General features: G+C 61.2%; 45 protein-coding genes, 3 tRNA genes and 1 pseudogene (1 of these 49 running past the window's edge). 13 read left to right on the top strand and 36 right to left on the bottom strand.

Translation table 11 applies throughout. The annotated features are described in order from the left end of the window. The 3 genes from KTAU_RS20455 to KTAU_RS20445 all read left to right on the top strand — a co-directional run. A protein-coding gene (locus KTAU_RS20455) for a translin family protein (RefSeq protein ID WP_151730089.1) crosses the window boundary here: on the top strand, positions 1-270 show its final stretch. Its footprint begins 384 nt before the window's first position; 270 of the gene's 654 nt are visible here — the last part of the coding sequence; its start codon lies beyond the left edge, outside the window; the stop codon is at positions 268-270. A 224-nt stretch (positions 271-494) separates the two neighbouring features. Next, complete coding sequence (gene menA, locus KTAU_RS20450) at positions 495-1,754, top strand: 1,4-dihydroxy-2-naphthoate octaprenyltransferase (protein ID WP_151730088.1); 1,260 nt, start codon at positions 495-497, stop codon at positions 1,752-1,754. A 362-nt stretch (positions 1,755-2,116) separates the two neighbouring features. Continuing rightward, the gene (locus tag KTAU_RS20445; RefSeq protein WP_151730087.1) at positions 2,117-2,575 is read left to right on the top strand and encodes a hypothetical protein; all 459 of its coding nucleotides are present in this window, start codon (positions 2,117-2,119) and stop codon (positions 2,573-2,575) included. A gap of 572 nt (positions 2,576-3,147) precedes the next feature. Here KTAU_RS20445 and KTAU_RS20440 read toward each other — a convergent pair. Further along, the gene (locus KTAU_RS20440; RefSeq protein WP_151730086.1) at positions 3,148-3,774 is read right to left on the bottom strand and encodes a hypothetical protein; all 627 of its coding nucleotides are present in this window, start codon (positions 3,772-3,774) and stop codon (positions 3,148-3,150) included. Positions 3,775-5,074: 1,300 nt separating this feature from the next. Between KTAU_RS20440 and KTAU_RS20435 the strand changes: the two genes are divergently transcribed. Beyond that, on the top strand, positions 5,075-5,557 hold the full coding sequence (locus KTAU_RS20435; RefSeq protein WP_151730085.1) for an Hsp20/alpha crystallin family protein: 483 nt from the start codon (positions 5,075-5,077) through the stop codon (positions 5,555-5,557). 74 nt (positions 5,558-5,631) lie between these two features. Then, positions 5,632-8,445 (top strand): endopeptidase La, encoded by a 2,814-nt coding sequence (gene lon, locus KTAU_RS20430; protein WP_228026564.1) that lies wholly within the window; start codon positions 5,632-5,634, stop codon positions 8,443-8,445. A 233-nt stretch (positions 8,446-8,678) separates the two neighbouring features. Here lon and radC read toward each other — a convergent pair whose 3' ends face one another. From radC to KTAU_RS20415, 3 genes are all read right to left on the bottom strand, one after another. After that, positions 8,679-9,407 carry a RadC family protein gene (gene radC, locus KTAU_RS20425; RefSeq protein WP_151730084.1) on the bottom strand — a complete coding sequence of 243 codons (729 nt, stop codon included), beginning with the start codon at positions 9,405-9,407 and terminating at the stop codon, positions 8,679-8,681. Between the two features lie 497 nt (positions 9,408-9,904). Then, positions 9,905-12,268 carry an ATP-dependent helicase gene (locus KTAU_RS20420; protein ID WP_228026563.1) on the bottom strand — a complete coding sequence of 788 codons (2,364 nt, stop codon included), beginning with the start codon at positions 12,266-12,268 and terminating at the stop codon, positions 9,905-9,907. Between the two features lie 454 nt (positions 12,269-12,722). Further along, on the bottom strand, positions 12,723-13,217 hold the full coding sequence (locus tag KTAU_RS20415) for a hypothetical protein (protein WP_151730083.1): 495 nt from the start codon (positions 13,215-13,217) through the stop codon (positions 12,723-12,725). 380 nt (positions 13,218-13,597) lie between these two features. On the opposite strand from KTAU_RS20415, the gene KTAU_RS20410 reads away from it, so the two are divergent. The 4 genes from KTAU_RS20410 to groES all read left to right on the top strand — a co-directional run bounded on the left by KTAU_RS20410 (position 13,598) and on the right by groES (position 16,294). Then, positions 13,598-14,176, top strand: coding sequence for a MarR family winged helix-turn-helix transcriptional regulator (locus KTAU_RS20410; protein ID WP_151730082.1), 579 nt, complete (start codon positions 13,598-13,600; stop codon positions 14,174-14,176). Continuing rightward, complete coding sequence (locus KTAU_RS20405) at positions 14,173-14,973, top strand: ABC transporter ATP-binding protein (RefSeq protein ID WP_112431702.1); 801 nt, start codon at positions 14,173-14,175, stop codon at positions 14,971-14,973. The genes KTAU_RS20410 and KTAU_RS20405 overlap by 4 nt, the downstream gene beginning before the upstream one ends. A gap of 58 nt (positions 14,974-15,031) precedes the next feature. Next, on the top strand, positions 15,032-15,799 hold the full coding sequence (locus tag KTAU_RS20400) for an ABC transporter permease (protein WP_151730135.1): 768 nt from the start codon (positions 15,032-15,034) through the stop codon (positions 15,797-15,799). A 189-nt stretch (positions 15,800-15,988) separates the two neighbouring features. After that, a complete protein-coding gene (groES, locus tag KTAU_RS20395; RefSeq protein ID WP_151730081.1) occupies positions 15,989-16,294 on the top strand; it encodes a co-chaperone GroES in 306 nt (101 codons plus the stop codon). Positions 16,295-16,708: 414 nt separating this feature from the next. On the opposite strand, the gene KTAU_RS20390 is transcribed toward groES, so the two are convergent. The 16 genes and pseudogenes from KTAU_RS20390 to KTAU_RS20315 form a co-directional block, all read right to left on the bottom strand. Continuing rightward, complete coding sequence (locus tag KTAU_RS20390) at positions 16,709-18,463, bottom strand: NADH-quinone oxidoreductase subunit N (protein WP_151730080.1); 1,755 nt, start codon at positions 18,461-18,463, stop codon at positions 16,709-16,711. A gap of 77 nt (positions 18,464-18,540) precedes the next feature. Further along, positions 18,541-20,091, bottom strand: coding sequence for a complex I subunit 4 family protein (locus KTAU_RS20385; protein WP_151730079.1), 1,551 nt, complete (start codon positions 20,089-20,091; stop codon positions 18,541-18,543). 6 nt (positions 20,092-20,097) lie between these two features. Further along, positions 20,098-22,155 carry an NADH-quinone oxidoreductase subunit L gene (gene nuoL / locus KTAU_RS20380; protein ID WP_151730078.1) on the bottom strand — a complete coding sequence of 686 codons (2,058 nt, stop codon included), beginning with the start codon at positions 22,153-22,155 and terminating at the stop codon, positions 20,098-20,100. Positions 22,156-22,159: 4 nt separating this feature from the next. Continuing rightward, positions 22,160-22,468 (bottom strand): NADH-quinone oxidoreductase subunit NuoK, encoded by a 309-nt coding sequence (gene nuoK / locus KTAU_RS20375; RefSeq protein WP_228026561.1) that lies wholly within the window; start codon positions 22,466-22,468, stop codon positions 22,160-22,162. A 43-nt stretch (positions 22,469-22,511) separates the two neighbouring features. Then, entirely contained in the window at positions 22,512-23,048 is a 537-nt protein-coding gene (locus KTAU_RS20370; protein ID WP_112431690.1) for an NADH-quinone oxidoreductase subunit J family protein, read from the bottom strand. Beyond that, positions 23,045-23,701 (bottom strand): annotated as a pseudogene (nuoI, locus tag KTAU_RS20365) (NADH-quinone oxidoreductase subunit NuoI); the annotation flags it as partial. The pseudogene nuoI and the gene KTAU_RS20370, both read right to left, overlap by 4 nt. A gap of 205 nt (positions 23,702-23,906) precedes the next feature. Beyond that, entirely contained in the window at positions 23,907-25,178 is a 1,272-nt protein-coding gene (nuoH, locus tag KTAU_RS20360) for an NADH-quinone oxidoreductase subunit NuoH (RefSeq protein WP_151730076.1), read from the bottom strand. Beyond that, complete coding sequence (nuoG, locus tag KTAU_RS20355; protein WP_151730075.1) at positions 25,171-27,339, bottom strand: NADH-quinone oxidoreductase subunit NuoG; 2,169 nt, start codon at positions 27,337-27,339, stop codon at positions 25,171-25,173. The genes nuoH and nuoG overlap by 8 nt, the downstream gene beginning before the upstream one ends. Positions 27,340-27,398: 59 nt before the next feature. After that, entirely contained in the window at positions 27,399-28,697 is a 1,299-nt protein-coding gene (nuoF, locus tag KTAU_RS20350; RefSeq protein ID WP_151730074.1) for an NADH-quinone oxidoreductase subunit NuoF, read from the bottom strand. Between the two features lie 44 nt (positions 28,698-28,741). Then, on the bottom strand, positions 28,742-29,266 hold the full coding sequence (gene nuoE, locus KTAU_RS20345; RefSeq protein WP_151730073.1) for an NADH-quinone oxidoreductase subunit NuoE: 525 nt from the start codon (positions 29,264-29,266) through the stop codon (positions 28,742-28,744). After that, entirely contained in the window at positions 29,263-30,423 is a 1,161-nt protein-coding gene (nuoD, locus tag KTAU_RS20340; protein ID WP_353739787.1) for an NADH dehydrogenase (quinone) subunit D, read from the bottom strand. Before nuoD ends, nuoE begins: the two co-directional genes overlap by 4 nt. A gap of 676 nt (positions 30,424-31,099) precedes the next feature. Beyond that, a complete protein-coding gene (locus KTAU_RS20335; protein WP_151730071.1) occupies positions 31,100-31,717 on the bottom strand; it encodes an NADH-quinone oxidoreductase subunit C in 618 nt (205 codons plus the stop codon). 177 nt (positions 31,718-31,894) lie between these two features. Next, positions 31,895-32,419: an NADH-quinone oxidoreductase subunit B gene (locus KTAU_RS20330; protein ID WP_174844084.1), complete on the bottom strand. Its 525-nt coding sequence runs from the start codon at positions 32,417-32,419 to the stop codon at positions 31,895-31,897. A 68-nt stretch (positions 32,420-32,487) separates the two neighbouring features. Then, positions 32,488-32,844: an NADH-quinone oxidoreductase subunit A gene (locus KTAU_RS20325; RefSeq protein ID WP_112431675.1), complete on the bottom strand. Its 357-nt coding sequence runs from the start codon at positions 32,842-32,844 to the stop codon at positions 32,488-32,490. 382 nt (positions 32,845-33,226) lie between these two features. Next, complete coding sequence (locus tag KTAU_RS20320) at positions 33,227-34,078, bottom strand: sulfurtransferase (RefSeq protein ID WP_151730070.1); 852 nt, start codon at positions 34,076-34,078, stop codon at positions 33,227-33,229. Positions 34,079-34,375: 297 nt separating this feature from the next. Next, positions 34,376-35,617 (bottom strand): Gmad2 immunoglobulin-like domain-containing protein, encoded by a 1,242-nt coding sequence (locus KTAU_RS20315; protein WP_170293459.1) that lies wholly within the window; start codon positions 35,615-35,617, stop codon positions 34,376-34,378. A 597-nt stretch (positions 35,618-36,214) separates the two neighbouring features. Between KTAU_RS20315 and KTAU_RS20310 the strand changes: the two genes are divergently transcribed. From KTAU_RS20310 to KTAU_RS22105, 3 genes are all read left to right on the top strand, one after another. Continuing rightward, positions 36,215-36,490: a helix-turn-helix domain-containing protein gene (locus tag KTAU_RS20310; RefSeq protein WP_151730068.1), complete on the top strand. Its 276-nt coding sequence runs from the start codon at positions 36,215-36,217 to the stop codon at positions 36,488-36,490. A gap of 415 nt (positions 36,491-36,905) precedes the next feature. Continuing rightward, a complete protein-coding gene (locus KTAU_RS20305; protein WP_170293458.1) occupies positions 36,906-38,075 on the top strand; it encodes an ABC transporter ATP-binding protein in 1,170 nt (389 codons plus the stop codon). A 449-nt stretch (positions 38,076-38,524) separates the two neighbouring features. Beyond that, on the top strand, positions 38,525-39,175 hold the full coding sequence (locus KTAU_RS22105; protein ID WP_151730066.1) for a LysM peptidoglycan-binding domain-containing protein: 651 nt from the start codon (positions 38,525-38,527) through the stop codon (positions 39,173-39,175). A 541-nt stretch (positions 39,176-39,716) separates the two neighbouring features. Here KTAU_RS22105 and KTAU_RS20295 read toward each other — a convergent pair. From KTAU_RS20295 to KTAU_RS20240, 12 genes are all read right to left on the bottom strand, one after another. Then, a complete protein-coding gene (locus KTAU_RS20295; protein ID WP_151730065.1) occupies positions 39,717-41,366 on the bottom strand; it encodes an acetolactate synthase in 1,650 nt (549 codons plus the stop codon). Positions 41,367-41,899: 533 nt separating this feature from the next. Continuing rightward, a tRNA-Val gene (locus KTAU_RS20290) sits at positions 41,900-41,973 on the bottom strand. An 89-nt stretch (positions 41,974-42,062) separates the two neighbouring features. Further along, positions 42,063-42,144: transfer RNA gene (locus tag KTAU_RS20285), tRNA-Leu, on the bottom strand. A gap of 140 nt (positions 42,145-42,284) precedes the next feature. Next, positions 42,285-42,366, bottom strand: a tRNA-Leu gene (locus KTAU_RS20280). Between the two features lie 55 nt (positions 42,367-42,421). Next, complete coding sequence (locus KTAU_RS20275) at positions 42,422-42,841, bottom strand: FAS1-like dehydratase domain-containing protein (protein WP_151730064.1); 420 nt, start codon at positions 42,839-42,841, stop codon at positions 42,422-42,424. Positions 42,842-43,078: 237 nt separating this feature from the next. Continuing rightward, entirely contained in the window at positions 43,079-44,686 is a 1,608-nt protein-coding gene (locus KTAU_RS20270; RefSeq protein ID WP_151730063.1) for a sensor histidine kinase, read from the bottom strand. Then, positions 44,683-45,438 (bottom strand): response regulator, encoded by a 756-nt coding sequence (locus KTAU_RS20265; protein WP_151730062.1) that lies wholly within the window; start codon positions 45,436-45,438, stop codon positions 44,683-44,685. The genes KTAU_RS20270 and KTAU_RS20265 overlap by 4 nt, the downstream gene beginning before the upstream one ends. 214 nt (positions 45,439-45,652) lie before the next feature. Further along, positions 45,653-46,279 (bottom strand): NUDIX hydrolase, encoded by a 627-nt coding sequence (locus KTAU_RS20260; RefSeq protein ID WP_151730061.1) that lies wholly within the window; start codon positions 46,277-46,279, stop codon positions 45,653-45,655. Positions 46,280-46,282: 3 nt separating this feature from the next. Next, positions 46,283-47,119: a Clp protease/crotonase-like domain-containing protein gene (locus tag KTAU_RS20255; protein WP_151730060.1), complete on the bottom strand. Its 837-nt coding sequence runs from the start codon at positions 47,117-47,119 to the stop codon at positions 46,283-46,285. A 138-nt stretch (positions 47,120-47,257) separates the two neighbouring features. Next, complete coding sequence (locus tag KTAU_RS20250) at positions 47,258-48,874, bottom strand: benzoate-CoA ligase family protein (protein WP_151730059.1); 1,617 nt, start codon at positions 48,872-48,874, stop codon at positions 47,258-47,260. Between the two features lie 545 nt (positions 48,875-49,419). Beyond that, positions 49,420-50,169, bottom strand: a complete 750-nt coding sequence (locus tag KTAU_RS20245) for a TlyA family RNA methyltransferase (RefSeq protein WP_151730058.1) — start codon at positions 50,167-50,169, stop codon at positions 49,420-49,422. An 84-nt stretch (positions 50,170-50,253) separates the two neighbouring features. Next, positions 50,254-51,324 (bottom strand): ROK family protein, encoded by a 1,071-nt coding sequence (locus KTAU_RS20240; RefSeq protein ID WP_151730057.1) that lies wholly within the window; start codon positions 51,322-51,324, stop codon positions 50,254-50,256. A 487-nt stretch (positions 51,325-51,811) separates the two neighbouring features. Here KTAU_RS20240 and KTAU_RS20235 point away from each other — a divergent pair, with 487 nt between their 5' ends. Then, entirely contained in the window at positions 51,812-53,452 is a 1,641-nt protein-coding gene (locus KTAU_RS20235) for a molybdopterin-dependent oxidoreductase (RefSeq protein ID WP_151730056.1), read from the top strand. Between the two features lie 2 nt (positions 53,453-53,454). Here KTAU_RS20235 and KTAU_RS20230 read toward each other — a convergent pair whose 3' ends face one another. The 4 genes from KTAU_RS20230 to sdhD form a co-directional block, all read right to left on the bottom strand. After that, a complete protein-coding gene (locus tag KTAU_RS20230) occupies positions 53,455-54,372 on the bottom strand; it encodes an alpha/beta fold hydrolase (protein WP_287265842.1) in 918 nt (305 codons plus the stop codon). Positions 54,373-54,658: 286 nt separating this feature from the next. Further along, on the bottom strand, positions 54,659-55,366 hold the full coding sequence (locus KTAU_RS20225) for a succinate dehydrogenase iron-sulfur subunit (RefSeq protein ID WP_112431643.1): 708 nt from the start codon (positions 55,364-55,366) through the stop codon (positions 54,659-54,661). A gap of 45 nt (positions 55,367-55,411) precedes the next feature. Beyond that, entirely contained in the window at positions 55,412-57,148 is a 1,737-nt protein-coding gene (gene sdhA, locus KTAU_RS20220) for a succinate dehydrogenase flavoprotein subunit (RefSeq protein WP_151730055.1), read from the bottom strand. Between the two features lie 16 nt (positions 57,149-57,164). Continuing rightward, the gene (gene sdhD / locus KTAU_RS20215) at positions 57,165-57,584 is read right to left on the bottom strand and encodes a succinate dehydrogenase, hydrophobic membrane anchor protein (protein ID WP_174844083.1); all 420 of its coding nucleotides are present in this window, start codon (positions 57,582-57,584) and stop codon (positions 57,165-57,167) included. Between the last annotated feature and the right edge of the window lie 87 nt (positions 57,585-57,671).

Below are 57,671 nucleotides of genomic sequence, written 5' to 3'. Positions count from 1 at the left end.
CGGCGCTACGTCCTCGACCGCCTGCGCCACGGCTGGCTCGCCGAATGCGAGCAGCTCCTGCAGCACATGGACGACATCTACGCCCTGCTCATCACCATTGACTTCCCCGATGCCATCACCGGTGGCCTGCGCCGTACCACCGACACAGCACGTGCAATCTTAGAGAAGACACGCGGCGACCTCACCGTCGCCGTGCGACAGGCGCAGCTTGAGGGAAAGATCAGCGAGCTACTGGCCGCGCTCAACGAGAAAGGCGCGGCACCTTCGTGATGTGCTGATTGGCTGGCAGGTTGTATACTAACAGTGACGAAGGCGTTACCAGCTCAGCTTACAGGCTGCGTTCCAGCCTATAGCAAGCAAGCTGAGATACCAGGAGCAGTCATCTTCTATAGCATCTTTGATCGTCTACTGTCTCTCTATCTTCTCAACATTAAGAAGGGACCCAATGGTGCACCGCCGGAGCCAGCGGCAAGTGCGCAGCGAAAGGGGGGCATATGTCGCAGCAAGAGCTTACGAACAAAGAGCAGCCTGCAAAAGAGTTAGAGACTGCAGAGCATAGCGATCCTATCAGCAATGGCAAAGGGAAGAAACAAGGAGAGAGCGAAATCAAAGCCAGTTCGCAGATCGTGACCGCCGAGTCGGTGCAGGCGGAGGAAGTGCCTACCATTCCCCTGGGGTCGCTCCAGACCCTCAGCACCCTGCAGCCCGAGGTCTCGGTGCACTCGGTCGAAGCCAGTGAAGCGGTTAGCACGCCGGCCCCGCTGGTGGCCCAGCCGGCGGAGTATCGGCGCAGCGTGAGCGAGTGGTCGCGCATCTTGTGGGAAGGCATGCGGCCACGCTATCTCATCCTAAGCATCATGCCGTTCCTGCTAGGGAGCGTCCTGGCTCTGGTGCATCTCCTTAGCCTACGCGGGCCTTTGGGGCTGGGGCAGTGGCACCCTCAGCGTTTTCTGGTGGGGCTGCTGGCCGTAGTGCTCCTGCAGCTTGGGGCCAATCTCATCAATGACTACTACGACTACCTGCGCGGGATTGACACCAGCAACACCCTGGGGCCGGGCAAGCTCATTCAGCAGGGCCTGATCAAGCCCACCCATGTTCTGGCCTTTGGCCTGGTCCTGCTGGCCGGCGGCTCGCTGCTGGGTCTGCTGCTCGCCCTTGCTGCCGGCTGGCCGCTGCTCCTCTTTGGACTGCTGGGGCTGCTGGCTGCCTACTTCTACAGCGCCACGCGGCGAGCGCTCTCCTCGCTCATGCTCGGCTTGCCGGTTGCCTTCTGCATCTACGGCCCGCTCATCACTGCGGGAGCCTACTACCTGCAGCAGGCCCAGCTGAACGGGCAGGTACTGCTCTACAGCCTCATGCCGGGCCTGCTGGCTACCGCTTTCGTGCACGTCAATGACATGCGCGACGTTGAGGACGATGCCCAGGCCGGCAAGCGCACGCTGGCCAACACCCTGGGGCTGGGTCTCAACCGGACCCTCTTTCTAGCCCTGCTGGGAGGCGCTTACCTTGTCCTGCTCATCATCGGTCTACCGCACCATGCGCCTCATCTCGCGCTCATCGCCCTCTGGACCTTGCCCACGCTGGTCGTCGTCGTGAGCGGCATCGTCCGCACCGATCTCGCCTCCGGCCTCCATCTTGTGCTGCGCGAGACGCTCAAGTTAGAGGCCTGGTTTATCGCCCTGCTCGTCGTGGGCCTGCTACTCTCGGCGATCCTCCCCATTCTCCCCCAGGTGCCTTCCCTGGCCTTGCCCTGAGTCGACCCGAGGCGCCGGGTTCCCCAAGGCAGAACAGAACCCGGCGCCGCCCCGCACCCCTCCCCTTCTGCGGAGAAGAGCAGGCAGCTGTCGTCTCCGCCAGCCGTCCCATCGTCCCATCACCAATTGCCTTGTTCTACCTTCCCAGCCAGCGCGTCGTCGTAAAAATGGCCGGGCAGGAGGAGGAGCATCTTACCAGGCGAGCAGGCGCAGCCAGGTAACCAGCGCGAAGAAGCCTGCTCCTCCCAGGCACGGTACGCGAGTGTCTCAGCCCATTCGACCCATTTACAGGGATGGTACACTGTGCTACACTTTGGATGTGTCAAGGACGTCCTGGCGGTTATTTCAGAAGGAGGTGTCCCATGGCTGGCTGGGAACAAGAACTAGCCGAGCTACTGCGTGAGCTGGGGGTCACACTCGAAGGCGCAGCACCTGACTCCCCTACTCACCTCCAGGCCAAACAACGTGCGAGCTACAGCGATGTCAGACAGGACGATGAGGAGAGCAAGACCCTGCCGGTCCCCACATGGGACGACGATGCTCCCCCTCCCGCCGACGAGGATGCCTGGTTAACAGAACTCCGTCTGATGCGCCGTGAAGTCGACTCGATTGTGGCCCAGGTAATCCGCTTGATGCAGAACGGCGATCTCGATGCCTCCTTGAAGGAAGACGTCATGGTTGTGCTCCGGGCCTTACGCCGACGCGCCTCACCTGGTCCTCGCGCCGCCCCCAGCGATGAGACCTATCTGGAGTTCGCCGCGGCCATGCTCCATTTCTGCCGCCTGGTCCTGCGCCTCAGCGAGACAGCCATCGAAGACTAACAACCAAGCCCAGCCCAAGACAGCACGCGACCGCTTTGCCAGGCCGCCGACCCAGGCAGGGAACGAGGCTCACCCTCGAACGCCGACCTCCTCTCCCCGAGAGCTGACAAAGCGATCGCCATCCTGTTTATTCGGTTGACGGCCCGTCTCGCTGGCTGAACATGCTCAGCACAGGCACACGCTCGCCGACCGTCGCCATCGGCGTTGGCAGCCTTCCACTTCCCCCTGGCATCAGCGAGCACTGAGCAGACAGCAGACAGCAGCCTGTCGCTGGCTGCCCTGGAGTCCTGGATGTGGATGGAACCAGAGTAATCGATTGCACCACCCACCGCCACCATCGCTGGAAGGAAAGAGAAGTCTCTTCCTCTACCCTTTGACCTGACCTACAGCCGCCTTCCCCTGCCTCCTGACCATCTGCTTGCTCCGCCGCCCCTATCGATCAGGCGCAGGCAGGCAGGCCGGCCGTACCCTGGCCGAGCCGAGCCAAGCCAGGGCGGGAGAGCCAGGTCGCCGCCTCCTGTCATCTTGCTACATCTGGCGCAGAGAGGCGGGAGGGCGGGAGCAGATCCGGCTCAGGGAAGACGACGATACTGCTCTGGAAGATCCTCCTGTTCGAAGCCCTCATTAACCAGGCCGCGCCTGACCAGATAGCGCAGGAACTCCAGACGGCGCTGCTGGAGGAGAGTCGCCGGAGAAGAGTCGCTCGCCTCACTGGCCGCCGCGCTCTCCCCTGCCTCCGCTTGCGCGGCGGCCTCGCCAGACGAGACCTCGCCAGACGAGAGAAGATCATTTTCCCGCATCCAGCGGATACGCTCGCTCAGGGAGCGGTTGGGATCAGCCAGAGGACCGGGGAAGCCTTGCGGGCTGCGATCGAGGAATGGCAACCCACCGGGGGCACCAGGCGGAGCTGTCAGCTTCGGCGGCAAGAAGAGATCGTGGCTTTCCAGAAGGAACGAGTAGCGAGAAGCAGGGCCGGCTTGCGAAGCCAAACCACTGGCCGGCGTCGCCGGAGAAGTGGAAGTGGGCGTCGACGGAGCAGTAGACGGGGGCAGGCCCGGCAGAGGAGGTTGACGTGACGCCAGTGCATGAGCGCCGGAGGCCCCACCCGTTTCCGCCTCCACCGGCTGGGAGCGCCGCTTTCTTCCGGGCCACCATGCAAACAATCGAGCCAGCCATTGAGAGAGTGTTCGCGCGATCATGGGAGTGCCCTCTATTCATATCAGGGCGCTGGCCGCGCCCGGCTAACCAACCAGGAAAGACGCGCCTGATAGCTGCTGAGTTGCCCGCTAACCTTTTGAAAACGCACGAAAAATAAATGAAGCCTAAGAGACATAGTAGCATATCGCCATGAAGACGTCAAACCACCTTGCAATTTTCGCGCCCGCATGCCATAATCAAAAAGGCCAGGCGGCCAAAAGGGCGGCCCTGGCCTGCAGATGGGAAGGCACGCCTGCCCATACGCACGCACTCCGCTCCCGTGAGAGGGTCAGCAGGCCAAGAGCGCAGAGCGAAGCCGACAGCTGTGCGCCACGTAGCCCTGGCCCACGCTGCTACCGGGTGATTGTGACCTTTGAAGCAGAAAGAAAGGCATGTGTCGGTCATGCAGGAAGATATCCTTGGGACCAGAAGGACTGCAATATCGGATACATATGTCAACTGCTCCAGGTGCAATAAGGCAACACGTTTGCGCTACGCGCGCATCATCCAGAGCGACGTCCTCTCAGAGAGCCATTCAGAATACGAATACCTCTGCCCGGAGTGTCAGAAGGCGCTGGCCAGCGGCGAAAAAGATCTTCCTCTGCTGTAGTCAGCACGTGTAGCGTCCACGGGGCTGTACGGAACGTCTTCGCCCTCCCCTACTCCATCTACCTCGCCTGAGAGAGCGCCGCAGAGCAGATTGAGAGCAGATTGCAGGAAAGAAAATTAGAAAGAAGAAGCAGAGGCCGGGCGGAACGCCCAGCCAGCAGCGCCGCGTAGCAGGGGAGGAGAGAAGGCAAGGGGAAGCGAACGGGCAGGGCAGGGCAGGGCAGGGCAGGAGCGGGAAGCCGGGTCTTCCGGCTCTGGAGCGAGGGCAGGCCAGCAAGACAAAGCAACAGGCCGGAGGGCAGGCGAGACTGAGCCAGACCCGTCAGGGTCCAGTCCAGTCTAGCCCAGCCGGAGCGGTGTTGATTTGTCTGTCTGCCTGTCTTGCCTGTCTGCCAGCTTGTGGCTGACCGTTCGTCCGTGTAGCTCGCTTTATCCTTCTAGCAGACCAGTTACCTATCGACCAGACCAGTTATCGACTCGTCAGCGACTCGCAAGCTCAGGGAGAGAGCACTCAAGCGAACAAAGAGCCAGCCAGGTATGGAGGGAGCCAGACCAGGGCAGGCGGCCAGATCGATCGAGCGACAGCCCAGCGGAGTTCAGCAGGCCAACGGTCATCAACGAAACGAGCAGGGAAGCTGCATGTAGGTCACGCCTCACGATCCGTTTGAGGAGAGTGAAACGAGGTAAACCAGTATGCGGATGCGCTACCGCTCTGTGACCTATCGTTATACCGATGGGTCGGGGCAACAACTGCAACGTCACTATCGCCAGTTGTTGCAGGAAGTTCTCTGGCAGAGTCAGCAGGCGCTCCTCCAACACTCGGAGGTCTGGCGTCCTCCCGCCGATATACGCGAATCGGCGGAGCAGGTCGTCGTGAAGATAGAGCTTGCCGGCATGTCAGAGGATGAGATCAATGTCACACTCTACGAAGACGCGCTGGTAGTCAGCGGCGAGCGGCGAGATGACAATGAGGACCGCGAGAACCTCTACTATCAGGAGGCGCAGATCCGCTATGGACCTTTTCGCCTTGAGGTCTTCATTCCCTCGCCCATCGATCGCGAGGCAGTGACGGCACGCTACGAAAACGGCTTTCTCTGGGTCACGTTGCCCAAGCTGCCCGCGACCCACAGCGAGCCTCAGCGCGTCCAGGTTCGGCAGAGTGCCACGGAGAAGTAGCTATTAGCGAATGAACCGAACGAACTACTGACTGAGAAAGGTTTATGGAAAAGGATCAGAAGAAGCGCGGGCTTATGCCTGAGCAGGCGGTCGGAGAAGAAGAAGAGGAAGAACAGGTTCAGGGGAAACGAGATGAAGAGGAGACTCAGGCGAAAAGTGCTCCTGCGCGGCGGCGCCCGGCGCGTGGCGGGCGAGCGGCCACCGCTAGCTCACCCTCAACACGTCAGAAGCCGCGGCGGCGTCAGCGGCGCGCGGTCGATGAGGATCCCGAACTGTCCCGAGAAGAACGCTCCCACCATCACTATCACCACTACGCCGATGAGCGGGAGGAAGACGACGAGGAACGGTTCTCGATCCCCGAAATCCTGCCGGTCCTTCCCCTCAAGGATGTCGTGGTCTATCCTTTCGCCATGCAGCCGCTGGCGGTTGGTCAGGAGCGCTCGATTCGCCTGATCAACGATATCATGCCAGGCAATCGCCTGGTCGTGCTGGTAGCCCAGCGCTCGGCAGAGATCGAGCAGGCCGGGCCGGACGACATCTTTAAGATCGGGACGGTCTCGCGCGTGGAACGCATGATTCGCATGCCCGATGGCACGATCCATATCATCGTCAAAGGGCTGGAGCGTGTGACCATCGGCGAGTTCGTTCAGGAAAAGCCCTACCTGAAGGCGCGCGTGACCCTGCGACCTGACATCCAGGAGAGCGACACCGAGACCGAGGCCATCAAGCGCAACGTGGTCAGCTATTTCCAGCGCATGGTCGCTCTGGTCCAGAATGTGCCGGAGGCCGCGGCTGCCGCTAACCTCAACCTGGAAGAGCCGCGCCAGGTGGTCTACCTGATCGCGACCTTCGTCCAGATGGACCTGCAGCTGCGTCAGAAGCTGCTGGAGCTTGACTCGGTGCGTGCAAAGCTCAAGGAACTCAGCAGCTTCCTGGCCCACGAGCTGGAGATCTTCGAACTGGGCCGCAAGATCCAGAGCCGCGCCCAGGAAGAAATGAACAAGATGCAGCGCGAGTACCTCCTGCGTGAGCAGCTGAAGGCTATCCAGCGTGAACTGGGCGAGGAGAGCGAAGAGCAGGCTACGATCAACGAGCTGCGCGCCAAAATCGAAGAGGCCAGGATGCCCGAGGAGGTCCTCAAGGAGGCCAACCGCGAGCTGTCGCGCCTGGAGAAGCTGCCCACGGTCTCGCCTGAGTACAGCATTATCCGTACCTACCTTGAGCTACTGGTCAGCCTCCCCTGGAGCAAGAGCACCGGTCAAACGATCGATGTCCAGAAGGCGCGTCAGGTTCTCGATGAGGACCACTACGACCTGGAGAAGATCAAGGAGCGCATTCTGGAATACCTGGCCGTGCGCCGCCTGAAGGAGGAGCGCATGGCCGAACGGGCCAGGCGCGAGGAGGAGGCCGCCGAGGCCGCGGCAGAGGGGGAGGCCGATAAGCGCCGCCCGACGCAGCCGCTGCACTCGGATGAGGCCAATCGCCAGCTCAACCGCGAGCCGATCCTCTGCTTCGTCGGCCCACCGGGCGTCGGTAAGACCTCGCTGGGCCAGTCGATCGCTCGGGCCCTGGGGCGCAAGTTCGCGCGCATGTCCCTGGGCGGCATTCGTGACGAAGCCGAGATCCGCGGCCATCGCCGCACCTATATCGGGGCCATGCCCGGGCGCATCATCCAGACCCTGCGGCGCGTCGAAACCAACGACCCTGTGATTATGCTCGACGAGGTCGATAAGGTTGGGGCCGACTGGCGCGGCGACCCTTCTTCCGCTCTGCTGGAGGTGCTTGACCCGGAGCAGAACTACAACTTCCGCGATAACTACCTGGACCTGCCTTTCGATCTATCGAAGGTCTTCTTCATCGCGACCGCGAACTCACTGGAGCCAATCCCGGCGCCGCTGCGGGACCGCATGGAGATTCTGGAGCTTTCGGGCTACACCGAGGAACAGAAGATGCACATCGCCCGCAACTATCTGCTGCCGAAGCAGATCGCGGCCAACGGGCTGCGCCCGGATGAGCTGATCGTCGACGATGAGGTGATCCGTCACATTATTCGCGGTTACACGCGCGAGGCGGGTGTGCGCAATCTGGAGCGCGAGATTGGTACGCTTTGCCGCAAGGCAGCGCGCCAGATCGCTGAGGGGCGTCAAGCGCCGATCCATATCACCACGGAGCAGCTGACCGAGTACCTGGGGCGCTGGCGCTTCTTCGAGGAGGCCGCCGAGCGCATCGATCGCCCCGGCATCGCCACTGGCCTGAGCTGGACCCCCGTCGGCGGCGAGATCATCTTTGTTGAGGCGGCGGTCATGCCCAGCAAGGAGAGTCAGCTGATCCTGACGGGGCAGCTGGGGGATGTGATGAAAGAGTCGGCCATGGCGGCTCTCAGTTACGTGCGCTCGAACGCCGCCGCCCTGGGTCTCCCCCCTAATGTCTTCGAGAACCAGACCGTGCACATTCACGTTCCCGCGGGAGCTATCCCCAAGGATGGACCGTCGGCGGGCGTGACGATGGTGACGGTGCTGGTCTCTCTGGCCAGCGGGCGCAAGGTGCGCTCCGATGTGGCGATGACGGGCGAGATTACCCTGCGCGGGCGCGTCATGCCCATCGGTGGCGTCAAGGAGAAGGTGCTGGCCGCCTACCGCTCCGGCATCCACACGGTGATTCTGCCACGCAAGAACGAGCAGGATCTGCTGGAGGACCTGCCGCGCGAGCTGCGCGAGCAGATGGAGTTCGTCTTCGTCGATGATATCAAGCAGGTGCTGGCTACAGCCCTGGAGGGCGGCCTGCCCTCCCCCCGCTCTGAGAGTGCCGCCGGCGAGGGAGATCAGGACCGCAGTCAGGACCAGACTGGCCCACAAGCAGCGGAGGAGGCGGTCGTCCGCGCTAGCTGAGTCTTTCTGCTTTCAAACGGCTGCGATGGGACTGGGGAAGGTCTTCCTTCCCCGGCTCCTTCTGGACACTCCCCATCGCAGCCGCTCTCTCTTCTTCTCCCTCTTCCTCCCCTTGCCTCGCCCCAATCCTGGCCTGGCCTTCCCTCCTCTGCCAGGTCGATCGCTTCGCTTCCCTTCCCTTTCCCAGAGGCGCCGGCACGGTCAGCAGGCTGCCCGAACCTGGCCGGTCAGCGCTACCAACGGAGCTGCTCCTTCAGACTCACATAGCGCTGCTTTCCAATCACCAGATGATCGATTAGCTCGGTATCAAGGAGGCGCCCGGCGGCAACTAGCTGCTCGGTAACGGCCATGTCCTCCGGCGAAGGCGTCGGGTCCCCACTCGGGTGATTGTGGCAAATGAGAATACTCGGACAATTGCGCAGGATCGCAGGCCGAAAGACTTCGGCTGCACGCAGAACTGAGCTGTTGACCGTCCCTTTGTAGCGCTTCTCGATCGCCACCACCTGATTCTTGGTATCCAGCAGCAGAATCCACATTTCCTCGTGCTCCAGATAGGCCATCTCCATCATGACCAGGCGCGCTGCATCAGCCGGTGAGGTGATGCGATAACGAGCCTCCGGCTGCTCTAGCTGCAGACGTCGACCCAGCTCCAGCGCCGCCTTGAGCTGGGCCGCCTTAGCAGCGCCCAGCCCGTGCTCGCGGCATAGCTTGGCCAGATCTGCCCCCATGAGGCCACCAAGCCCACCATACAGCACCAGGAGTTTCGCCGCTAGCTCCACAACGTTGTTGCGCCTCGTCCCAGTGCGCAGCACAATGGCTAACAGTTCGGCAGTCGAGAGAGCCTGTGGCCCATAGGACAGCAGACGCTCGCGTGGGCGTTCACTGCTGGGCATATCATGAATAGTAATATGATACGCTATTCGCTCTCCACTCTTCTCCCCTTTGAAAGACTTCGTTTCCATTAGCTTTTCTGGCCAGTTCCCTTTCTTCACGGCAATAAAGAGATACAGATAAAAAGCTAAAGCTATGATAAATGGCCATCTTCGATTAGACAATAGCCATATTTGGAAGCAAGCGGCGTTATAGACTCTCTATGCCACTGCTGTCAGTCTGTTAATAGGAGCCTGACACATACTGGACCCTACTATCAGGCAAATTTTCATAGACCGCAAACGCACTCTTAATAGAGACCTGTAACACTAGAAGAAGCATGCTGCTCATGAGAGCATGACGAGCCTTCTCTCCATAAGAGCGGTGCTCTACATGTGTAATCGGATCATTCCGAGATCGTTGCTACCCTGTGCGATGCTATGGGTTGTTTCTGCACTTGTGATCCTCCCGCTCATGGCGCTGATTTAGAAGCGGTCATTGGGGGACAGCCAGTCACGAAGCACGCGGTGATGCTGGCCAGCTCCAGACGCCGATCAGCATGGAGGATTTCCCGGCACCTTACTTCTACTCAGGGGAGGCGCTCCAGGCGTGCATAATCCAGGCTCAGACGCTTCTTGCCATGCTTCCCCTGAAACTGCACCTCGACAAACTCAGAGCCGCTTTCCAGCTCACTCTTGAGCACAATGCCCTGACCAAAGAGATGGTGCAGCACGCGATCGCCGGGCTGGAAGCGCGGGGCTGCTGGTGTCGACGAGACGTCAGCGGATGACGGGGTGAAGGTCGTGTCGGCAGGCACGGAGCGACGCGGGCGGGAAGCAGCGCCGCCATAGACCCGGCGAGAGCCATAGTCTTCGTGGTCGTGATCATAGCTCTCGTAGCGGCCTCCCCGCTCCCAGGTTGAAGACTGGCGCCGCGACTCAGAGCCGGGACTAGAGGCAAACAGATCGGGTGGAATATCCGCCAGAAAGCGCGATGGCTCTGTATAGACCACATCGCCGAAATACGAGCGGCGGCGGGCGCGCACCAGATAGAGGCGACGCATAGCGCGCGTGAAGCCGACGTAGGCCAGGCGACGCTCTTCCTCCAGCTGCTCGGGCGAATCGATGGAGCGCCCATGTGGGAGAATGCCCTCGTCGAGACCTACAATGAAGACCACCGGAAACTCCAGGCCCTTGGCCGCATGCAAGGTAATCAGCGTCACGGCATCCTGATCCTCTTCGTGGAGGAGGGTGCCATCTTCGCCTGTCTGAGCCACGTCGGCCCCGCCGACCAGAGCCACATTCTCTAGAAACAGCTCCAGGGCCAGCGAAGTTTCAATCTCAGCATAATCCTCAGCCACGCGACGCAGTTCCAGGATGTTACTCCAGCGCTCCTCACCTTCGGGAGAGGCACGCAGCTCAGGGCCATAGCCTGTGCGCTCAGCCACGCGATCAAGCAGCTCTGGCAAGCGCAGCTCTGCCACGGAAGAGCGCAGCTCTGCCAACAGGTGAGCGAATTGCTGCAGGGCATTCTTGGCGGCGCGCCCCAGCGTCGGGTGGTCCTCGCTGCGCTGCAGGGCATCGTAGAGCGAAAGCTGCTCCTCGCGAGCCCAGCGCTGCAGCTCACCCAGCGATTTCGGGCCGATCTTCCGATTGGGGACATTGATGATGCGCTGCAGGCTCAGGTCGTCGTGGGGATTGAGGAGCAGGCGCAAATAGGCTAGCATGTCCTTGACTTCTTTGCGCTCGTAGAACTTGCGGCTACCGATGACTTTATAAGGGATATTGGCCCGCAAGAATTGCTCTTCGAGAGCGCGTGACTGGGCGTTGGTACGGTACATCACGGCAATCTCGCCGCGATGGGCCACCTCGCCGCGCGCCAGCAGCTTCAGAATCTCATCGGCCACGTATAGCCCCTCGGCCTCGTCGTTATAAGCCTCATGGTAGATCAACTTCTCGCCCTGGCCGAGAGCGGTCCACAGCCGCTTCTCCTTGCGGGCCGTGTTACGCCGGACAACGCACTGAGCGGCATCGAGAATGTGCTGCGTCGAGCGATAGTTTTGCTCAAGCAGGATGATACGGGCCTCGGGGAAATCGCGCTCGAAGGCCTGGACGTTTTCGGCACTGGCGCCGCGCCAGCTATAGATCATCTGGTCGTCGTCGCCAACCACGCAGACATTGCCGCTGCCGCCGGGCCGCTCGTAGCTGCCCCGCCCCAGCAGGCGGATCAGCTTATATTGCGGCACATTGCAGTCCTGGAACTCGTCAACATGGATATACTGCCAGCGCTGTTGGTAACGCGCCAGGACCTCGGACTCTGTACGCCAGAGCTGCTCGGTGAGCATCAGCAGATCGTCGAAGTCGACGCTATTGTTGGAGCGCAGCAGCTGCTGATAGCGACGATAGACCCGCGCAGCGACCTCTTCGGTATAGCGGCGAGCCTGCTCGGCCATCTGGTACGGGGAGAGCATGGCGTTCTTGGCGCGCGAGATCAAGGCATGAATCAGCGAGACGCGATACTGCTTCTCATCGAGATCGAGGTCGCGCAGGGCCTGTTTGATGAGGGCGGCCTGGTCATCAGTATCGAGGATGACAAAGGAGCGCGTCAGGCCGAACGGGGCCAGTAGATCCGCCTCGGCGCGTAGCACACGGGCGCAGATAGCGTGGAAGGTGCCAATATACATCTCGCGGGCCTCGCTCAGGCCCACCAGCTTCTCGAGACGCTCCTGCATCTCGCGCGCAGCCTTATTGGTAAAGGTCACAGCCAGAATATGCCAGGGCCGCACGCCACGGCAGCGCACCAGATAGGCGATGCGATGGGTAATGACGCGCGTCTTGCCGCTGCCGGGACCAGCCAGGATCAGCAGCGGCCCCTCGGTAGTAGTGACGGCCTCCCGCTGCGGCCCGTTGAGGCCGGCCAGTAGCTCCTGTTCCAGCTCTGTATGCTCAGGCATCAGTATGGTCCAGCTCTGTCGTGCAGATGGGTTTGCTGTGATCGACGGTCACTGATTGTAAGCGCTTTAGCCACACTTCACGAGCGCCACGACTGGCGCCCGGCCCTGTGAATATCAGCGCATCGGGCTTTTATTGTAGCGCATTCTGCCCAGCGGCACAAGCATGGCCAGGACCTCCGTGACTTCTGGCCCTGGCCTCCGCCTCACCCTTGGCTGTCCTGGCTGCGAGCCGGTGCTTGATCCTGACCCTGACCACCATGCAGGCGGCCATCAATCAATATACTCGTTAGAGCACGAAGCCGTAGTGTGAGCCATCGGGGCCGGCCCCTCTCAGAGGAGGCGCCATGCTTCTGAACAGACACCGACTCCTCGCTTCTCTTCGCGGCAAAGGCCACAACGGGCAAGGTGACTGGCTGAAAGAAGAAGCCGCCCTATGCCTTGAGAGCGGGGAATATCATTGAATAGCAGCGTCCAGGATCAAATAGAAGGTACCGTCAACCCCACAGGAGACCAGGCGCAAGGCTCCACGTAGACCTTCCACCCTCTCACAGAGAGAGGTCGTGGAGCTGGAGGCCTCCTGAAGAGTCTCTGAAACCTGGCAGCTGGCAGCCTCAACGGTCAGGGTCCGTACGACGGTCCGCTGCTGATCCTGCCTGAGCAGTCTATCCTGGTCGACATAGATCAGGGTCGCCGCCTGACATTGCTGATAGGCATGCAGGAAACAGGTCCCTGCACGCATGGCCTGCCAGGTTTCTGAGGCGTTCTTGCTCACTGCTTCCGTACTCGTCACAGTACCACAAGCAAGCACCGATGTTGGATTCCGCGGCGGCTGCCCGCACGCCGAGATCAAGATGAAGATAAGCGCTAACGCCAATAGGAGCGTGAAGGACGCAAACGCTGGGCTGTCGGCGACCCTTGTCGCCGGGAACGGGCGAGTCTGCTGCTGCATAAAAGCACCTCTTTTCGCGCTCGTGCCTCGTCGCTGCACGAGCCATGAGTGTGTCATCGACCAGGCTTATTCCAGCCTCCTTGACTCAACATTTTTACCAGCCTGGAGAGGCGACGGGAAGCTCTCAGCCGGAACGAGCCTCATCGCACCTTCCGTGGTAGCACACCGGTGAGCCATTGCCGATCGTCAGCTGGCAGCCTTCGTTATAGAGAGAACGGTCTACCTCGCGATGAGTTCCCCACTGCTCCTTCCTTCCAGCTGCGTCCGCAGGGGAGCACACTCCTCGCACTTTGCCCCTTGACAGCTTCCAGAAACTGTATTATCAATATATTTGATAGTAAAAATATTAGTCTGTAAAAAGGAAGGGAGCGAGTCAAGTCATGGCCAGCGAGCGCCTGGTAGAAGATCTGCTGGCCTTGTGGCGGCTGCTGAGGCGCAGCACTCACCCGGTCCGGAGGGCAGAAATGACGCCGGAGCAGTACTGGCTGCTCAAAAACCTGAGCCGGCGGGGGAGCTGTAGTGTTGGCGAGCTGGCGACCGCCCTCGGACTGAGCGGTAGCTCTGTGACCAGCGCCTGTAAGAGGCTGGAGAAGGCGGGCCTTGTGCGGCGGGTGCGTCAGGGCGATGGCGGCGACGAGCGAGTGGTGCTGGTCGAGCTGACGGCGCGCGGTATCGAGCAGGTAGCGGCCTGGCAACGAGAACGGCGCGCGGTGCTCTCGCGTATGCTGGAGCCGTTAACCCCTGCAGAGCAGGATGAGCTACAGCGACTCATTGAGCGTGTGCTGGAGGCAGCCGAGGCCGCAGGGGACGGGGCCGAAGGCAGGCGCGACGAAGAACCCGGGCCAGAACAAGACCCCCCTGGTCAAGCCCAGGTTCCCAACGAGCAGGAGAGCGAGGGCCGCGGCTCCAGTCCGCTGGCCACTGTCACCCCTGCAGGAGAGGGAGGTCAGGCCGAATGAGGCCAATGATTGAAGTCGAAGATCTTGTCAAGCGCTTCGGCGATAAAGTCGCCGTTGATCACATCACGTTCTCTATTCAGGAGGGCGAAGCCTTTGGCTTGCTTGGCCCCAATGGGGCCGGCAAGACGACTACTATTCGCATGCTCATCACATTGATTCCGCCGACCAGCGGCCAGATGCGCATCGCGGGACTGGATGTCCAACGCCATAAGATGGTCATTCGGCGGCTGCTGGGGTATGTATCGCAGTCGCTGTCGGCGGACAGCACGCTGACCGGCTATGAGAATTTGCTGGTGGTGGCCAAGCTACTGGGTTTTCCACGCCAGGAGCGTGAGCGGCGCATCTGGGAGGTGCTGGAGCTGCTCAATCTGCGCGACGCGGCCCACAGCCTGGTGCGCACCTACTCGGGCGGCATGGTCCGGCGCCTGGAGATCGGTCAGGCCATTCTCCATCGCCCACGTATTCTGATCCTGGACGAGCCGACCATCGGTCTTGATCCGACGGCGCGACGCTCAGTCTGGGAGGCATTGGAGCTGCTGCGCAATCAGGAGCAGATCACCCTCCTGGTGACTACCCACTATATGGAGGAGGCGGATGCCTACTGCCAGCGCGTGGCCATTATGGACCAGGGGCGCATTGCGGCCATCGGCGAGCCGGCGGCTTTGAAGGCCAGCCTGAATCGGCCCGGCGCTACGCTTGAGGACGTGTTTACGTCAGTGACAGGCAATACTCTGGAATCGGGAGGCAGTTATCGTGAAGTCAGACAGTTACGTCGGCGCGCTCAGCGTTTCGGATAAACCCCAGCGAGAAGGAGCCGCCCTGGAGGCATTGCTGCGCCCGCCCTCGCCCTGGGAGATGGTCGTAACCTATATACGGTGTGTGCTGGTCGTGGCAGAGATCGAGCTGCGCAAGCTGCGTCACGATCCGACGGAATTGCTGACGCGCGCCGTGCAGCCGGCCCTGTGGCTGGTGATCTTCGGCGAGGCCTTCTCGCGCTTGCGTGCCATCCCCACCGGTTCGGTCAGCTATCTGACGTTTATGACGCCAGGCATTCTGGCCCAATCATTGATGTTCGTCTCGATCTTTTACGGGCTGAGCATCATCTGGGAGCGCGATGCGGGTATCCTGCAAAAGTTTCTGGTCTTGCCGGTGCCGCGCGCTAGCTTTGTCACCGGCAAGGGACTGGGAGCTGCTGTGCGCTCGATCAGCCAGGCGGTAATCATCTTCCTGCTGGCTCTGTTGCTGGGCGTCCACCTACAGTGGAGCCTGATCGGCGTTATCGGCAGCCTGCTGGCGGTCCTGATCGCTGCCAGCTTCTTTTCGACGCTGTCGATGTTGATCGCCATTTTGGTGAAGACGCGCGAGCGCTTCATGGGCATCGGCCAGGTTTTGACAATGCCGCTCTTTTTCGCCAGCAATGCCATTTATCCCTTGGCCATCATGCCCGACTGGCTGCGCATTCTGGCGCAGATTAATCCTCTGAGCTATACTGTGGACTTGTTGCGCGGCTTCTTGGTGGTGGGCGCGGTTCCCGATGCTCTGCTGGATTGGGGCGTGTTGCTGCTGGCGGTGATTGTGGCACAGGCGCTGGCAGCTTCAACCTATCAATCGATTGTGCTCTAAGGGCGCCTTTTCCCTCTTGCGATGTGGCCCGCTCTGGTGTATGATAATAGCCGGTTCGCACTCTCCTCGCGAGAGTGCTAATCGGCTGGGCGCCACGCTGCCAGGTCGAGACGAGGCAGGGGCAGACGTGGCGGTTCCGTTTGTTGTCGCTGTCTCATGCTATCTGTCTGTGCAAGGGAGGTAGAGTCTATGTCCACCGCAGGTGAGAAGGTTCGCCCACTAGCTGATCGTGTGCTGGTAAAGCCTGTCACGCGCGAGTCGGTGACGAAGACCGGTATCGTGCTCCCCGATACGGCCAAGGAGAAGCCGCAGCAGGGCCTGGTCCTGGCCGTTGGCCCGGGTAAGCTGCTCGATAACGGCCAGCGCGTGAAGCCCGAGGTGAAGGTCGGCGATCATGTGCTCTTCTCAAAGTATTCTGGCACTGAGATCAAGATCGACGATGAGGAGCTACTGATCCTGCGCGAAAGCGATGTGATGGGCGTGGTCGAGGAGTAGGTGACTGGCGGCCTCTCTCGCTCTACTCCTCTTTTTTATTCCTTCCTCTTTCGCTGCTTTCTTTCTTTTATTCTGCCTCGCTATGCCTATCATAGACGATGATTCCAGTGCCTATGAGCGCGTATGGCACTGGAATTTTTTTCATTCCCGCCGGCCTGGCTTGTGCCAGGTGACAGGACAGCCCAGGCCGGGCCAGTCAGCCTGGCTCGCGAGACGGCGAGATGAGTCGTCTCGGCCCCCCTTCAGGCTATCAAGCGCATAGTCGCAGGCCCCACAAGAACAAAGCTGGTGGACCGTGTTCTCTGTCTTGCGATCCACCAGCCTGTCGCTTCGCCATAGCAGGAGAGCCACCACCCCAAAACGTGTCGTGTCGCCCTGGTGCAGTAGCCCCGTTCCCTTGCACCGTCATCAGCACTACAGCGTCGCCGCGGCCTTCAGCGCCAGATCGACCAGCCAGAAAGGCAGGACCGTTCCGAGCGCCAGCGCACCCAGCGCCGCCAGCCCCAGGCCCAGCCAGGTTGTCCAGCTCAGTGAGCTACCTGCCAGCGCTCCCTCCTCGGTGGCCTGCTCGCGCGTCTCAGGTGCCTGTTCGACCTCCGGCGCACGCCTCGTCGTCGCCTGAGCTGCCGTCTTCACCGCCACCGCCGCGCCAGTACTGGCCCCACCAGTGCGCGTCGACGCAGCCCGCCCCAAAGGTCCAGAGGCCCGCGGAGCCACGCCTGCGCCTGCGCCCGCGCCCGCCACAGCCAGCGCCGGGGTCACCTCTAGCGATCCCGCCTGCACCTCACGTGCCGGCTCCATGAACATTGCCGCAATCAGGCGCAGGTAATAATACATTCCCAGCACACTGGTCAGCACACCGATCAGCAACAGCTCAGGATGGCCGCCCTGCAGCGCCGCAAAGAATAGATAGTACTTGGCCGCGAAGCCGGCCATCGGCGGGAAGCCCGCCAGCCCCAGCAGGAAGAAGGCCAGAAAACCTGCCAGCCAGGGCCGTCGGAACCACAGCCCGCGCAGATCCTCTCTATCACAGCCACTGTTATCGAGCCTCTCCAGAGCGCTCAGGGCCCCAAAGGCCCCCGCATTCAGAAAAGCATAGCAGAGCAGATAGAAGAGGATAGCAGCCAGACCGGTCGCGCCCCCCCCCACCACACCGATCAGCAGATAGCCCGCATGAGCCACACTTGAGTAAGCCAGCAAGCGCTTGGCATTGCGCTGCACCAGGGCCAGCAGATTGCCGCCAACCATCGTCAGCACCGCCAGCGCCCAGACCACCGCCTGCCAGTCCGCTGCCACCGGCTCCAGCACCACCGCGAAGACCCGTGCAAACGCGACCAGCGCCGCCGCCTTTGTCCCCACGGACATAAAGGCTGTCACCGGTGCCGGCGCTCCCTCATAGACATCCGGCGTCCACATCTGGAACGGAATGGCCGACACCTTAAAGGCAAAGCCCACCGTCAGTAGCCCGATCCCGATCAGCAACAGCGTTGTACTCTGCGGATGGGCCTGCAAAAACTGCAGTACACCAGGAAAAGCACTCGTTCCCCGCGCGCCGAAGCGTGTCGTCCCCGTGGCCCCATAGATCAGCGCCACCCCATAAAGCAGGAAAGCCGAGGCGAAGGAACTCAGCAAAAAGTACTTCATCCCAGCTTCCTGTGAGCTTTGCCGACGCGTCACAAAGCCACAGAGGATATAGAGCGCCAGCGACAGCGTCTCCAGCCCCAGGAACAGGGTCATGAAGCTGGTCGCCGCCGCCAGCAGCATCATCCCAAGCGTCGCTGCCAGGAAGAGCGCATAGTACTCGCCCTGATGCACCAGCTTCAGACGCTTCAGGTAGGCGGGAGAGAAGATAATACCTAAACCGGCAGCGCTCAAGATCGCCAGATAGGCGTAGAGCGATCCCCAATCAGAGCCGACCAGGCCAAAGAACGCTCGCTGGCCATCGCCAACCACGAAGAGCACGATCGTGGCCGCCAGTGCGCCGAGCACCCCAAGCAAGGCCAGCAGGGGCAACACAAAGAAGTTGGCCGCTCCCCGCTCGCGGGGCACAGCCCCCGTCTGCGGCAAGAGCAGATCAACCAACAGGATCAGCAGCGCTACCCCAGCCAGCACCAGCTCAGGCGCAATGCGTGCCCAGTCGGCAGCCGATGCGATGTACGTAAACGACATAGCAGAACCTCGCGACAAAACCTGTTCCCGCTCCCTTCCGCCGCCGCCCTTCCTGGCTCCCTCACTCCTCAGCTACACTAATGCTCCACGAAGAACGTCAGCGGCAGCGGATGCACACCGATATAGAAGATCAACACCAGCAACGGCAGCAGCACCAGGAATTCACCAATATCCAGATCAGGCAGACCTCCCTTGCGCTCAGCCGCCACCACAGGGCCGCCAGCCGGACGCACACCCATCATTGTATTCTGCACCAGCCGGATCATATACCAGGCCGCCGGCACCACCACCAGCGTTCCCAGAACCCCAAAGACTGCATTATTGCGGAAGACTCCCAACAGGGCCAGGAACTCACCGGCGAAACTATTCAGGCCAGGCAGACCCAGCGACGACAGGCAGGCGATCATCAAGACACTGGCCATAATCGGCAGGCGACGCGCCATTCCGCCGTAGTCCTCCAGGCGACGCGTCCCCGTGCGCGCCTCCAGGAAGCCCACAATCAGGAAGAGCGCCGTGATCGTAATACCATGATTGACCATCTGCAACACAGCGCCGTCAATACCCTGCTGACTGGCCAACCCCTGCGCACTGAGGGCAAAGATCCCCAGCGTGATCACACCCAGATGGCTAATGCTCGAATAGGCCAGCAGCCGCTTCATGTCGCTCTGCACCAGGGCCATCAGGGCACAATAGAGAATACCGATCACCGCCAGCGTGCTGATCAGCGGCGCCAGCCGATGGGCCGCATCCGGGAAGAGGGTCAGGCAGTAGCGCAGGAAGCCATAGGCTCCAGCCTTGGCCATTGCCCCAGCCAGCATAGCCGTCACCGGCGCCGGCGCCTCGCTATAGGCATCCGGCAGCCAGCTATGGAAGGGGACCAGCGGCACCTTGACAGCAAAGGCCGCAGCAAAGGCCAGGAAGAGCCAGAGCTGCACAGTGCTGTTCAGATGCGTCGAGCTATTCAAAATGGTCGTCAGATCGAGCGTATAGTGCCCGCCTGTGCGGTAATAATAGCCCAGGGCAATGATCCCAGCCAGCATCAGAAAGCTGCCCACCGCCGTATAGAGCACAAACTTAATAGCCGCATAGACACGCCGCGGGCCACCCCAGCCGCCAACCAGGAAGTAGGCCGGGATCAGCATCAGCTCCCAGAAGACATAGAACAGGAAGAGATTGGTCGCCAGAAAGACCCCCAGCAGACCACTCTCCAACAGGAGCATGAAGGCCAGGTAAGTGCGCAGCTTCTGCTCCACGCGGAACGAGGCCGCAATACAGACCACCGTCAGCAGCGTGGTCAGGGTCATCAGCAGCACACTGACGCCGTCCACTCCCAGGCTATAATTGATGCCCAGGGCCGGCAGCCAGCTCAGATGCTCCTGCAACAGGAAGGTGACGCTGGCCACCGTCGGTGAGGCTTCACCCACAACCAGCGGGACCGTGCCGACAGTGATGGCCGTCGGATGCGGCTGGGCATAGGCCAGCATCACGCCGAGCGCCAGGAGCAGATCCAGCCAGGCCACCCCCAGCGCCGTCCAGCGAATCACATTGACGCGCTCGCGGGGGAGCAGCAGCACGACAATGCCGCCCAGCAGCGGGAGAAAGATAATCGTCGATAACATCGGGAACATGCCGGCTTACCCCCTCACGACATAGTAGAGAATAATCAGTACCACGCCGATCAAGATCGCCAGCGCATAGTTACGCACATAGCCAGTCTGCAGGCGGCGTCCAGCTGCACTCAGCAGGCTGAAAGCTCTTCCCACCAGCCGGCTGCCCCCATCCAGCAGCCCACCCTCCAACAGGGCCGAAGCCTGACGTCCCAGCCACAGCAAGGGATTGATCAGGAGCGCAACGCCGATCTCGTCAACATAGTACTTGTTGTAGGCCAGGCGATAGAAAGGATTGCGGCTCTCCTTGTAGACAAAGCCCTGACCGTAGCGCCGCCAGGCGATCAGCAGCCCAAGCAGAGCAAAGATCAGGCTGGCCCCGGTCGAGAGCCAGAGCAGAGGTAGATTGCCCTCCGGCGCGCTGCCCAGCACAGGCTCTAAGAAAGTATTCAGCGGCTGCCAGCGGCTGTAATTGAAGAGCGCAAAGGAACCGACCAGGCCACCGATCGTCGACAGAATTGCCAGAATGACCAGAGGCACTGTCATCACCGCTGGCGCCTCATAGATCTCATAGAGGGCTGACTCCCCGCGACGGCGCCGCCCTGCCGCCGTGATCACCTCTTCCTCCTCTTCCTCTTCCTCCTCATCAGAACCAGCGTGCCCGTGTTTCAACGGGCCAGCCCCCCGATAGCTGCCCATGAAGATCCCATAGAAGAGGCGGAACATATAGAGAGCCGTCAGGCCGGCGGTCAGCACGCCCAGGCCCCACAGGCCGTAGTACAGGTAGCGCACAGCCCCGCCCACGCTGGTCGCCTGGGTCAAGAGGGCACCCAGAATATCATCTTTGCTCCAGAAGCCGGCAAAGGGCGGAATCCCGCTGATCGCCAGTACGGCAATCAGGAAGGTCCAGAAGGTAATGCGCATGCGGTAGCGCAGGCCCCCCATCTCGCGCATATCCTGCTCGCCGCCCAGGGCATGAATCACGGCTCCCGCTCCCAGGAAGAGCAGGGCCTTGAAATAGGCATGGGTCGTCAAGTGGAAAATGCCCGCGCTATAACTTCCCGCACTCTCACCCATGAACATATAGCCGAGCTGGCTGATGGTTGAATAGGCCAGCACCCGCTTGATATCGAGCTGCGTCAGGGCAATGGTCGCCGCAAAGAGGGCCGTCAAGCCTCCGATCGCGCCCACAATCGGCAGGGCATAAGGAGAGAGCGTAAAGAGCACATGCGTGCGTGCCACCAGATAGACGCCGGCGGTCACCATTGTCGCCGCATGGATCAAGGCGCTGACCGGCGTTGGGCCTTCCATCGCATCCGGCAGCCACATATAGAGCGGCAACTGGGCCGACTTCGCCGCGCAGGCCACAAAGAGCAGTAGAGGAATCGCCAGCGAGACCAGCGAGCCAAGCTGCTGGCAGGAGGCCGCCGTCAGCACCCCGTAGCCGCTGGTGCCCGGAATACAGTTCGGGCCGCCGTAGCCATAGTCGACCGTATTGAGGTGCTTGAACAGCAAGAAGATGGCCAGCATCAGGCCGAAGTCGCCGATCACATTGATGACCAGCGCCTTGCGCGCGGCAGCCGTGGCCGCCGGACGCTGGTACCAGAAGCCGATTAACAGGAAGGAAGCCAGGCCCACCAGGCCCCAACCCACCAGCAGGAAGAGCAGATTATCCGCGCTCACCAGCAACGTCATCGCAAAGATGAAGAAGTTCATATAAGAGAAGAAGCGCCAGAAGCCCGGATCATCCGCCATATAGCCCGCCGAATAAATATGGATCAAGAGGCCGACCCCGGTGATCACCAGCAGCATCGTTGCCGAGAGCGGATCAAGCAAGAGGCCAAAGTGGACCTGCAGGTCGCCGGCGATCGCCCAGGTATAGACCGATGCATCGCTCACGCGCTGGCTATCCGGGTGGACACCCAGCAGCGACAGAAAGGCGCTCAAAGCGAACAGGAAAGAGAGGGCGACCGTGCCCCAGGCAACGGTCAGAATCGCCGAGCGCGGCAAGGTCCTGCCAAGCAGCCCCAGGATGATGAAGCCCAGCAGCGGCGGGATCAGCACCCAGAGAAGAAGACTTGCCATCGCGTTACCCTCGCAGCAGGTTCATCTCGTCCACGTCGATATTACGCCGTGTTCGGAAGATCGAGACGATGATCGCCAGCCCGACCACCACCTCAGCGGCGGCCACCGTGAGCACGATAAAGACAAAAATCTGGCCATCCGCCGAATCCAGATAGCTTGAGAGCGTGACAAAGGCCAGATTGACCGCGTTAAGCATGAGTTCTATCGACATAAAGATAATGAGCGGATTGCGCCGCACCAGAACGCCAATGGTGCCAATGGTGAAGAGCAATGCGCTCACAATCAGATACCAGGATACCGGTATCGTTGTCATCGTTGTCAGCCTCCTCGCCGCGCCGCGCCTTCTTCTCTTCTCATCAGGCCTTCCGCCCAAGGACCAGGGCCCCCAGGATCGCCACGACGATGACCAGGCTGGTCACCTCGAAGGCGAAGGAGAAGCCATGGAAGAGTGCCTGGCCGAAGGCTTGAATATTGCCCTGCTGTGCCACAACCTGGGAGAGCGCCTCGGAGCCATGCGCGCGCGCCGCCTCATTGAGCGGCGTCCCGCTGAGCAGCAGATAGCTCAGCGCCCCCACCAGGACCAGACCCAGCACCGCCGCCACCCCCCGCTGCCAGGGCAGCCGGTCCTGGAGATCGGGGTCGCGCGGGTCGGCGGCCAGCATCGTCACCACGAAGAGGAAGAGCACCATAATGGCGCCGGCATAAATCAAGATCTGCACAATAGCGATAAACATGGCCCCGAGCTGTAGATAGAACATGGCCAGAAAGAGCAGAGTTAAAATCAGGCTCAGGGCACTGTAGACCGCGTTGCGGAAGAGAATCACGCCCAGGGCCGAGGCCACGCTCGCCACGGCCAGCACAAAAAAGGAGATGATCAGCGCCGGTCCGCTCATGGTCGCCTCTCCTCCTCCTCCTCGTGCAAGAACTTGCGCCGATCTTCGTCCTGCTCCTCGTTGCGCAGCAGAACCTTCGGGTCCGTCTGGCTATCGCCCAGCCCCACCGCCGCCGCGCTGGCCTGCAATCCATCAAAGACATGGGTCTGCTGCGGCACCGGCTGCGGAGCCTCCTCGGCTGGCGGTGGAGGATCAAACCAGTAGGCCGCTGAGCCAACTGTTGCCTGCCCAAGCGGCTCTAGCAGCTGCTCCTTGTGGTAGACCATATCCTCGGGATAGTAGGCCGCCAGCTTGTACTCGCGCTCCAGGGTGATGGCTCCCGTCGGACAGGCAGCCTCGCAGTAGCCACAGAAGATACAGCGCAGCAGGTTAACGTCAAACACCTTAGCATAGCGCTCGCCTGGCGAGACGCGATGCTCTTCGGTGTTCTCTTCAGCCTCGATGTAGATGGCATCGGCGGGACAGGCGCCCGCGCAGAGGAAGCAGCCGACACAGCGCTCCAGCCCGTTCGGATAACGGTGCAAAACATGGCGCCCGCGAAAGCGCGGCGGTAGCTCGCGCTCCTGCTCCGGGAAGGAGACCGTAGTCGGCTTACGCCCCATATTTTTCAGGGTGGTGGCTAACCCTTTGAGAATATCTAGCGACATGATTTCTCTCGCTGCCTCCGTGAGACGTCTTTGCCTCGTCTCTTCACTCTCTCACTCTCTCACTCTCACTCGCAGGCTTCGAAGGAGCTGCCAGGCTCCCCTATCTCCTGCCTCTTTCAGCTCATCTCCTCACACCCTCCCCTCTTCACGCCTGGCAACTCCCGAGCCCCTCTCTGCTCTTCTTTACCGGGTCGGTCCGCTGCTCGCCGCTTCAGACCTGGACGCGGCCATCCTGCAGCAGGGCCTGTTGTCTCTCAACGCCCGCCACCGCCGTCTCGCCGCCATTGACCAGTCCCAGTTCAGGCTCGATCGACTTCACCAGGCGCACCGAAGGAGGCAACAGCTCAGCCCCGGTTTTGCTAATGGCAAAGCGCGTCTGGCGACTGCGCTGCCAGGTAATAGCCAGCACAGCCACAATGATCGCCAGGCCGATCAGGCCATTGACCCACCACGGCAGACCCAGAGCCACGCAGGCTGCGGTCACCACCGCGTTCAGAACCGCCAGCGGTAGCAGGAACTGCCATCCCAGGCGCATCAAGCGGTCGTAGCGAATGCGCGGCAGCGTGGCGCGCAACCAGATAAAGAGGAAGAGGAAAAAGGCCACCTTGACCGCGAAGATCACGATCGAAAGCCCCGGAATGCGCTCCAGCCCGAAGAAGCTCCAGCCACCAAAGAAGAGGGTTGTCGCCACCGAGCTGACCGTGATCATATTGATATACTCGGCCATCTGATAGAGGCTCCAGCGCAGGCCGCTGTACTCCGTCAGGTAGCCGGCGGTCAGCTCCTGCTCGGCCTCCGGCAGATCGAACGGGGCGCGGTTGACCTCAGCCACGGCGGCAATGATGTAGATCAGGAAGCCAAGGGGCTGAGCCACAATGAACCAGATCCCCTGACCCTGCAGTGTCTGCTGCCGGACAATACTGACCATGCTCAGGGTGCCGGCCCACATCAGTGTACCACTGAGGGCAAGCCCCAGGCTGGTCTCATAGGAAATCATCTGAGCCGCGCTGCGCAGCGAGCCGAGCAGCGAATAGCGGTTGCCCGAGGACCAGCCGCCGAGCACGATGCCGTAGACTGCCAGCGATGAGATCGAGAGAATCCAGAGCAGGCCAACGTTGATATCGCCAACCCACGGGTCCCAGACGCTTGGGTGGCCTGGCGTCCAGCTATTGCCGATCGGCACCACGGCGAAAGCGCTGAGGGCTACCACGACCGAGATCACCGGCGCGATCAAGTAGATGGCCTTGTATGCCTGGGCTGGAATGATCTGCTCCTTGAAGGCCATCTTGATAGCGTCGGCCAGCGGCTGCAAGGCCCCAAAGGGGCCGGCGCGATTCGGCCCCAGGCGTCCCTGAATGCGCGCGACGACCCGCCGCTCGATCCACGTCATGTAGGCGAAGATCGTCAACAGGATGACGATTAGAATGGCACTCTTGACAAGCGAGGCGACAACGAGCAGCCAGGTAGGGGTAGTATCAGGCATGGGCCACCTCCACTTCGCCCGTGCGCACACCCTGCAGGCCCAGACCCTCCCAGGTCAGGCCCTGGTAGAGCGGATGCTGGGCCGCAATCTCCAGGAGCACATCCTCGGGCCCCTCATAGCTCCAGGGGTGGCCAAGCAGAGCCGCCAGATCCATCAGGATCTCCCAGTCGGCCCGCGCTCCCGGTAGAGGTCGCAAAGCCCGGCGAATGGCCTGCACATGGTGGTCGACGTTGGTCATGCTGCCGTCCTTCTCGGCGTAGCTCAGGGCCGGCAGGACCACATCGGCCTGCTGAGCCGACTCGGTCAGCAGGATCTCCTGGACGACAATGAACTCCTTACCCCGGCGTAGATTGCCATCGGCCAGATGGCGCGCCGGATTGGCTCCCATGATGTAGAGAGCTTTGACCGCATCGCTGGTGAGCATCTCCTGATAGCTCAGACCCGCCGGCGAGGCCGGGCGATAGCCAGGCAGACTATCGGGTAGCAGACCCATGTCACGCGCCCCCAGCGAATTGGCATCTTCGAAGAGCGGTCCCACGCCGGCGCCAGGCCGGTCGATATTGCCGGTAATCACCGCCAGGGCCTGCAGGTCAGGGGCCAGGTTAGCACAGCCAGGAGCCAGCGTAGCCATCTCATCGTAGAGGATGAGGGCTGCCGGCGCCGCTGCGATCTCGCGCGCCAGCTCGCGCAGGGCAGCAGTCGTCTCGGCACCACAAAGCGCCTCGGCCTGTCGCGTCTCCTGGGGCGTTCCCAGAACGCGGGTCCGCACTTCCTCGCTCGGGTTGCGCAGATTCTCCTGGCGCAGAGCGGCCTCCAGCAGCAGGCGCGCCGCCGCTCCCGCTCCGTGCTGCGGCAGACGAATGACTCGCGTCGCCAGGCGATCCAGCTCGGTCGGGCTTTCGTTGACAACGTAAATTCTGGCTCCGGCCTTGAGGGCCTTCTTGATGCGCAGGTTCAGAATGGGCTGGCGCTCGTAGGGATCGGAGGCCACCAGGACAATATGCGAGGCTCGTTCAAAGTCGGCGATGGCCGTCGTCAGCATCCAGGGGCGCTCGGTGAGCGGATCGCGCAGACCCGGGAAGAAGCCATGATGGTGATCGACGTTGGGCGTGCCCAGAGCCTCGCGCAGCAGCTTCTGGAAGAGATAGGCCTCCTCATTGGTGGTGCGCGTTGAGCCAATACCGCCGATGGCGCTGGCGCCATAACGCTCCTTGATAGTGCGCAGGCGCTCGGCGATCATCCCCAGAGCTTCGCCCCAGCCCGCCGGCTCAAGGACTCCGCCCGGCTGCCGACGCACCAGCGGCGTGCGCAGACGCTGCGCATCGTTGACATAATCGAAGTCCCAGCGCCCGCGGTCGCACAGCCAGCCGTCATCGATATCATCGTTGCAGCGCGACATCTGGCGCATGATCTTGTCGACGCGCACATCGATGCGCACGTTGCAGCCCACGCTGCAGTTATTGCAGACACTGGGGATGCGCTTCAGCTCCCAGGGGCGGGCCTTAAAGCGATACTTCGCCGAGGTCAGGGCGCCGACCGGACAGATCTCCACGGTGTTGCCCGAGAAGATCGAATCGAAAGCCTGGCCCGGAGCCGTACCGACCTCCATGCGATAGCCGCGGTTGATCATGACCAGGCCGTTATCCATCGAAATCTCGGAGCAGAAGCGCGTGCAGCGCTGGCAGAGAATGCAGCGCTCGCGATCGAGCAGTACGCGATCGCTGACCGGAATCGGCTTCGGATAATGACGCTTGCGCAGATCGAAGCGCGTCGCCCCCGGACCGTGGCGCAGGGTGAAATCCTGCAGATCGCACTCGCCACCCTTATCGCAGATCGGGCAGTCCAGCGGGTGGTTGATCAGCAGGAACTCCAGCGTACCACGACGCGCCTTGAGCACCTTTTCCGTCTTCGTATGGACGACCATGCCCTCGCTGACCGGCGTCGTGCAGGCCGTCTGCGGGGGCTTGGGCATCTTCTCGATCTCGACAAAGCACATGCGACAGGCCCCAAGCGGGGGCATCTTGGGATGATAACAATAGATAGGGATTTCGATGCCCGCCTGCTTTGCCGCCGCCCAGACCAGCGTCCCGGGGGGGACGGCCACCGGAATACCATCGATAGTCAGATGGACAAGTCCGTCGTTTTTTGCCTCTTCAGCCATAGCTTTTTCTATCCTTCACGCAGGAACGCCGCCCACAAGCCACTGCCAGCCACGCCAGCCTAGAGCGCGGCAGCAGCCGGCTTGCGCGCCTTCGGTCCTACCATGCAGCATCCCTCGCGCACGTGATATTCGTACTCCTCGCGGAACAGCTTGATACTGCTCGTGATCGAAGAGGTCGCTGCATCGCCCAGCGGGCAGAATGACTTGCCGCTGATGTTATCGCAAATATCCAGCAAGAGATCGATATCGCTCATTTTCCCATGGCCGTGCTCGATACGCTCTAGTAGCTGCACCAGCCAATAGGTGCCCTCGCGGCAGGGCGTGCACTTTCCGCAGGACTCATCGCGATAGAACTCGGTCATCCTCAGGACGGCATCGACGATGCAGGTATCCTCATGCATCACAATGACGCCGCCGGAGCCGAGCATCGAGCCAGCCGCCGCCACCGACTCGAAGTCCAGGGGAGTATCGATCTTATCGGCCCCCAGGATGAAGGTTGAGGAGCCGCCGGGGATCACCGCCTTGAGCTGCTTGTCGCCGAGGATGCCGCCGCCGTACTGCTCGTCGTAGATCAGGGTACGCAGGGGCGTCCCCAGGGGCAGCTCATAGTTGCCCGGCTTCTTGACATGGCCGCTCAGGCAGAAGATGCGCGTCCCCTTGCTCTTCTCCGTGCCGAAGGAGGCGTACCAGTCGGCCCCGTTGCGCACAATGGCGGGCACCGTCGAGAGGGTCTCACAGTTATTGATCACCGTTGGCCCGCCGTAGAGGCCGACCGCCGCCGGGAAGGGCGGCTTGAGACGAGGATAGCCACGGCGCCCCTCCAGCGACTCCATCAGCGCACTCTCCTCGCCGCAGATATAGGCCCCGGCTCCGCGGTGAACGATCACGTCCAGGCTATAGCCGCTGCCCAGGATATTCTTGCCGATGTAGCCGGCGGCATAAGCTTCATCGACCGCCCGCTGCACCTGGCGGGCAGCGTAGGCCAGCTCGCCGCGCACATAGATAAAGGCCGTCGAGACGCGGCAGGCATAGCTGGTAATAATGACCCCCTCGACCAGCTGATGGGGATTCTTCTCCATCAGCATGCGATCCTTGAAGGTGCCTGGCTCGCTTTCATCGCAGTTGCAGCAGAGATAACGCGGCTCGTTCTTGGCCAGAAAGCCCCACTTCATGCCGGTTGGGAAACCAGCTCCGCCGCGTCCACGCAGACCAGACTTCTTGACCAGCTCAACGATCTCCTCGGGCTGGTATTCGCGCAGCGCCTTCTCCAGGGCTTCATAGCCACCGTACTGGCGGTAGACGCTGAGGCGATCGATACCGGGTACATCGATATGTTTCGTGATAATCAGCTCTGGCATAGCACGCTTCCTTCACTCCAGCACAACATAGGCCAGCACGTCCGTCAGCAGCCGCCGGCGCCTGCTGGGCTCCGACCCTGGCTCTGGCCCTCAGCCTGAAACTCAGCTTCCCACTGATCCACCAGGCGATCGACCAGCTCAGGCGTCAGATTCTCGACGAACTCATCGTTGACCTGGAGCACCGGGGCTGTGCCACAGGAGGCCAGGCACTCCACCGTCAACAGGGTATAGCGGCCATCTGGACTGGTCTCGCCTCGCTTGATACGCAGGCGGCGCTCGAGCTGCTCGATCAGCGCGTCGCAGCCACGCAGGTAGCAGGAAATGCTATTGCAGACCTTGATGACCTTCTTGCCGGGCGGGCGCTGATAGTACATTGTATAGAAGGTGGCGACGCTCTCGACATCGTCGACCGTCATGTTCAAGACCTCCGCCACCGCCTCCAGGGCCGCGCGGGAGACGTAGCCTTCCTCGGCCTGCGCAATGTAGAGCGCCGGCATCACGGCGGAGCGGGCCACCGGATAGCGAGCCGCCAGCTCGCGCATGCGCTGCTTCGCCTGTTCTGAAATCATCGATCAACCTCACCGAGCACAATATCGATGCTCCCGATGGCAGCCACCACGTCCGAGAGCAGGTTTCCCTGAATCATCTTTGGCAGCGCCTGCAGATTCGCAAAGGAAGGCGCGCGCACATGCATGCGGTAGGGTCGGGCCGAACCATCACTGACGATAAAGAAACCCAGCTCGCCCTTGGGCGACTCTGTGCGCACATAGACCTCGCCGGCGGGCGGACGATAGCCCTCGGTGTAAAGCTTGAAGTGATGGATCAGCGCCTCCATGCTGCCGGTGATCTGCCACTTGGGCGGCGGCGCCACCTTCGGATTGGCCACGCGATAGCGACCGGGCGGCATGCCCTCCAGGGCCTGATTGACAATGCGCAGGCTCTGCTCCATCTCCAGCATGCGCACCATGTAGCGGTCGTAAACGTCGCCGTTGCTGCCGACCGGGATCTCAAAGTCGAACTGGTCGTAGCCGCTGTAGGGAAAGGCTTTGCGGATGTCCCAGGCAATGCCGCTGCCGCGCAGGGTTGGGCCGCTAGTGGCATAGGCAATGGCATCCTCCTTGCTCAAGACTGCCACTCCTTTGGTACGCTCCAGCCAGAGCGGGTTATTGGTCAGCAGATCATGATACTCAGCCAGACGATCGGGGAAGACGCGCGTGAAGGCACGGACCTTCTCGTCGAAACCAGGCGGCAAATCGGCCTGCAGGCCGCCAGGGCAGATATAGCTGGTCATCATGCGTACGCCCGAGACATACTCAAAGACATCCAGGATCAGCTCGCGCTCGCGGAAGCAGTAGAGGAAGACGCTCATCGCTCCCAGGTCGAGCGCACTGGTGCCCAGCCAGACCAGGTGGCTGGCGATGCGCTGCAGCTCAGCCAGCAGTACACGTGCATATTTAATTTTATCGGTGATTTCGTCCTCGATCCCCAGCAACTTCTCTACCGCCAGCGAATAGCCCAGGTTATTGCACAGCGGGGCCAGATAGTCCATGCGATCTGTCAGCACCAGGGCCTGATGGTAGGACTTCGACTCGGCGGTCTTCTCGATGCCGGTATGCAAATAGCCAATATCCGGCTCAGCCTTGACCACCGTTTCGCCCTCGATGGTCAGCAGCAGGCGAAGCACACCGTGAGTACTCGGGTGCTGCGGCCCCATATTGATGGTCATGGTATCCTGGCGCTGACCGCTCTCGGTTACCTGGCCTTCTTCGATGGTATAGCGCGTTTCTAGCTCCTGTTGCATAAGCAAGCCCTCATCGCTGCATGTCAGCCGTTGCACTTCTGAAGCAAGCGGATCAACCAGCAAAAGCGCGCCCAGATCCTGCCCTGCTTGCACTGCACCAACCAGCTCAGGCCCTGCCTGAAACCGGGGCAGCGCTCGCTCTCTGCCGCTCTCGTCGCTTGCACGGCTCTGACCGACCAGAGTCGTCGCTATCCTTCTTCATCTTTTTTTATCTTTCCGTATTGTATTGGTCCTCCCCCTTCCGCCTGCGCACTCGCTCAGGCAGAGGCTCCGACGCTGCACTGCACAGCAGTCCGCCCTGCGATCGTCTCTGCGCTTGGTAAGCAGCGCACAGAGATCAAACTGACAGAGAGCGCGAGCTGAAGCAGGTCAGGCCCGTCCCTGTGCGCATTCAACAGGCAAGAAGGCAAGCAGACTACAGCTTCCACGCCCATACGATTCCCGTAGCTGAGGGGCGGGAAGCCAGCCTTGTTGCTCCCTCTTCTCTCTTCTATCCATCCATCCATCCACCCACTCCCACGTCCGGCGGACGGAGGAAGAGCGGACCAGCCAGGCAGGCAGAGCAGCAGAGCAGATCAGGCAAAAGCAGCCGGTAAAGTGCTCACGCTCGCGGGGTACCCGGCTCTGGGTTCGTAGTAAAGGCGCTGCGACTCTCGTTCAGCTCGCGGCCCTGGGGAGTACGGAGGGTCTGGCGGCCAACGCCGGGGTCCACGTCGTAGGGAACCTGACCGCCCCAGTGTGGTTCAGGCAGATCGAAGCCGGTCAGCGGATAATCCTTGCGCAACGGGTGAGTGGTCCAGTTGCTCGGCATCAGAATGCGGCGCAGGTCGGGATGATGAGTAAAGATGATGCCAAACAGATCATAGACCTCGCGCTCATACCAGTTCGCCGCCGGCCAGACACCGGTCACCGATGGCACCTGGGGATGCTCCTCACGCTTGCCACCCACGCGCACCTTGAGCGCGAGCGTGCTGCGCCGCGGCAGCGAGAGCAACTGATACACCACATCGTAGCGGGGCACGCGCTCCAGCCAGTCGACAGCGGTGATCGTTGAGAGAAAGGTATACTGATGGTGCCGCTTAAGATAGTCACAGACAGCGACCAGGTGCTCGGTGGTCAGGACGACCGTCAGCTCACCACGGTGCTCGACGGTTTCCACCACCGCCTGGGGGAAATGCTCGCGTAGGGCTGCTACGGCAGCCTCGGCAAATGTATCCATGATCGCTCTTTCTTTCGCCTCGCTTTCCCCGCACTGCTCCCATTCTCCCGCTCCACCCCTCTACCTACGCGCCTTGCTCTCTTTCTCGCCCTCGCGGCGCTCCCGCCTCCCGCCGGCTCCGAGCTGCCAGGCGAGTAGCGAGCGAAGAGCGAACCAGGGAGGAGCGGTCTCCCTCTCTCAGCCTGGCCGCTCCTCGGTGGGGCCAAGCAGTTTCAGGCCGCTCTCCTTGAGCGGGTCGGGAGGATTCGGGATGCCTTCGCGAATCTTACGCTGCAGCTCGTTAAAGCCATAGAGCAGCATATCGGGCGTGGGCGGGCAGCCCGGGATGTAGACATCGACCGGGACAATCTTATCCACACCCTGGACAATAGCATAGTTGTTGAAGACGCCGCCGCAGGAAGCACAAGCCCCCATCGCAATCACCCACTTGGGTTCAGGCATCTGATCGTAGATCTGGCGCAGCACAGGGGCCATCTTGATCGAGCAGCGGCCCGCGACGATCATCAGGTCGGCCTGGCGCGGCGAGGCCCGATAGACCTCGGCCCCAAAGCGCGCAATGTCAAAGCGGTCGGCGCTGGTGGCCATCATCTCGATGGCGCAGCAGGCTAGCCCGAAAAGCGCCGGCCACAGCGATGAGCTTCGCCCCCACTCGATAAGCTTGCTGACCTGCGTCGTCAAAATGCCAAATTCGCCAGTGCGCATCGGCAACTGGCGCGGACGACGCGGCGTCTGCGTGTTGGAAAAGGTCTGTACCGGTTCCCAGGGATTGGTTATTCCCATGTGAATGCCCCTTTTCGCCAGACGTAAATGTAGCCGATCATCAGGATCACGAAGAAGATGAGCAGCTCGATCAGGCCCAGCGTCTTCAGCTGATCCTTTAAGAGGACGGCCAGGGGATACAATGAGACAATTTCAATATCAAAGGCAATAAAAAGCATCCCTGTCAGGAGATATTTGACAGGAAAGCGCCGCTTCGGCGCCTGAATCTCCTGTATGCCACATTCATAGGGCGCCAGCTTCTCCGGTGTCGGCTTCTTCGGCCCCAGAATCGCTGTGGCCGCCATGACCAGCAGGCCAAAGAGGAGCGCCAGCGCCACCATGAGAAAAATGGGGAGAGGATCGCCCATCGTGGATATCCTTTATTTTCGGTAAATACTCTGCGCGTTGTCACGGGTACCGGCGCTGGTACCTGGTGTCATTTATACACTACTTCAGTTTGTATGGTAGCACAGCATGTCCAGGCTGTCAAACACTTAGACCGGTGCTAGCCGGCTCGCTGCGCCGCGCCCGCTCCCGCTGCCACTTCTTCCCATTGCTATGATGACAGAAGGAACAATAAGTGAATGGAAAGACTTTTCTTCCCTCAATCGAGGGCAAAGGGAGACGAGGAGAGGCAACGGAGAAGAGAAAAAGGTGGGGCCGCGGTGAGACCGCCACCAGGCTGCGACGGACCCCCCACGGCCCCGGCTCTGGATACAGGAGGGACGTGTGTTAGCTGTTTGTCTGGCCTTATTTTTCGATGGGCACGCCGATCAGGCTCCCCCACTCGGTCCAGGAACCATCATAGTTGCGCACGTTGGGATAGCCCAGCAGGTAGCGTAGAGCGAACCAGGTGTGGCTGCTGCGCTCACCAATGCGGCAGTAAGCAATAACTTCTTTGTCCCCAGTGATGCCCTGACTTTCATAGATGGCACGCAGTTCGTCTGCAGACTTAAAGGTACCGTCCTCGCGCACCGCGCTGGCCCAGGGGATGTTTTTGGCGCCCGGAATATGTCCACCACGCTGGGCCCCTTCCTGCGGCAGGTTGGGCGGCGCCAGCAGCTCACCCTTGTATTCGCCAGGGGAGCGCACATCAACCAGGGCCACCTGGCTGTTCCCCAGTTTGCTAAGGACCTCATCGCGCAAGGCCCGGACCTCGCGATGCGGCTCCTCGGCCCGATACTCAGTACGTGGATAGCTCGGCACTTCGGTGGTCAGGGGCCGTTTCTCGGCTACCCACTTGGCTCGCCCTCCGTCCAGCAGGCGCACATCTTTGTGCCCGTAGTATGTGAGCAGCCAGAAGGCCCAGGCCGCAAACCAGTTGTTGTTGTCTCCGTAAAGCACAATCGTGGTGTCGTTACTAACACCCGCCCGGCTGAGCAGCTCCTCCAGCTGCTCCTTATTAATGGGCGCACGAATGACCTGGTCCTGCAGCTCCTTCTGCCAGTTGAAGCCAACGGCGCCGGGAATGTGACCCTGCTCATAAGCGCTGGTGTCAACATCCACTTCAATGAGGCGTACTTTGGGATCGTTGAGATGCGCCTCAACCCAGTCAGCATCTACCAGCACTTCTGGATGGGCATAGCCTTTGTTTTCTGCCATCAATCTCCTCCATGTTGCTGCCTGAAATATTTTTGATTTTGTTGAGCGACATACTCAACAAAGTCTCTTCTCTTATTAGTAACGGTCGAGGTGGCTTGTTTTATTCCAATCAATAGGGCAATCTGTTGCTACTCGGGGAGGAAGAGCTGACGGCTCGCGACTACCAGCAGCTGATCAGGCGGGAGAGCAATGGACAGGGCGCTTCTGGTCAAGCCGGGAGAGGAGTCAGGCCGCTGGCGCCGCGCCGCCCCGCTCCGCTCCTCTCCTCGTGGATCAGTCGGGAGTGCTCCTTATTTGTCAGGTGAGCAGCACTTTGACGAGAGTGCCTGTGGCGATCGAGCCATCGGCCTGGCTCGGCGTGGAGAGCATGAGCAAGCCCTCCTGGGCCCCAGCACTGAAGTCAGTCGTGTAGGTGAGGCTAGTCGAGAAGGTCGTGGAGCCATTACCACTGGCGCCACGCACCTGGGCCTGACCCACCTGGTCGTAGAGATGATCCAGTAGGCGTAAGCTACCAATGACGCCCTCAAAGGCGTTGCCTCTTCCCGTAACAGTCGTGGGACTGTGCAGCCGGGCCAGGGCGGCAGGGGCGCTGATGGAGAGCGTGGGACTGCTGACCTCGGTCACTTCCCAGATGCCTCCATTGGTGTTGGACTCCAGCCGGCTCATGCTGACGCGGATGGTGCCGCCACCAGGATGGGGACTCTTGACCTCGACGACGGCGTTGAGATCGTGCTGGCCACCGCCACTAATGAGGCGGGCCGGCGCATCCGCTCCCCAGTTGAAGAAGGCGGATGAGGCAGCCAGAGCCTGGGCCACTTTGACGGCGTCAAGCTTCCAGGGATCATGCCCCTGATTGACTGCCGCCTGATCAGCTTCGGCCTGATAGCGCGTCAGATCAGGGAAGAAGCCCGGAAAGGCGATTTGGACCAGGGTTTGCTGAGCATCAGACCATTTGAATTCTCGGAAAAGGTCACGCTGATAGTTGCCCGGGCCGCGTCCCCGGTTGAGGGCCGAGTTCTGGTCGACTTCGGCGGTGAGCACAGTATTGTAGCCGCTGATGACCGCATCGCCGTCATAGAGGTTGAGCAGTTCAAAGATCTGCTGCGGGTTGGGGTTGGCGATGTCGGTGTAGACGTGGACGTCAACAGCGTGCCCTCCCTGATGGGCCACGGTGACCAGGGCCTGCAGCTGCGGCGTGCCCATGAGGTTGCCACATTGGACGCGCGTGACGCTGGTAACGCCAGCAACGGCGTGGACGATGCCGCTCCAGTAGGCGGGCGACTGCACTGCTGTGGGACAGGGACGGGGACCAAGGAGGACCACCGGCGAGGCAGTGGGGGTCACACCCCCGGCTGCCGGGGTCCCGGCTCCAGCGGTCGGCGTGGCCTGGCTCCCTCCACCAAAAGGAGAGGCACAAGCTACCAGACTTAGACAGAACAACAGCAGAATGATGCTAAAGGCCGTGCTTCGATGGCAATGAGGCCAGGGTGATTGCTTCGGATCTCTGGGCCGCTTGGGCAGATGAAAGCGCTTCAGCATGGGCTTTCTCCTCGTGTAAGGGACTGCGCTCGTCCCCGCTGCAGGATTAGCATAACATGGCTCGACAAGAACAGCTGTGAGATAGCTCATATGAGCCATGTGAAGCTCCGTGAAACCGAAACCACCGCCGGCCTCCTCTGGTCAGCTGCCCCGCTGGCTGCTCCTCCTCGCTCCCCCTCTCTTCTGTCTCTCTTACCCGGTACCTTTCTCCCAATCTCACCCCCCCTACCGAATTACAGCCAAAATAGCCCTCCATAATAAGTTGAGAAACACTCACTCAGTGAGCCACTGAAGCCAGAACAGTAGAGCCGTGACTACACTAATAAAAAGATCGCTGCTCGCCCTTTGGTTCATCATCGAACTGCCGCGCTAAAACGCACTGTAAAAAACCCTCCGTCTGCTATAGGATTCCCCCATCACGATACCAAGTTGTCGTTTTCATGTGACAATTTGGTATCCACAATGTGAACAGCATTGTCATCAGGATGATGAACATCATGCCAGACTGGAACATATGTTTTAGTCATCCCACCTCCTGTATTCATTTTTATTTTAATATTGGCATTTGTAATTTTTACCTCCATAAGGAGGAAAAACATGAAAGATACAGAAGAAGTACTGAAGCGCTTTGGCCAAAGACTGCGGCAAAAGCGTCAGGAGCGTGGTTTCACACGCGAGAAATTTGTCGATCAGATGGACAAGTTTGCCAGTGAAAGTGGTCAGAGCCGGAAAGCACCGGATGTCAGCACCGTCGCTCGCTGGGAACGGGGAGAGCAATGCCCGCGAGAATCCCACCTGCGGTTGGTCTGCGGGGTGCTCCAGGTGACGCCGGAAGAGCTTGGCTATCCCAAACCCATCAGGCACCGGCCCTAGCGGTCTCTCTCGGTAGCCATAACAAAGCGGGAAGGGGCTGTTTGGCCCCTTCCCGCGAAGAGCGAGGGGAGCGTCCTGGGGGATCGGATCGGGCTGGTCGAGAGACGCGGGAGGCACAGGTTCAGGAGAGGAGAGAAGTGGCAGCGGCACACTGGACACTTCGGACGCTCCCTCTCTCTACTTTTCATTATCGGCTCATCTTCTCATTACAATAGGGCGATTCTTATCGATTTTCTTCGTTGAACCAGAAGAAAGTCAATATTGTGTCTCACACCACATGCATCTCCTGAAACCTTCCCTGCCAGAGGATCTGGCCTTCCACTCCGCCCACCCGCGTTCGCTGCTCTGCCCGCCGAGAACAAGGGAGCTGAAGGCTTGCAGAACAGCAGACCCTGGCCTATACTTACCTACAGGTATGTTGACCGCTACGTTCGAGGCTGATCTCGCGGGCCAGCCAGGCCGGCGCTCATCATCAGAGCAGGCGAGCCACTTTCACCTGCAGCTCACCTTGCAAGCGGAGGCTGGCCGCACCACTGTCTTACTCGGCGAGAGCGGGGCCGGCAAATCGACGGTTCTGCGCCTGCTGGCCGGCCTGCTGCGTCCTGCACGTGGGCAGATGATCCTTGACGGCGTCTGCTACTTCGATGGCGAGCGCGATATTTTTGTCCCTCCCCAGGAGCGGCCTATTGGCTACGTCTTCCAGGACTACCTGCTCTTTCCGCACCTGACGGTCTTTGAAAACATCGCCTTCGGACTGCGAGCCCAGGGCCTGCGTGGTCAGGAAGTGCGCCGGCGCACGGAGGCCGCCATCGAGCAGATGCGCCTCAGCGGCCTGGCCGCACGCCGCCCAGCTCAGCTCTCGGGGGGACAGCAACAGCGGGTTGCGCTGGCTCGCGCCCTCGTGCTGCAGCCACGCCTGCTCTTGCTCGACGAACCACTGGCCGCCCTCGATGTACAGACTCAGCGCGAGGTGCGCCAGGAGTTGCGCCGTCTGCTGGGCGAGATCGGGATTACGACGATCTTTGTGACCCATAACCACCTGGAGGCCCTGCTCTTCGGCGACCAGATCCTGGTCCTTGACAACGGCCAGGTCATCCAGCAAGGCAGCCGACGCGAGCTGTTGGAGCGTCCGCGCTCGGCTTACATCGCTGAGCTGGTGGGACTGAATTTCCTGCGCGGGCACCTGGTGGCTCGGGAGGCCAGCTCCCTCTGTACCCTGGCCATCAACAGCGGCAGCCGCCCCCTGCTGGTGAGCGCCGTTCTGGACGAGGGTGAGATAGCGCGCGCCAGCGATGCCCAGGAGGCGTGCGTGGTGATTGACCCCCGCAGCATTACGCTCTATCGCACGCCACCCGAAGGCTCAGCCCGCAACATCTTCTCCGGCGAAATTGTGCAGATCTTGCCGTTGAGCGCCGGCCATAGCCCGACTCACGATGGACGCGTGCGCGTGAGCATCGAGATCGATCCCACTCTCCCTCCTCTCACCGCTGAGATCACAGAAGAGTCGCTCCAGCGCCTGGAGCTGCAGGAGGGCAGCCAGATCTACGCCGGCTTCAAAGCGACCGAGGCCCGCGCTTATTTGTGATCTGAGCAGCCTCGGCAGCACCAGCCCAGTACCAGTAGCCGCGAGCCTGAAACGCTCCCCCCTCCCCGTTCGTTGATAATCCAGGTTTTTCCTGCTCCTTAGCTTCTGCATAAATAGTCGGCCCATCATCTATAGTCTCCCCATCATTCTTCCGCATGCTTGCTTTAACACTACAATAGCCAGTTTTGGCTATGTTTCAAATTGTATTTGCATGTCCCAATTTAGCTCATGCTATCATATGCGTGTTCCCACATCGGTCGGCTGCTTCCCAAAGGGAGCATCTTTGTGACCTGCGGGAACGCCAGAGCTTCCGGCGGGTTGCCGGGCTGGCCTGCTTCGTCTGCTCGCCCTGATGGAGAGCAACACGAGTCTGGTCGGTCACAACAGCTATCTGGCCTGTCGGAGGCCGCTGTTTGGGGAGACTTGTAGGTTTAGTCAGAAGGGGTTACATGCAGTTACTACATACGGACATTCGTAAGTGCGAACAGCAGAACAATGGAGGTCGTCTCTTCAAGAAGTTTGCCGCCAGCCTCATGCTGGCCCTGGCGCTGGCTGGTGCCCTGTTCACTCTGAGCAGCCAGGGGGCGCACGCCCAGGCAGCCAGCGGCTGCTACACTGTTGTCTCAGGCGACACTTTGAGTGGGATCGCCCTGCGTTACGGAACCAGCTGGCAGACACTTGCTTCCTATAACCACATTCCCAACCCGAACCTGATCTTCCCGGGTCAGCAAGTATGCATTCCTGGACAGGGGAGCAGCAACGCGACCTCGGTGAGCGTCCAGAGCCAGGTCACTCAGAGCAGCCAGGCCTCGACCGCCTCGCAGAGTGTCAGCGGCTCGATCCCGCAGATGATCTACCAGGTCTTCGGCTCCTATGGAGCGCAGGCGCTAAGCGTTGCCCAGTGTGAGTCGAGCTTGAACCCGTATGCCACCAACAGCTCATCTGGAGCGGCGGGTCTCTTCCAGTTCCTGCCGAGTACCTGGGCCACTACCTCGCAGGCGGCCTATTCGCCCTACAACGCGGCGGCTAACATCCGCGCTGCTTACGAGGTCTTCGCGCGTGACGGGTTCACCTGGCGTGAATGGTCCTGCCAGCCCTAATCGGGTCCAGGCCGACGCCTAACTCAGCTCGACAGGCAGCACAGAGATAGGCTGCATAGAGATAGGCATAAGAGAGGACCTGGAGGCCCTACCGCCGGCTCGCGTAGCTAGCCGCCCGCGTTGCAGCGCAAGGCGGTCTGCTAAGCCGGAGAGAAAAAGAAAAAGAGGTAGAGGCCAGTCCGAGAGAAGCAAGGATTAGGATTCGTCCGTCTCCCAAACAGAGCGCTCACAACAAGAGGAGTATCTTTTACAGGCGAGGCGCGCCCGCCTGGCAGGCTGGTCCTTCCCCGACTTGAAGGGGGAGCAAAGGGGTCGCCACCAGCCACGGCCTGGGCTGCGCCCGCCTGTCCGCCTCCTCAACATGCACGAGGCAGAGCGACGGAGACACGCCGGTTCAGTGAGAGTCTGACTGGCATTGTCTCCGCCGCTGCTTTCTCTTACTGATCTTGTCGCCAGCCTTTGAGTTAGCGCCAGCGCTTCCGCCGCTGGTCAGCGCCACAGCGCCACCAGCACAGCGTAGGCCAGAGAGAGGCGAGGCAGGTTAGACCGCGACATTGGTTGAACGGCTGTAGGGCTTATCGGGGTCAATCAGCACATTGATGCAGGCCGGCAAGCCCGAGGCGAAAGCCCGCTCTAAGGCCGGGCGGATCTCCTCGGGACGCTCCACCAGCTCGCCGTAGCCGCCCAACGCCTCCACCATCTTATCGTAGCGGATACCCGGTGCCAGCTCCGCCGCTGTGGCGTGGCCAATCAGCGCTTTCTGGGGATGTTTGATCTGGCCCCAGGCCCCATCGTTGCCAATCACTGAAACCACAGGCAGCTTGTGGCGCACCATGCTCTCGAACTCCATGCCATTCAAACCGAAAGCCCCGTCTCCATGCAGGATCAGCACGCGCTTGCCTGGGCGCGCCAGCTGAGCCGCCATAGCGAAGCCGGTGCCGGTGCCGAGCGTGCCCATTGGGCCGGCATCCAGCCAATAGCCAGGGCGATAGACATTGATCACTCGCCCGCCATAGCTGACGATGTCGCCTCCATCGCCGATGACCGTGGTCTCTTCGTCGATGAAGTCGCGGATCTCCTTACAGAGGCGCATTGGATGAATGGGTACCGCGTCGGAGTTGAGGGCCGCCGCGTCGCGTTCCCAGGCTCGGGCTTCCTCTTCGCGAATGAAGCGCAGCCAGGCGCGCTCACCATTGTATGGCTTGCTGGCCGCCGCCACCTGACGCATGGCTATGCCGACATCGCCCACCAGCCCCACCTCGGCCCCGCGATTGACCCCGATATCCTCACCCGCGAGGTCGAACCAGATCAAGCGCGCCTCGACAGGGATGAGCGGCGGTCGTCCATGATTGAGGCGGAAGTCCATACGCGTCCCAATGGCGAGAATAGTGTCGGCGCCCTCCAGAGCCTTGCGTCGCGAGGCGCTGAAGAAGAGCGGGTGAGTGGGCGGCAGGCATCCCCGTCCGGCCCCATTGAGATAGACCGGGGCCTGAATGCGTTCGGCCAGCTCACGCAAGGCTTCGGCCCCATCGCACCACCAGACGGCGCTCCCGGCCATGATGACCGGGCGCTCAGCCTGCTCCAGGAGAGCAGCAGCTCTCTCCACCTGGTCCGGTGTAGGCTGCACGGGACCAGCCGGGCGGTAACTGCTTGGCTCGCCGGGGTCTGTCACATTGTCAGTGTCGGCCAGGTTGTTGAGCACATCCATTGGGATCTCTAGAAAGACCGGGCCAGGCTTGCCGTTGAGCATCTGGCGAAAGGCGGCGGCCACATACTCCGCAATGCGACCGGTTTCATGAACGGTGCGCGCCCATTTGGTAATGGGACGTAGCAGGTCAATCTGGTTCATCTCTTGCAAGGCACCGCGATCCCACAGGCTCAGCGGCGCCGCTCCGCCGATGACCAGCACAGGGCTGCCCGCCAGATAGGCATTGGCCACACCGGTCACTCCATCGGTGACCCCAGGACCGGCAGTTAATAAGGCTACTCCTGGCCGACGCGTGCACTTGGCCCAGCCCTCGGCAGCATGGACTGCCGCTTGCTCGTGACGGGTATCGACGACGCGAATGCCTTCACGGACACAGCCATCGTAGATGGCCGCGATATGCCCCCCACTCAGCGTGAAGACTACTTCAACGCCCTCGCGCTTGAGAATCCTGGCAACCAGCCAGCCACCATGCGTGATACTCACGTTTCGCCTCCTTTGTCTTGAGCAACCTTGCTCAGTTGCTTCTCTCCGTCAGCGGAAGCTATCAGCCAGCTCTCCGGCTCGCCTGAGTTCGATCGCACCGCCCCGCTGGATAGACAGAAAAGAAAGAACGCCACGCCAGATCCCGGCGAGCGGAGGGAAAAGCTCCCCCCACACGAGACGAAAGTGCACGATACTGGACGGAAAGACCGGCTGACACCCCATACTGCTGACAGAACAGTCACGGACGCGGCTTCGCTCGCTTGCGCTGCTATGATGAATGATAGCGTCCGCTTGCTCACCTGACAATGTAGCACGCTAACAGCTCCTCGCGCCCGGCGAGCAGGGCCGCTCTGGAGAGCTGCAGGCTGAGCAGCCCAGGCTGCTTGTTCGCTGAAGCGGGTAGAGAGCGACCACTGGGATCAGGCGCAGCAAGCAACAGGCGCGTCAGGCTCAGGTGCAAGCTGAAGACAAGAGGCAAGGCCAGCCAGACGATAGCAGCCTGAAGGGGAAGACTGAAAGGAGAACAAGGGGAGTGGGCGACAAGGGACTCGAACCCCTGACCTACTGCGTGTAAAGCAGCCGCTCTACCCAACTGAGCTAGTCGCCCATGAGGCTCGTCTCTACCGAGCTGAGCCGACAAGGAAGGCGGAAGAGGCGGACCAGTCTCGCCGCCTCTTCCGACCACCATCATTGCGGTGCCCTCGAGTGGACTCGAACCACCACGCCCTTACGGGCACAGGCCCTCAACCTGCTGCGTATACCATTCCGCCACGAGGGCATCGTTATGCCTGCTTTTTCAGCAGTCGAGCAAGCAAGAAAGAAGAGAAAAGGAGAGAAGGAAACTCAGCATCCGCTGGCGAGCGGCGCCGCTCAATCTTGTGCCGCTCGCCAGGCGGATATGAGCAGCGCTCATGAGGGTGCCCTCGAGTGGACTCGAACCACCACGCCCTTACGGGCACAGGCCCTCAACCTGCTGCGTATACCATTCCGCCACGAGGGCATCTCTCATAGATTCCGCATTGTATTGTATACTGACCCCTGAGATTTGTCAACGGTTAGCCGTGCTTTTTCGTACGCACAATCAAGGTACCTTGTGCCGTAAAGAGCAGCTGGCCGTTAGCATCGCGCCCTTCGGTCTCCAGAATCACAAAGGTCATGGGGCCGGAGCGCCCACTGCGCTCACGCACATCGGCCACGCGGGCCACGCAGGTCACCTGCTCCCCAATGCGCAGACGTCGCTGATAGCTATAGCTCTGCTCGCCATGCAGCAGCTGCATCTGCGAGGGATCGATCTGCAGCTCTGGAGGGCGGACCCGGAACGTTGTCGGGAAGGTTGGAGGGGCATAGACGAGCGGCGTCTGGCGCTCCAACGCTGGATCGCCGGTCGCTTCCATAAAGCGTCGCACCGCTTCCTCGGTCACTGCGAAGGTCTGGGGAGCCGAGGTTTTGCCGATCAGGCTTGGATCGATCGCCATGAGTGAGGCGCTCCTTTCTGCTCTCTCTGCTTGTAAGCGTTGCTTCCTGCTTGAGTCTGGTCTCAGCAGTTGACGAGGCCCCACGGTCTCCGGCACGGCATGGCCGGCTTCAGCAGCTGCGGTACGTCCTGGAACGCCAGGCCTGGCTCAGCGCAGCGATTGCTGCCGGGCAGGTCCACGTGAGCAGGTGTGCTGCCTCTCTGCGTCGTCACACCGTGCCGGACCCTGGTGGCTCTTCTATGTATTATATCCCCAGGTTGGGGGCAAGAGCTTCCCACTTTTATCTCGGCGTTCGCCCCCCGGCCTTGACTCTACAGGGCCCCCCTGCTGCTCCTGGTTAGGGGCCAACGGCAGGGTAAAGCGAATGCACGTTCCCTTACCCGGCGTGCTCTCGGCTGCCACCGTCCCACCGTGGGCTGTCACGATGGCCTTCACAATGGTCAAGCCCAGGCCACTCCCCCCACGACCTCCGCTGCGCGCCCGATCGGCACGATAGAAGCGCTCAAAAATGTGAGGCAGGTCGATCGGATCGATGCCCACGCCCGTATCGCGTATCCAGACCTCCAGCATGCGCCCCAGGCGCCTGGCTCCCACCGTGATGGTTCCTCCAGCAGGCGTATGGCGGCGCGCATTATCGATGAGATTGAGCAGTACCTGGGTAATGCGGTCGCTATCGGCCAGGACCGGCGGCGTCCGCGGGTCAATCGTGTTCTGCAGCGTAATGCCAGCCTGCGCGCACTCAGGCTCGATGACTGCCAGCGTCTCATCGACAAGCACCGCCAGGTCGAGCGGCGCCAGATCGAGACGCGCTCGCCCCGATTCCAGCAAGGTCATATGCTGAATATCGGCCACCAGGCGACGCAAGCGCTGAACCTCGCGCGCGATCAGCTGCGCTGTATCCTTGCGTGCGCCTGGCTCCTGAATGACCTCATCGGCCAGGGCCTCGCTGAAGCCCTGAATGGCCGTCAGCGGCGTAGCCAGATCATGAGCGATATTGGCAATCATATCGCGCCGGATCTGGTCCTGGCGGCGTAGCTCTGCCACGTCGGCCTCAATACGATCGGCCATGGCATTGAAGGTCTGGGCCAGCCGTCCCAGCTCATCTTGAACCGGGGGCGGATCAACGCGCTGCGAGTAGTCGCCCTCCTTCATACGCTCTACCGCGGCAGTCAACGACTCCAGCGGACGGGTCAAGCGGCGCGCCAGCAGCAGGCTGAAGAGGACGACGGCGACCCCAATGAGCAGGCCAGCCAGCAGGATGGCCTGCGTCACATTGCTGAGAAAGCGCTGCGGCGAGGCTTCCGGCTGGGCAATCAGCAAGGCTCCAATGAGCTGATGATTGCCGTTCGCGTCGTAGAGCGGGACACTGACATACAATCCCTTGAAACCGCTGCTCTCCAGATGCCCGTCGACCTCGTTGCCCTGCAAAGCCTGGGCCGCCGACTGGGCAATGGCCGCCTCAGAGCAGAACTGGCTATTAAAGCCGGCAGGCGGATTACAGAGGAGCTGATGGCCATTCTGATCAACAATGACCAGGAGCGCAGGTACGGGGAAACGCAGCGAAAAGGGACCCCAGTGCCCACCGAGCTGGTAGGTGTAGAAGTCCTCAATGCCGCGGGCATAGGTCTGAGCAGCATCCTGCAACTGCCGAATCTGGGCCGTGTAGTAGTAGTTATAAACAGCCGCAATAACGGCAACGGCGAGCACGACGATCGCCCCCAGAGCGACCGCCAGGTAGCTGAGCACCAGCTTGCTGCGCAGACTTAAGGAAGGTAGCACACTGGCCGCTCGCTCTGGCTGAGCCGCAGGCGGGAGCTGAGCAGGGCTGGTCGCCGGTTCATTCATGCGGGCGCCTCTGGTTCGAACTTGTAGCCAACTCCCCAAACAGTCTTGATGTTGCGCGGTGCCCCGGGTACCGCCTCGATCTTCTTGCGCAGCGTGCCAATATGGACGTCGACCGTGCGCCCATCGCCCAGGTAGTCATAGCCCCAGACCTTGTTGAGCAAGACCTCACGCGTGAAGACGCGCTCCGGCGAGGAGGCGAGGACGACCAACAGGTCGAACTCTTTGACCGTCAGGGCGACACGCTGTCCGTTGACCTCGACACGCCGCGCCGGGATGTTGATGACCAGACCCGGGAAGCGCAGCTCTTCGCGCTCGCTGCCTTGCCGGGGGTGTTCACTGACACTCCCTTCGCTGCCGTTCCCTCCTGCGACCCCAGCTCGATGGGCCCCAGCCAGGGCGGTGCGTCGCAAGATGGCTCGCACCCGGCTGACGACTTCGCGCGGGCTGAACGGTTTGACCAGGTAGTCATCAGCTCCCAGTTCCAGCCCGGCAATGCGATCCTCTTCTCCCTGCCGTGCCGTCAGCATCAGGATAGGTGTGTCCGCCCAGGCCCGGATGCGCCGACAGACCTCCATCCCGTCAAGGGCCGGCAGCATCAGGTCCAGGATCACCAGATCGGGCTTCTCGCGCGCGTGCAGCTCCAACCCCGCCGCCCCATCTCCGGCGATGACTACCTCATAGCCGGCCTGCTCCAGATAAAGGCGGATGAGTTGTGCAATGTTATTTTCATCTTCTATAATCAGGATTTTCATGACCCACCTGTCCTGTCCTGTCCTTCTATTAACAGGTAGGAAGTATCCACCTAGTTATAGCATATAGAGCATAGCGCCGGACGGTGAGAAAACCTGCAATCTTTTGTAAAGATTTTGTAAGGCGAGGCGTCAGGCGGAGCCAGCCCACAAGACAGGCCAGGGCCCTGCTGAGAGTCTGGCCTATCTGGCCAGGCTCTCGGGGCGGCGTACTTAGTTAGAAGGAGGCGCGTAGATAGCCCAGGCGTTCCAAAGCCATGTAGGCGGCGGCAATCTGGCCCTGGACGGCAAACTGTCCGCTATGGATCAGAGCGAGCAGCTCGCGCGGGGTAACGAGCAAGTTTTCTATGACCTCGCGGGGGTCCACCTTCTGCTCGCCAGTCTTTGCGACATCGCGCGCCAGATACCACCAGATGCGTGTCCGGGCCCCGGTGGGATTGGCATACATATGAGCCAGCAGCTCGATCTTCTCAGCAGCTACACTATAGCCCGTCTCCTCCATCAGCTCGCGATGGGCTGTAAGCAAAGGGTCATCTTCATGAGGATCAATGGCGCCGGCGGGAAACTCGAGCACCTCCAGCCCTATGCCATGTTTGTACTGTCGATTGAGCAAGAAGCGTCCATCGGAGGTCAGGGGAACAATACCCACCCAGCCACGATTTTCGATAATGTAGTAGTCGGGTATCAGGGTGCCATCCGGCAGCAGCACCTCCTCACGCCGCACTTTGAGGTAGGGAGTGTCTAATACACGCTCGGCGGCACGCGTCACCCAGGGTCGCAGCCCTGATGAACCCTGCTGCCGAGCAGCGTGGTGATCTGTGGTCATGCTTTCTCGCTCTCCCATGAGTTACTCCTGATCGTCTTGCCACCGCGGCGCCCGTTTCTCCAAGAAGGCGCGCAGACCTTCTTGAGCATCCGTCGAGCGCGACACCTCGCTGAGATAGAAGCTGTTGACGCGGCGGAGCGCCTCCAGGCGCGCGCGGCTCTCGCGCAGACAACGGGCCTCTTCATCTTCATCCTCAGTGGGCAGTGGTAGGGAGAAGCTACCTGGCTCTAACCAGGGCGAGGAAGGCCGGCCCTCGACAGGCGGGAGAGAGCGCAGCGCCAGACGTACCGCGGTCTTGGCCTGACGCAGGGCTGTGGCGCTGCTCCGACGCAGCAGGGCCAGCACCTCCTCCAGCTGCCTGTCAAGTTGACGAGCTGGCGTACACCAGGTGGCCTGGCCCAGGCGCATAGCCTGTTCACCAGATAGGCGCTCGGGAGCACGCACTCCGCCGACTGGGACCGGGGCCACAAAGCTGGCCTCTCGTGCGATCAGGACCAGGTCGGCAGCCCGCACCAACACCGAGGCCGCCTCCGATAGCGACTCACGCACCACAGCCAACACCGGCTGCGGCACCGCCCGTATAAGCGCAGCCGCACGCTCAGCTTCATTGCGCAGCTTCGCCGCCTCTCCCCCACCCGGCAGGCAGCCTGCCTCACTGAGACCTATCCCAGCCTCAGCCTGCCGCGGAGAGACCCCGAAATCGAGGATCACGCAGGTCAGGCCGGCGCTCCCGCTTTGCAGAGCCGTACAGGCACTCGCCAGTTCGTCTAGCAGCAGCGCACAAGGCCCGGGCGTCACCATCAGGCGCACCGTTTGCGCCTCAGCCAGAATACGTAGCGCACGATAAGCCTGTTGCACTCTTCCCTCCGTGGTAGGTACGGTAGATAGGCCGTCGGCCCAAGCAGGCCCAGCCCACTGCCGACGGCCTCGACCCCAATCCCTCAACTCGGACGAACGGCGCAGCTCCTGCTCTCCCCGCTACTCAAGACAACTCACTCACGAGAGAGGAGCGGTCTCCCCCGTCTCCCGCAGCTTGAAGCGCTGGATCTTGCCAGTCGCTGTCTTGGGCAGCTCCGAGACAAAAATCACCCAGCGGGGATACTTGAACGGCGCCAGCCGGCCCTTGACAAAGTTTTGTAGCTCGCTTACTAGCGACTCGGAGGCCTCCTGGCCGGGCTTGAGCACGACAAAAGCTTTGGGCTTAACCAGACGATCGCTATCGTAAGCCCCAACCACCGCCGCCTCCAGAACAGCGGGATGCTCGATCAGCACGTTCTCAACTTCTACGGGCGAGACCCACTGGCCACTGACCTTGAGCATGTCGTCCGCACGTCCGCAGTACCAATAGTAGCCCTCGTTATCTACATAATACTTGTCACCGGTATGAATCCAGTGACCAGTGATGGTGTCCTTGGTCTTCTCGTGCTTGTTCCAATAATAGGCGGCAATGCTGTCCCCCCGAATGAGCAGGTTGCCGATCTCCCCCGGACTCACCGGCTGACCATCTTCATCGACAATCTTCGCTTCATAGCCCGGCACAAGCTTGCCCGAGCTGCCCGGCTTGATGTCGCCGAGACGGTTGCTGATAAAGATGTGCAGGATCTCGGTGCTTCCAATCCCATCTAGAATAGGCACCTTAAATTTCTCTTCCCAGCGACGCAAAATATCCGCCGGCAGAGACTCACCCGCCGAAACGCAGACGCGCACCGATGAGAAGTCGAAGCGCTTCTCAGCTTCGGGAACGCTGAGCATGTTGGCATAGAGGGTAGGAACACCGTAGAAGATGGTGGGCCGGTAGCGCTCTACAACCTTGAACATGTCTTCAGCCAGGGGACGTCCGGGATAGAGCACGGTGCTGGCGCCAACACCGAAGGGGAAATAGAGAGCATTGCCCAGTCCGTAGGCAAAGAAGAGCTTCGCCGCGGAAAAGGTGATGTCGTCCTTAGTGATACCTAAAATGGGTCTGGCGTAACACTCCAGACAGAACGTCATATCGTGCTGGAGATGCACACAGCCTTTGGGGAAACCTGTGCTGCCCGAGCTGTAGAGCCAGAAGGCGCTGTCATCTTTGCTGGTAGGAGCAGGACTGAGCGAGGGCGAGGCGTGAGCAATCCAGCTTTCGAAATCGTGCAGGGTCACGCGCTGACGGCCCGCCAGCAGTGCCGTACCGGCAGCTTCTGCTTCCAGGCCGACTACGACGACATGCCGCAAAAAGCGCAGCTGGGGTAATACTTGACGCAGCGGTGGCCAGAGGGCAGCATGGATCAGCAGAACCTTGGCCCGGCTGTCGTTGAGCATATAGACGTAGTCTTCAGGGCGCAGCATGGTGTTCATCGGGATGGGCACTGCGCCCATCTTGATAGCTCCGAAGAAGGAGGCCGCAAACTGCGGGGAATCGAGCAGCAAGAGGGCCACACGCTGCTCCATCTCGACGCCGAGTTCCAGCAATCCGTTGCCAACACGGTTGGCCATCTCGGCCACCTGAGCATAGGTAAAGGTCTGATCTTCATAATAGATGGCCACTTTGCCACCGCGCCCTTGTGCCAGATTCGCGTCGAGGAAGGCGCTGGCTGCATTGAACTGGTCGGGCACGTTGACCGTTGGAATCTCCATGATCTTCCCTCTTTTCTCGCCTGTAGACGGCGCCTGGCTAACCCCCGGCTGACGCACCCCGTTCTTGTCTCGTCTCTTCTGGCCTCTCCGCCTGATCCCTCCTCCCGCCTCTCCGCTCGCTTTCTTCCATCTTTTGTTTGTTGGCCTGCCTCGCTCTGGCACGCTCCCTTGCGTGCGCGAGCACGATCATGTTCAGCCACGTGGCCGAGACGATGAAGGCCCACCAGGAGGAGCAGGCTGGCACGTCACCCCAGGGACGGTCTACCTCTACCTTGCTGTTATTGTACCAGACTGCGACCCGACCTTCCCAGTCTGTCGGCTTTGCCTCCGGGCAAACAGCCCCAGCTGACGGCGTTCCCTCGCCTTGCAAGCCAGCTCGCTCCTCCCCTACCTCTCCGCTGCCTGCCTGGCCCCACCCGCTAACGCTCTCCCCTCCCTCCACAAGCGGAAGGCAGGTCGTCGGAAGAGCGTGGCTCTCGGCGGGCCTTCCCTTGCCTCGCCAGTGAGAGCGTCCTGAGAACTTCGCTGTCTGGACCCTCTCTTGTTTATGGAAGAGTAAGATACATCAGGAACTCTTTGTTGCCTTCTCTGCCGGCGATAGGAGACTCGATCACCCCGCGCAGCTGCAGCGGCGTGTACTCAGGAACCCAGGCCGACAGCTCGCGTAAGACACGCTCATGGACCCGCGGGTCGCGGATAATGCCCTCGCCACGATCAGCCTCCTCTTTGCCGGCCTCAAACTGTGGCTTGACCAGGGCCACCACCCAGGCACCAGGTGCCAGCAGGCGCGCCACCGGCGGGAGAACCAGGCGCAGCGAGATAAAGGAGACATCGACGGTCGCGCACTGCGGCCTCTCTGGCAGCGTCTCCAGGTAACGGATGTTAACCCCCTCCATGACGACGACGCGCGCGTCGCTGCGCAGCTTCCAGGCCAGCTGTCCATGCCCGACGTCGACAGCATAGACGCGGGCCGCTCCTCGCTGCAGCAGGCAATCGGTAAAGCCGCCGGTCGAGGCGCCAACATCCAGGGCGACCAATCCTCGCGGATCCAGTCCGAAGACAGCGAGAGCCTTTTCGAGCTTCAATCCGCCACGGCTGACGTAGCGCAGTTCGGGCGCGGCCAGGTCGAGGCGAATCTCGGCATCGTCGGACACCTGGGCGCCGGGCTTCTCCAGGCGTCGCTCACCTACATAGACGCGCCCCGCCATGATCAGAGCCTGGGCTCGCTCCCGGCTGGCTACTAGGCCGCGACGCACCATTGCGACGTCGAGACGTTCCTTCTTCTTTGTCACCATGTTCCGTCTGCTTGTTTTGTTCCTGCCTGGCCTCTCTCCCACTACCGGCTCGCTGACAGCGACCAGCCCAGCCCGGCAGAGGGATCAGCCATGATAGTAGATCAAGGTACCGGCCCCAATCAGCCCAACATTGGGGCCAAGTTGCGCTAGCTCGATGCTCACGATAGAGCGTGGGGCCTTCATGGCACGCTGTTCGACAATGTCGAGGGCCGGCCCGAGAATCAGGTCGCCGAGCTGCATGACGCCGCCCCCCAGAATAATTTTACGCGGATTAAAGATATGGATCACGTTGACGAGGCCCACACCCAGCCCCCGCGCCGCTTCACCGAGGATCTGTCGGGCCAGCGCGATACCGGCCCGCGCCGCTTCGCCGACAGTGCGGGCATTCACACGCTCGATGCTCTCCTTCTCCGTGCCAGCAGGCAGATGCAACTGGCGTGCCGTCTGCTCGTCGAGTGAGCGCGCAAAGGCGAGCAACTCCGCCCCCTGGCCGGCAGCAATAGCCTCATTAGCTCGCCGCGCAATGGCTGTCCCCGAGGCAATGGCCTCTAAACAGCCGATGTTGCCACAGTTACAGCGGGGACCGTGAAGATCGATGGTCATATGTCCCAGTTCGCCGGCGGTCCCCCCCGCCCCTTCTAACAGGCGGCCCTTGCAGATGATGCCGCCGCCGATCCCTGTGCTGACGGTCATATAGACCATGTCCTCGCTGCCACGCCCGGCCCCAAACATGTATTCGCCCAGAGCCGCGCAATGGGCATCGTTCTCGATGTAGATGGGCACGGGGAACTCTTTCTGCAGGATGTCGCGAATGGGGACGTTTTCCCATCCCGGTAAATTGGGCGGCGAGTAGATGATACCGCTCTTGCTGTTGAGGGGGCCTGGGGCCCCTAAGCCAATACCGGCCACCTGCCCTAGCTCAACCCTCGCCTCAGCGAGCGCCTGACGAATTGCGTCGCAAATGCGCGGGATCAGACGCTCAGGCGTCGCATCTTCGCCGGTCAGCAGGCCCACGCGCGAAAGCAGGGTGGCCCCGCGCAGCACCGCTACCCGTAGCTGCGTTCCTCCCAGATCAACGCCGACGGCCAGGGGGAGATGCGCAGTGTCTACCGTCGCTGCTGTCGTCGTAGCTGTGATCACTTGATCTTCTGGCATAAGTCTCGGCTTCCTCGCAGATGGTCTTTTACTAGTGGCGTCCCTTCCTCCGGGACGCAAGAGAGGGGCGACTGCCGATTGTGTGCGCTCCGGCGCCTCCAATCAGCCAGCGAGCGAGACGCACGCTACCCTTCGGAAGCGGCCTTAGCAGGCAGGGGGAGCGCTATTCGGCATAGATGATACTCCATTTGCAGGCAAGCAACAAGTGACCGTTCTCCTGAGCTTGCTTTCCCTCTGTGCCCCATCGTTTGAGCCTGTAGCCCTTCTCACCGGTTAGACTGGCCAGAGGCCTGTCAATGGGGCCTTGCTTGCACGTGTAGCATTGATGATGTGGCCTGACTTACAATAAAAGGCAGGGTCCATGAAGATGGCGCGGAGATGATCGAGCGGGGCAAGCTCAGCTCACTCTCTTCCATCGTTTTGTCTTGTCGTTGCTTGCGGTGCTCCTCATCTCACGCTCGCGCTAGAAAGGGCTGTTTCGTCAACAATGGCTTCGCCTGAGACCTCTTCGCCCCCGAGGCCTTCTGCTCAGGAGGCTTTTGTTGCCGGCAGCGGCGCCGGTCTGCTGGCCGGACTCGCCTCCTCGGGCTGTATGCTTTTGCTGAATGTCTTCGCCCACGGTGTGTCGCTGCCAGAGCAGGTCGGAGCGGCCATCACGGCACTAATGCCCCTGTCGCTTTTTCAATTTCTCCAGCAATTGATGGGCGACGAAGCGAAGCGCTATTTACTGGTTTGCGTGATCCTGGGCCAGTGCCTGGTTTTCGCTGCCAGCGGCGGCCTGTACATGCTGGCACGTCGGCGCTTCCTGCTCAAGTCTGATCCCGGGCCACGGCTCGGGGACGGCCTCGTGCTGGCGGCTTTGCTCTGGTTCTTCGCCGGTCTGGTGGTGCTACCGCTGACTGGGGCCGGCCTCTTCGGCGCTACGCTGAGCATCGGCTGGTTCAATAGCATGTGGAGCCTGGCCGCCAGCGGCCTGGTCTTCGCTTTACTCTTCCCACCCGCCTACCACTGGCTGACAGCCAGTCGCCTTCGTGAGGAGCAGCACCGGGCCGAGGTGCGCGAGCAACGTCAGACCCTGCTGCGCCGCGGCCTGATCCTGGGCGGTGTGGGCCTGCTGGCTGCTTTCGCCTTCCGCTTTATTACGCAGGGCGCCCATGCTCCGACAGTTACCCTGCGCGGCTTCAAGAGCCGCGTCGTGCCGCCGCCCCAGCCAAACTACGGGAGCATCGTGCCTGTTCCTCATCTTTCATCAGAAATCACGCCGAACGATCAATATTACGTGGTCTCAAAGAACCTGCTGGCTGACCCTGTGGTCAACGGCCAGAGCTGGCGCCTCACGATCGGCGGCCAGGTTGAGCAGCCCTACACGCTGACCTATGCCGAGCTGCTGACGCTTCCAATGCGCCGCCAGTATGAGTCGATGATGTGCATCAGCAATGAGGTCGGCGGTCCCTACATGAGCAACGCTCTCTGGGAGGGGGTGCCGCTGAACGTTCTCCTGCAGCGCGCGCGTCCCAAGCCGGGGGCTACGAAGGTGGTCTTCTCTTGCGCCGATGACTACAGCGACAGTATCCATCTCACCAAGGCCCTGGAGCCGACAACCGTGCTCGCCGTGCGCATGAATGGCCAGACGTTGCCGGAGCGCCACGGCTATCCGCTGCGTCTGCTGGTGCCCGGCATTTATGGTATGAAGCACGCCAAATGGATCACACGCATCGAGGTCGTGAACTATGACTACCAGGGCTACTGGCAGCAGCGCGGCTGGAGCGACGAGGCTCAGATCCGCATGACGACGCGCATCGATACCCCTCTTGACGGGAGCCGTCTGCAGGCCAACAGTCTGGCCTATATTGCTGGCGTAGCCTTTTCGGGGGAGCGCGGCATCAGTGAGGTCGACGTGAGTTTCGACCTGGGGCAGAGCTGGCGACGCGCTACTCTCAAGCGCCCTCTGTCAGCGCTCACCTGGGTGCTCTGGGAACTCCCCTGGCGTGTGCCGTCCCAGGCCGGCAGCTACACCATCACGGCGCGCGCCATCGACCTGCAGGGCAATGTCCAGGACCCCCGACCGGCCCCGCCGCTGCCCGATGGCGCCTCGGGCTACCATACGATTACCGTCGTCGTTGCCTGATCTCAGGCGCCTGGAGCGTTCGCCTCCCGCTCTTGCAGGAAGTTGAGCAGCAGGCGATTGACCTGCTCGGGTTGCTCCTGCTGGACCCAGTGACCGCTTTCGGGCAGGTAGACAACACGCAGCTGCTTGACGTACGGCTCCAGGCCGTAGGTTAGCTCGACGCTGAGGGCGATATCCTGCAGGCCCCAGAGCAGCAGAGTCGGGGCCTGAATACGGGGCCAGGCCCGCAGCTGACGACGCCAGAGGGAGCGCGGCAGGTCGCGCACAAACTGCCGATAGTAGGCGAGAGCCGCCGGCAAGGCTCCGGGCTTGCTCATGGCAGCCTGATAATAGGCGGTGACGGAGCGCGGGAAAGCATCCTTCTGGACGGCGCTGCCGCGTAGCATCCTGCCGATCTCGTTGGCCCCGTTGCGACCCAGCATGTATTCCGGCAGCCAGGGCAGCTGGAAGGCGAAAATATACCAGCTCATGCGCAGCTGCTTCAGGGAACGCAACTCGCGCAGCATGGCCGCCGGATGGGGGGCATTCATAATCACCAGGCGCTCAACCAGCTCGGGATAGCGCATTGCTACCTGCCAGGCAATGACGCCACCCCAGTCGTGACCCATGACGATCGCCCGCTCGTAACCCAGAGCCACCATCAGGGCCGCCACATCGCGCGCCAGGGTGCGCAGGTCATAGCCCCAACGCGGCTTCTCGCTCTCGTTGTAGCCGCGCAGGTCGGGAGCTACAACGCAATAACCGGCTTCGGCCAGAACAGGAATCTGATGGCGCCAGGAATACCAGAACTCCGGGAAGCCGTGGAGCAAGAGCACCAGCGGTCCCTCTCCCTGGGTCACATAGTGGAGCCGAATACCGTTGGCTGTGATAAAGCGATGCTCCCAGGAGCTTCGTTCTTCTCCAGTCATCGCAGGGGGCATAGCGTCAGCACTCCTCGCTAGCTTGGCGCTAGCACCTTTACCAGATAAGATAAGGACCCCGGCCTCCAGCCCGACAGGCTGAGAAGAAGAGGGGGTAGCAGAGAGCCCCCTTCCCCACAAAGCGGCCCAGCTCGGACGGCCCGAGGGCGGCTGGCCCCGGTACCTGCCGGGCTGGGCGCCTGGCGCTGGCCCTCTTTCCTTTCGTCCCTCGCCCTCAGCCCCAGCGCCTTCCGCCGGAGCGCACGACGAAGCGAAACGATTTCGCACCCAGCGCTACCGTAGTTGCTCAATCAATATTGCGATCGCCGTAGACAATGGCGCGCTTCACCTGCTCGATCAGATCGGTGACCGGAATGCCGCGCGGACAGGCATCGGAGCAATTAAAGATCGTACGGCAACGCCAGACACCGTTACGCTGCCCGAGGATCGCCAGACGCTCCGCCGTGCCCTGATCGCGGCTATCAAAGATGAAGCGGTGCGCGTTGACGATGGCCGCCGGCCCAACCCAGTCGGGATTGCCCCAGATCGAGGGGCACGAGCCAGTACAGGCCCCACAGAGAATGCACTTCGTCCCCTCATCGTAGCGCGCACGCTCTTCGGGACTCTGCAGCCGCTCGGTCCCCGGCTCATTATCGTAAGTGATCAGATAGGGCTTGACCGATTCGTACTTGCGGAAGAAGGGGTCCATATCGACCACCAGATCTTTGATCACCGGGAAGCCGAGCATCGGCTCAACTGTCACCTTTTCGCCCACATCGCGGATTAGCACCTTGCAGGCCAGGCGATTGCGCCCGTTGATACGCATGGCATCCGAGCCGCAGACACCATGTGCGCAGGAGCGTCGGAAGGTCAGGGTGCCGTCGATCGTCCACTTAATGGTATTGAGCGCGTCCAGCAAGCGGTCGACGGGGCTGGCCTCAACCGTATACTCGGCCCAGTAGGGCTTCGCATCCTTATCGGGGTCGAAGCGCTTAATGCGCAGGGTAACTTTCATAGCACCTCACCTGTCTTAGAGCGTCTCCCTGAAGCTGGGACGCGCTTAGTACTTGCGTTCCTTGGGCTTAAAGATCGGGTCATCGATCAGGATGACATCCTTATAGTCGAGACGGGCTTCACAGGTCCCATCACCTTTATAGATCAAGGTATGCTTGAGCCAGTTGACATCGTCACGCTCGGGATAATCGAGGCGATAGTGAGCGCCACGACTCTCTTTGCGAGCGAGAGCGCCGTGAACGGTGGCCGCCGCGCAGTCCAGCAGGAAGCCCAGTTCGATGGCCTCGACCAGCTCCGTGTTAAAGGTCTTGCCTTTATCTTGAAGCTGGACCTTCTTATACGCCTCCTGGAGGCCAGCGATGGTGTCCATAGCATGCTGCAGGCCCTTCTCCTGGCGCTCGACAAAGACGTTCTCCAGCATCTCGCCCTGCAGCTCATTGCGGATGCGCGCCGCTGATTCGCCCCCCTTCGAGGTCAGGAGATGGTCGACCATCTCGCGGGCAAAGTCCTCGTGATGCGGCGGCAGAGGAACATGATCGTTTTCCGCGATGAACCTGGCCATGTGCTTACCGGCGCGGCGCCCGAAGACGATCAGATCGACCAGCGAATTCGTGCCCAGGCGATTGGCTCCGTGCACCGAGACGCAGGCCACCTCGCCAGCGGCGTAGAAGCCCGGCAGTGGCGTCCACTTCGAATCGATGACCACGCGCCCATCGTTGTCGGTCGGGATGCCGCCCATTGCATAATGGGCCGTTGGCTGGATGGGCACCGGCTCGCGAATCGGCTCCACGCCCAGGTAATTGCGCGCGAACTCGGTGATATCAGGCAGCTTCTCCGTGATAACCTTCTCGCCCAGGTGGCGCAGATCAAGATAGACATAATCTTCGCCATTGACGCCGCGCCCCTCCTTGATCTCTTTAATGATGCAACGGGAGACAATATCGCGCGGCGCCAGGTCCTTGAGGGTGGGCATGTAGCGCTCCATAAAATACTCGCCCTTGCCGTTGAGCAGGCGCGCCCCTTCGCCCCGGGCCCCTTCGCTCAGCAGCACTCCCACCTTATAGAGGCCCGTAGGATGGAACTGATACATCTCCATATCCTCCAGGGGAATGCCGCGGCGGTAGGCGATCGCCATGCCATCACCCATACAGGCAAAAGCATTGCTGGTCACCCGCCAGGCACGACCATAGCCACCAGTGGCAAAGAGGACCGCCTTGGCATGGAAGGTATGAATCTCGCCCGTACGAATCTCCAGGGCCACCACGCCACAGACGCGGCCTTCGTTAATCAGCAGATCCAGGGCCAGAAACTCATTAAAGAAGCGCACCTGGTTCTTGATGGCGTTCTGGTACATGGTCTGGAGCAGCATATGCCCCGTGCGATCGGCAGCGTAACATGAGCGGCGTACTGGCGCTTCGCCGTAGTTGCGCGTATGGCCACCAAAGCGGCGCTGATCGATGCGCCCGTCCGGCGTGCGATTAAAGGGCAGCCCCCGATGCTCCAGCTCATAGATGGCGTCGATGGCATCGCGCGCCAGGATCTCCGCCGCTGGCTGGTCGACCAGATAGTCGCCACCCTTGACGGTATCGTACATATGCCACTTCCAGTGGTCTTCCTCAAGATTGCCCAGCGCTGCCGCCACTCCTCCCTGGGCTGCACCCGTATGGGAGCGCGTGGGATAGACCTTCGAGAGGACGGCCACGCTGGCGTTGGGAAGCTGCATCGCTGCCATCAGCCCGGCGCCGCCAGCGCCGACGATGACCACATCAAATTTCTGGTACATAACGATTCCCCTCTCTCTAGTGGGTCACACAGGAAGCACCCTGCAGTGCACTGGCCACAGGCTGGAAGGTCACAATCGTAATCGTTCCAAGCAAGAAGAACGCCAGCGTCGCCAGCCCTACCAGCGAGAGCAAGAACAGGCGCCAGCCGCGATTGCGAACATAGTCATCGATAACAACGCGCAGACCGTTCATACCATGCAATAGCGCCAGCGTCAGCAGTAGCCAGTCATAGAGACGCCAGTAAGGATTTTGATAGCGATGGGCCACAAACTGATAGCTGGTGCAGGCGACATCAGTAGTGACGTGCATAAGAATCAGATGGATGATCGCCAGGAAAATAAGTGCGACCCCTGAGACACGGAAGAAGTACCAGGAAAAGGTCTCAAAGCCGCCGCCCGTGGGACGCGGGCCATAGCCACTGGAAATACGTAACATAGCTACAGCACTCCTCTTCACGAGAGCAAGATCGTCATCATAGCAGGCAGGCGCGACATTGCGCCACAGGAGCCGGCTGGTCAGCAA

This window comes from Thermogemmatispora aurantia (genome assembly GCF_008974285.1).
In the GTDB taxonomy this organism is placed as follows: Bacteria; Chloroflexota; Ktedonobacteria; order Ktedonobacterales; family Ktedonobacteraceae; genus Thermogemmatispora; species Thermogemmatispora aurantia.
This window is presented reverse-complemented; position numbering and strand designations above follow the sequence as displayed.

Coding starts and splice junctions, on each gene's coding strand:
- KTAU_RS20435 (WP_151730085.1), top strand. CDS start 5,075: ATGCGGATGCGCTACCGCTCTGTGACCTATCGTTATACCGATGGGTCG.
- KTAU_RS20445 (WP_151730087.1), top strand. CDS start 2,117: ATGGCTGGCTGGGAACAAGAACTAGCCGAGCTACTGCGTGAGCTGGGG.
- KTAU_RS20405 (WP_112431702.1), top strand. CDS start 14,173: ATGAGGCCAATGATTGAAGTCGAAGATCTTGTCAAGCGCTTCGGCGAT.
- KTAU_RS20335 (WP_151730071.1), bottom strand. CDS start 31,717: ATGGATACATTTGCCGAGGCTGCCGTAGCAGCCCTACGCGAGCATTTC.
- radC (WP_151730084.1), bottom strand. CDS start 9,407: ATGGAAACGAAGTCTTTCAAAGGGGAGAAGAGTGGAGAGCGAATAGCG.
- KTAU_RS22105 (WP_151730066.1), top strand. CDS start 38,525: ATGCAGTTACTACATACGGACATTCGTAAGTGCGAACAGCAGAACAAT.
- KTAU_RS20265 (WP_151730062.1), bottom strand. CDS start 45,438: ATGAAAATCCTGATTATAGAAGATGAAAATAACATTGCACAACTCATC.
- KTAU_RS20415 (WP_151730083.1), bottom strand. CDS start 13,217: ATGCAGCAGCAGACTCGCCCGTTCCCGGCGACAAGGGTCGCCGACAGC.
- sdhA (WP_151730055.1), bottom strand. CDS start 57,148: ATGTACCAGAAATTTGATGTGGTCATCGTCGGCGCTGGCGGCGCCGGG.
- KTAU_RS20260 (WP_151730061.1), bottom strand. CDS start 46,279: ATGGGAGAGCGAGAAAGCATGACCACAGATCACCACGCTGCTCGGCAG.
- KTAU_RS20275 (WP_151730064.1), bottom strand. CDS start 42,841: ATGGCGATCGATCCAAGCCTGATCGGCAAAACCTCGGCTCCCCAGACC.
- KTAU_RS20420 (WP_228026563.1), bottom strand. CDS start 12,268: ATGCCTGAGCATACAGAGCTGGAACAGGAGCTACTGGCCGGCCTCAAC.
- KTAU_RS20330 (WP_174844084.1), bottom strand. CDS start 32,419: ATGCGCACTGGCGAATTTGGCATTTTGACGACGCAGGTCAGCAAGCTT.
- KTAU_RS20225 (WP_112431643.1), bottom strand. CDS start 55,366: ATGAAAGTTACCCTGCGCATTAAGCGCTTCGACCCCGATAAGGATGCG.
- KTAU_RS20230 (WP_287265842.1), bottom strand. CDS start 54,372: ATGCCCCCTGCGATGACTGGAGAAGAACGAAGCTCCTGGGAGCATCGC.
- KTAU_RS20400 (WP_151730135.1), top strand. CDS start 15,032: ATGGTCGTAACCTATATACGGTGTGTGCTGGTCGTGGCAGAGATCGAG.
- nuoF (WP_151730074.1), bottom strand. CDS start 28,697: ATGCCAGAGCTGATTATCACGAAACATATCGATGTACCCGGTATCGAT.
- nuoD (WP_353739787.1), bottom strand. CDS start 30,423: ATGACCATCAATATGGGGCCGCAGCACCCGAGTACTCACGGTGTGCTT.
- KTAU_RS20315 (WP_170293459.1), bottom strand. CDS start 35,617: ATGCTGAAGCGCTTTCATCTGCCCAAGCGGCCCAGAGATCCGAAGCAA.
- groES (WP_151730081.1), top strand. CDS start 15,989: ATGTCCACCGCAGGTGAGAAGGTTCGCCCACTAGCTGATCGTGTGCTG.
- KTAU_RS20325 (WP_112431675.1), bottom strand. CDS start 32,844: ATGGGCGATCCTCTCCCCATTTTTCTCATGGTGGCGCTGGCGCTCCTC.
- KTAU_RS20240 (WP_151730057.1), bottom strand. CDS start 51,324: ATGCCAGAAGATCAAGTGATCACAGCTACGACGACAGCAGCGACGGTA.
- nuoL (WP_151730078.1), bottom strand. CDS start 22,155: ATGGCAAGTCTTCTTCTCTGGGTGCTGATCCCGCCGCTGCTGGGCTTC.
- nuoK (WP_228026561.1), bottom strand. CDS start 22,468: ATGACAACGATACCGGTATCCTGGTATCTGATTGTGAGCGCATTGCTC.
- KTAU_RS20390 (WP_151730080.1), bottom strand. CDS start 18,463: ATGTCGTTTACGTACATCGCATCGGCTGCCGACTGGGCACGCATTGCG.
- KTAU_RS20320 (WP_151730070.1), bottom strand. CDS start 34,078: ATGGCAGAAAACAAAGGCTATGCCCATCCAGAAGTGCTGGTAGATGCT.
- KTAU_RS20305 (WP_170293458.1), top strand. CDS start 36,906: ATGTTGACCGCTACGTTCGAGGCTGATCTCGCGGGCCAGCCAGGCCGG.
- KTAU_RS20270 (WP_151730063.1), bottom strand. CDS start 44,686: ATGAATGAACCGGCGACCAGCCCTGCTCAGCTCCCGCCTGCGGCTCAG.
- KTAU_RS20410 (WP_151730082.1), top strand. CDS start 13,598: ATGGCCAGCGAGCGCCTGGTAGAAGATCTGCTGGCCTTGTGGCGGCTG.
- lon (WP_228026564.1), top strand. CDS start 5,632: ATGCCTGAGCAGGCGGTCGGAGAAGAAGAAGAGGAAGAACAGGTTCAG.
- KTAU_RS20370 (WP_112431690.1), bottom strand. CDS start 23,048: ATGAGCGGACCGGCGCTGATCATCTCCTTTTTTGTGCTGGCCGTGGCG.
- KTAU_RS20245 (WP_151730058.1), bottom strand. CDS start 50,169: ATGGTGACAAAGAAGAAGGAACGTCTCGACGTCGCAATGGTGCGTCGC.
- KTAU_RS20250 (WP_151730059.1), bottom strand. CDS start 48,874: ATGGAGATTCCAACGGTCAACGTGCCCGACCAGTTCAATGCAGCCAGC.
- nuoG (WP_151730075.1), bottom strand. CDS start 27,339: ATGGCTGAAGAGGCAAAAAACGACGGACTTGTCCATCTGACTATCGAT.
- KTAU_RS20310 (WP_151730068.1), top strand. CDS start 36,215: ATGAAAGATACAGAAGAAGTACTGAAGCGCTTTGGCCAAAGACTGCGG.
- menA (WP_151730088.1), top strand. CDS start 495: ATGTCGCAGCAAGAGCTTACGAACAAAGAGCAGCCTGCAAAAGAGTTA.
- KTAU_RS20385 (WP_151730079.1), bottom strand. CDS start 20,091: ATGTTCCCGATGTTATCGACGATTATCTTTCTCCCGCTGCTGGGCGGC.
- nuoE (WP_151730073.1), bottom strand. CDS start 29,266: ATGATTTCAGAACAGGCGAAGCAGCGCATGCGCGAGCTGGCGGCTCGC.
- nuoH (WP_151730076.1), bottom strand. CDS start 25,178: ATGCCTGATACTACCCCTACCTGGCTGCTCGTTGTCGCCTCGCTTGTC.
- KTAU_RS20235 (WP_151730056.1), top strand. CDS start 51,812: ATGGCTTCGCCTGAGACCTCTTCGCCCCCGAGGCCTTCTGCTCAGGAG.
- KTAU_RS20440 (WP_151730086.1), bottom strand. CDS start 3,774: ATGATCGCGCGAACACTCTCTCAATGGCTGGCTCGATTGTTTGCATGG.
- sdhD (WP_174844083.1), bottom strand. CDS start 57,584: ATGTTACGTATTTCCAGTGGCTATGGCCCGCGTCCCACGGGCGGCGGC.